General features: G+C 64.3%; 54 protein-coding genes, 3 tRNA genes and 2 pseudogenes (2 of these 59 only partly in view). 21 read left to right on the top strand and 38 right to left on the bottom strand.

Annotation, left to right across the window (positions count from 1 at the left end):
• Positions 1–318, top strand: partial view of an NAD(P)/FAD-dependent oxidoreductase gene (locus ACODS9_RS03180; protein ID WP_489093204.1) — the end only. 978 nt of this gene lie to the left of the window's left edge; the window shows 318 of its 1,296 coding nt (coding positions 979–1,296); its start codon lies off the left edge, out of view; it ends in the stop codon at positions 316–318.
• Positions 319–388: 70 nt separating this feature from the next.
• Here ACODS9_RS03180 and ACODS9_RS03175 read toward each other — a convergent pair whose 3' ends face one another.
• The 9 genes from ACODS9_RS03175 to rluD all read right to left on the bottom strand — a co-directional run bounded on the left by ACODS9_RS03175 (position 389) and on the right by rluD (position 7,936).
• Positions 389–727: a hypothetical protein gene (locus ACODS9_RS03175; RefSeq protein ID WP_401106594.1), complete on the bottom strand. Its 339-nt coding sequence runs from the start codon at positions 725–727 to the stop codon at positions 389–391.
• 52 nt (positions 728–779) lie between these two features.
• Positions 780–2,105, bottom strand: a complete 1,326-nt coding sequence (locus tag ACODS9_RS03170) for a S8 family serine peptidase (protein WP_401106591.1) — start codon at positions 2,103–2,105, stop codon at positions 780–782.
• A 107-nt stretch (positions 2,106–2,212) separates the two neighbouring features.
• Entirely contained in the window at positions 2,213–2,749 is a 537-nt protein-coding gene (locus tag ACODS9_RS03165) for a dihydrofolate reductase family protein (RefSeq protein WP_489093203.1), read from the bottom strand.
• A 103-nt stretch (positions 2,750–2,852) separates the two neighbouring features.
• A tRNA-Lys gene (locus ACODS9_RS03160) sits at positions 2,853–2,928 on the bottom strand.
• A gap of 6 nt (positions 2,929–2,934) precedes the next feature.
• Positions 2,935–3,011: transfer RNA gene (locus ACODS9_RS03155), tRNA-Pro, on the bottom strand.
• Between the two features lie 4 nt (positions 3,012–3,015).
• A tRNA-Asn gene (locus ACODS9_RS03150) sits at positions 3,016–3,091 on the bottom strand.
• Positions 3,092–3,547: 456 nt separating this feature from the next.
• The gene (clpB, locus tag ACODS9_RS03145; protein WP_023631670.1) at positions 3,548–6,112 is read right to left on the bottom strand and encodes an ATP-dependent chaperone ClpB; all 2,565 of its coding nucleotides are present in this window, start codon (positions 6,110–6,112) and stop codon (positions 3,548–3,550) included.
• A 124-nt stretch (positions 6,113–6,236) separates the two neighbouring features.
• Positions 6,237–6,977 (bottom strand): peptidoglycan editing factor PgeF, encoded by a 741-nt coding sequence (pgeF, locus tag ACODS9_RS03140; RefSeq protein ID WP_489093202.1) that lies wholly within the window; start codon positions 6,975–6,977, stop codon positions 6,237–6,239.
• Positions 6,974–7,936, bottom strand: coding sequence for a 23S rRNA pseudouridine(1911/1915/1917) synthase RluD (gene rluD, locus ACODS9_RS03135; protein WP_110604838.1), 963 nt, complete (start codon positions 7,934–7,936; stop codon positions 6,974–6,976). The genes pgeF and rluD overlap by 4 nt, the downstream gene beginning before the upstream one ends.
• Positions 7,937–8,085: 149 nt before the next feature.
• Between rluD and ACODS9_RS03130 the strand changes: the two genes are divergently transcribed.
• A complete protein-coding gene (locus ACODS9_RS03130) occupies positions 8,086–9,105 on the top strand; it encodes an outer membrane protein assembly factor BamD (RefSeq protein ID WP_046854166.1) in 1,020 nt (339 codons plus the stop codon).
• 118 nt (positions 9,106–9,223) lie between these two features.
• Positions 9,224–9,517, top strand: coding sequence for a transposase domain-containing protein (locus tag ACODS9_RS03125; RefSeq protein WP_401106992.1), 294 nt, complete (start codon positions 9,224–9,226; stop codon positions 9,515–9,517).
• Positions 9,518–9,596: 79 nt separating this feature from the next.
• Here ACODS9_RS03125 and trxB read toward each other — a convergent pair whose 3' ends face one another.
• Positions 9,597–10,559, bottom strand: coding sequence for a thioredoxin-disulfide reductase (trxB, locus tag ACODS9_RS03120; protein ID WP_401106581.1), 963 nt, complete (start codon positions 10,557–10,559; stop codon positions 9,597–9,599).
• 327 nt (positions 10,560–10,886) lie between these two features.
• On the opposite strand from trxB, the gene cysZ reads away from it, so the two are divergent.
• Positions 10,887–11,615, top strand: a complete 729-nt coding sequence (gene cysZ / locus ACODS9_RS03115; protein ID WP_102682515.1) for a sulfate transporter CysZ — start codon at positions 10,887–10,889, stop codon at positions 11,613–11,615.
• A 77-nt stretch (positions 11,616–11,692) separates the two neighbouring features.
• Here the strand turns inward: cysZ and ACODS9_RS03110 are convergent.
• Positions 11,693–12,112: pseudogene (locus tag ACODS9_RS03110) on the bottom strand (methyl-accepting chemotaxis protein); the annotation flags it as partial.
• A 174-nt stretch (positions 12,113–12,286) separates the two neighbouring features.
• A pseudogene (locus tag ACODS9_RS03105) lies at positions 12,287–12,919 on the bottom strand (PAS domain-containing protein); the annotation flags it as partial.
• Positions 12,920–13,188: 269 nt separating this feature from the next.
• Here ACODS9_RS03105 and ACODS9_RS03100 point away from each other — a divergent pair.
• A complete protein-coding gene (locus tag ACODS9_RS03100; protein WP_489093201.1) occupies positions 13,189–14,400 on the top strand; it encodes a glycosyltransferase family 4 protein in 1,212 nt (403 codons plus the stop codon).
• Here ACODS9_RS03100 and ACODS9_RS03095 read toward each other — a convergent pair.
• A complete protein-coding gene (locus ACODS9_RS03095; RefSeq protein WP_401106576.1) occupies positions 14,369–15,472 on the bottom strand; it encodes an NADH:flavin oxidoreductase in 1,104 nt (367 codons plus the stop codon). The genes ACODS9_RS03100 and ACODS9_RS03095 overlap by 32 nt on opposite strands.
• A gap of 251 nt (positions 15,473–15,723) precedes the next feature.
• Here ACODS9_RS03095 and ACODS9_RS03090 point away from each other — a divergent pair, with 251 nt between their 5' ends.
• Positions 15,724–16,071 (top strand): HPF/RaiA family ribosome-associated protein, encoded by a 348-nt coding sequence (locus tag ACODS9_RS03090; protein ID WP_023630676.1) that lies wholly within the window; start codon positions 15,724–15,726, stop codon positions 16,069–16,071.
• A gap of 129 nt (positions 16,072–16,200) precedes the next feature.
• On the top strand, positions 16,201–16,500 hold the full coding sequence (locus ACODS9_RS03085; RefSeq protein ID WP_046857083.1) for a DUF3509 domain-containing protein: 300 nt from the start codon (positions 16,201–16,203) through the stop codon (positions 16,498–16,500).
• A 3-nt stretch (positions 16,501–16,503) separates the two neighbouring features.
• On the opposite strand, the gene ACODS9_RS03080 is transcribed toward ACODS9_RS03085, so the two are convergent.
• Positions 16,504–16,974 carry a phosphate-starvation-inducible protein PsiE gene (locus tag ACODS9_RS03080; RefSeq protein WP_031315617.1) on the bottom strand — a complete coding sequence of 157 codons (471 nt, stop codon included), beginning with the start codon at positions 16,972–16,974 and terminating at the stop codon, positions 16,504–16,506.
• Positions 16,975–17,192: 218 nt separating this feature from the next.
• On the opposite strand from ACODS9_RS03080, the gene ACODS9_RS03075 reads away from it, so the two are divergent.
• Positions 17,193–17,456: a YebG family protein gene (locus tag ACODS9_RS03075; protein WP_023631474.1), complete on the top strand. Its 264-nt coding sequence runs from the start codon at positions 17,193–17,195 to the stop codon at positions 17,454–17,456.
• Between the two features lie 78 nt (positions 17,457–17,534).
• Here ACODS9_RS03075 and ACODS9_RS03070 read toward each other — a convergent pair whose 3' ends face one another.
• Positions 17,535–18,554: a Leu/Phe/Val dehydrogenase gene (locus ACODS9_RS03070; RefSeq protein ID WP_023631473.1), complete on the bottom strand. Its 1,020-nt coding sequence runs from the start codon at positions 18,552–18,554 to the stop codon at positions 17,535–17,537.
• 123 nt (positions 18,555–18,677) lie between these two features.
• On the opposite strand from ACODS9_RS03070, the gene ACODS9_RS03065 reads away from it, so the two are divergent.
• Positions 18,678–19,484, top strand: a complete 807-nt coding sequence (locus ACODS9_RS03065) for a SirB1 family protein (protein ID WP_401106568.1) — start codon at positions 18,678–18,680, stop codon at positions 19,482–19,484.
• On the opposite strand, the gene ACODS9_RS03060 is transcribed toward ACODS9_RS03065, so the two are convergent.
• The 4 genes from ACODS9_RS03060 to hmgA are packed head-to-tail and all read right to left on the bottom strand — an operon-like array spanning position 19,473 to position 24,114.
• Entirely contained in the window at positions 19,473–20,822 is a 1,350-nt protein-coding gene (locus ACODS9_RS03060) for an MFS transporter (RefSeq protein WP_401106565.1), read from the bottom strand. The two genes, ACODS9_RS03065 and ACODS9_RS03060, sit on opposite strands and share 12 nt — an antisense overlap.
• Before the next feature lie 51 nt (positions 20,823–20,873).
• Positions 20,874–21,503, bottom strand: a complete 630-nt coding sequence (gene maiA, locus ACODS9_RS03055; protein WP_401106563.1) for a maleylacetoacetate isomerase — start codon at positions 21,501–21,503, stop codon at positions 20,874–20,876.
• A 13-nt stretch (positions 21,504–21,516) separates the two neighbouring features.
• Complete coding sequence (fahA, locus tag ACODS9_RS03050; protein WP_489093200.1) at positions 21,517–22,809, bottom strand: fumarylacetoacetase; 1,293 nt, start codon at positions 22,807–22,809, stop codon at positions 21,517–21,519.
• Between the two features lie 3 nt (positions 22,810–22,812).
• Complete coding sequence (hmgA, locus tag ACODS9_RS03045) at positions 22,813–24,114, bottom strand: homogentisate 1,2-dioxygenase (RefSeq protein ID WP_489093199.1); 1,302 nt, start codon at positions 24,112–24,114, stop codon at positions 22,813–22,815.
• A gap of 190 nt (positions 24,115–24,304) precedes the next feature.
• Here hmgA and ACODS9_RS03040 point away from each other — a divergent pair, with 190 nt between their 5' ends.
• Positions 24,305–25,084, top strand: coding sequence for an IclR family transcriptional regulator (locus ACODS9_RS03040; protein WP_094010273.1), 780 nt, complete (start codon positions 24,305–24,307; stop codon positions 25,082–25,084).
• A 287-nt stretch (positions 25,085–25,371) separates the two neighbouring features.
• Here the strand turns inward: ACODS9_RS03040 and ACODS9_RS03035 are convergent, their stop codons facing one another.
• The 4 genes from ACODS9_RS03035 to ACODS9_RS03020 all read right to left on the bottom strand — a co-directional run bounded on the left by ACODS9_RS03035 (position 25,372) and on the right by ACODS9_RS03020 (position 28,544).
• The gene (locus ACODS9_RS03035) at positions 25,372–26,286 is read right to left on the bottom strand and encodes an SDR family oxidoreductase (RefSeq protein ID WP_110604425.1); all 915 of its coding nucleotides are present in this window, start codon (positions 26,284–26,286) and stop codon (positions 25,372–25,374) included.
• A gap of 116 nt (positions 26,287–26,402) precedes the next feature.
• Positions 26,403–27,308 carry an alpha/beta fold hydrolase gene (locus tag ACODS9_RS03030; protein WP_046857091.1) on the bottom strand — a complete coding sequence of 302 codons (906 nt, stop codon included), beginning with the start codon at positions 27,306–27,308 and terminating at the stop codon, positions 26,403–26,405.
• Positions 27,309–27,481: 173 nt separating this feature from the next.
• Positions 27,482–28,168: an LrgB family protein gene (locus ACODS9_RS03025; protein WP_046857092.1), complete on the bottom strand. Its 687-nt coding sequence runs from the start codon at positions 28,166–28,168 to the stop codon at positions 27,482–27,484.
• A complete protein-coding gene (locus ACODS9_RS03020) occupies positions 28,158–28,544 on the bottom strand; it encodes a CidA/LrgA family protein (RefSeq protein ID WP_489093198.1) in 387 nt (128 codons plus the stop codon). The genes ACODS9_RS03025 and ACODS9_RS03020 overlap by 11 nt, the downstream gene beginning before the upstream one ends.
• Before the next feature lie 102 nt (positions 28,545–28,646).
• Here ACODS9_RS03020 and ACODS9_RS03015 point away from each other — a divergent pair, with 102 nt between their 5' ends.
• A complete protein-coding gene (locus ACODS9_RS03015; protein ID WP_401106548.1) occupies positions 28,647–29,534 on the top strand; it encodes a LysR family transcriptional regulator in 888 nt (295 codons plus the stop codon).
• Between the two features lie 37 nt (positions 29,535–29,571).
• On the opposite strand, the gene ACODS9_RS03010 is transcribed toward ACODS9_RS03015, so the two are convergent.
• Positions 29,572–30,027, bottom strand: a complete 456-nt coding sequence (locus ACODS9_RS03010) for a flavodoxin (RefSeq protein ID WP_401106546.1) — start codon at positions 30,025–30,027, stop codon at positions 29,572–29,574.
• A gap of 184 nt (positions 30,028–30,211) precedes the next feature.
• Between ACODS9_RS03010 and ACODS9_RS03005 the strand changes: the two genes are divergently transcribed.
• The 5 genes from ACODS9_RS03005 (at position 30,212) to ACODS9_RS02985 (ending at position 32,966) form a co-directional block, all read left to right on the top strand.
• Entirely contained in the window at positions 30,212–30,835 is a 624-nt protein-coding gene (locus ACODS9_RS03005) for a hypothetical protein (protein ID WP_489093197.1), read from the top strand.
• 147 nt (positions 30,836–30,982) lie between these two features.
• A complete protein-coding gene (locus tag ACODS9_RS03000; protein WP_489093196.1) occupies positions 30,983–31,555 on the top strand; it encodes an antibiotic biosynthesis monooxygenase in 573 nt (190 codons plus the stop codon).
• Between the two features lie 76 nt (positions 31,556–31,631).
• A complete protein-coding gene (gene folM / locus ACODS9_RS02995) occupies positions 31,632–32,324 on the top strand; it encodes a dihydromonapterin reductase (protein WP_489093195.1) in 693 nt (230 codons plus the stop codon).
• Between the two features lie 11 nt (positions 32,325–32,335).
• On the top strand, positions 32,336–32,632 hold the full coding sequence (locus ACODS9_RS02990; RefSeq protein WP_023630529.1) for a DUF1244 domain-containing protein: 297 nt from the start codon (positions 32,336–32,338) through the stop codon (positions 32,630–32,632).
• Entirely contained in the window at positions 32,625–32,966 is a 342-nt protein-coding gene (locus ACODS9_RS02985) for a HopJ type III effector protein (RefSeq protein WP_023630528.1), read from the top strand. The genes ACODS9_RS02990 and ACODS9_RS02985 overlap by 8 nt, the downstream gene beginning before the upstream one ends.
• 36 nt (positions 32,967–33,002) lie before the next feature.
• Here the strand turns inward: ACODS9_RS02985 and ACODS9_RS02980 are convergent, their stop codons facing one another.
• The 4 genes from ACODS9_RS02980 to ACODS9_RS02965 all read right to left on the bottom strand — a co-directional run bounded on the left by ACODS9_RS02980 (position 33,003) and on the right by ACODS9_RS02965 (position 37,157).
• Positions 33,003–33,911 (bottom strand): alpha/beta hydrolase family protein, encoded by a 909-nt coding sequence (locus ACODS9_RS02980; protein ID WP_489093194.1) that lies wholly within the window; start codon positions 33,909–33,911, stop codon positions 33,003–33,005.
• A 190-nt stretch (positions 33,912–34,101) separates the two neighbouring features.
• Positions 34,102–34,788, bottom strand: a complete 687-nt coding sequence (locus ACODS9_RS02975) for a GNAT family N-acetyltransferase (RefSeq protein ID WP_401106534.1) — start codon at positions 34,786–34,788, stop codon at positions 34,102–34,104.
• A 167-nt stretch (positions 34,789–34,955) separates the two neighbouring features.
• Positions 34,956–36,155 carry an enoyl-ACP reductase FabV gene (fabV, locus tag ACODS9_RS02970; RefSeq protein ID WP_046857100.1) on the bottom strand — a complete coding sequence of 400 codons (1,200 nt, stop codon included), beginning with the start codon at positions 36,153–36,155 and terminating at the stop codon, positions 34,956–34,958.
• A 150-nt stretch (positions 36,156–36,305) separates the two neighbouring features.
• On the bottom strand, positions 36,306–37,157 hold the full coding sequence (locus tag ACODS9_RS02965; protein ID WP_401106528.1) for a LysR substrate-binding domain-containing protein: 852 nt from the start codon (positions 37,155–37,157) through the stop codon (positions 36,306–36,308).
• 134 nt (positions 37,158–37,291) lie between these two features.
• Between ACODS9_RS02965 and ACODS9_RS02960 the strand changes: the two genes are divergently transcribed.
• Genes ACODS9_RS02960 through ACODS9_RS02945 form a run of 4 tightly spaced genes read left to right on the top strand, consistent with a single transcriptional unit; the run spans position 37,292 to position 41,467 of the window.
• Complete coding sequence (locus ACODS9_RS02960) at positions 37,292–38,341, top strand: agmatine deiminase family protein (protein WP_489093193.1); 1,050 nt, start codon at positions 37,292–37,294, stop codon at positions 38,339–38,341.
• Positions 38,338–39,234: an N-carbamoylputrescine amidase gene (gene aguB, locus ACODS9_RS02955; protein ID WP_489093192.1), complete on the top strand. Its 897-nt coding sequence runs from the start codon at positions 38,338–38,340 to the stop codon at positions 39,232–39,234. Before ACODS9_RS02960 ends, aguB begins: the two co-directional genes overlap by 4 nt.
• A 3-nt stretch (positions 39,235–39,237) precedes the next feature.
• Positions 39,238–40,332 carry an extracellular solute-binding protein gene (locus ACODS9_RS02950; RefSeq protein ID WP_427594138.1) on the top strand — a complete coding sequence of 365 codons (1,095 nt, stop codon included), beginning with the start codon at positions 39,238–39,240 and terminating at the stop codon, positions 40,330–40,332.
• Between the two features lie 4 nt (positions 40,333–40,336).
• Positions 40,337–41,467, top strand: coding sequence for an agmatine deiminase family protein (locus ACODS9_RS02945; protein WP_489093191.1), 1,131 nt, complete (start codon positions 40,337–40,339; stop codon positions 41,465–41,467).
• A gap of 48 nt (positions 41,468–41,515) precedes the next feature.
• On the opposite strand, the gene ACODS9_RS02940 is transcribed toward ACODS9_RS02945, so the two are convergent.
• From ACODS9_RS02940 to ACODS9_RS02895, 10 genes are all read right to left on the bottom strand, one after another.
• Positions 41,516–42,235, bottom strand: coding sequence for a YiaD family glycine zipper/OmpA-like lipoprotein (locus tag ACODS9_RS02940; protein WP_046857106.1), 720 nt, complete (start codon positions 42,233–42,235; stop codon positions 41,516–41,518).
• A gap of 95 nt (positions 42,236–42,330) precedes the next feature.
• A complete protein-coding gene (locus ACODS9_RS02935; protein ID WP_489093190.1) occupies positions 42,331–42,975 on the bottom strand; it encodes an MBL fold metallo-hydrolase in 645 nt (214 codons plus the stop codon).
• A 12-nt stretch (positions 42,976–42,987) separates the two neighbouring features.
• On the bottom strand, positions 42,988–43,335 hold the full coding sequence (locus ACODS9_RS02930) for a type II toxin-antitoxin system ChpB family toxin (protein WP_489093189.1): 348 nt from the start codon (positions 43,333–43,335) through the stop codon (positions 42,988–42,990).
• A complete protein-coding gene (locus ACODS9_RS02925) occupies positions 43,332–43,610 on the bottom strand; it encodes an AbrB/MazE/SpoVT family DNA-binding domain-containing protein (RefSeq protein ID WP_023631284.1) in 279 nt (92 codons plus the stop codon). The genes ACODS9_RS02930 and ACODS9_RS02925 overlap by 4 nt, the downstream gene beginning before the upstream one ends.
• 156 nt (positions 43,611–43,766) lie before the next feature.
• Positions 43,767–44,459 carry a sensor histidine kinase gene (locus ACODS9_RS02920; RefSeq protein ID WP_023631285.1) on the bottom strand — a complete coding sequence of 231 codons (693 nt, stop codon included), beginning with the start codon at positions 44,457–44,459 and terminating at the stop codon, positions 43,767–43,769.
• Positions 44,456–46,063: a response regulator gene (locus ACODS9_RS02915; protein ID WP_414535807.1), complete on the bottom strand. Its 1,608-nt coding sequence runs from the start codon at positions 46,061–46,063 to the stop codon at positions 44,456–44,458. The genes ACODS9_RS02920 and ACODS9_RS02915 overlap by 4 nt, the downstream gene beginning before the upstream one ends.
• Positions 46,064–46,210: 147 nt before the next feature.
• A complete protein-coding gene (locus ACODS9_RS02910; protein ID WP_489093188.1) occupies positions 46,211–48,928 on the bottom strand; it encodes a winged helix-turn-helix domain-containing protein in 2,718 nt (905 codons plus the stop codon).
• A 212-nt stretch (positions 48,929–49,140) separates the two neighbouring features.
• Positions 49,141–50,505 (bottom strand): DUF1329 domain-containing protein, encoded by a 1,365-nt coding sequence (locus ACODS9_RS02905; RefSeq protein ID WP_401106507.1) that lies wholly within the window; start codon positions 50,503–50,505, stop codon positions 49,141–49,143.
• A gap of 25 nt (positions 50,506–50,530) precedes the next feature.
• Positions 50,531–52,420, bottom strand: coding sequence for a DUF1302 domain-containing protein (locus ACODS9_RS02900; protein ID WP_401106505.1), 1,890 nt, complete (start codon positions 52,418–52,420; stop codon positions 50,531–50,533).
• Positions 52,421–52,750: 330 nt separating this feature from the next.
• Complete coding sequence (locus ACODS9_RS02895; protein ID WP_489093187.1) at positions 52,751–54,433, bottom strand: fatty acid--CoA ligase; 1,683 nt, start codon at positions 54,431–54,433, stop codon at positions 52,751–52,753.
• A gap of 190 nt (positions 54,434–54,623) precedes the next feature.
• Between ACODS9_RS02895 and ACODS9_RS02890 the strand changes: the two genes are divergently transcribed.
• Positions 54,624–55,135, top strand: the 5' portion of a protein-coding gene (locus ACODS9_RS02890; RefSeq protein WP_489093186.1) for a 2-hydroxyacid dehydrogenase. Its footprint extends 454 nt past the window's final position; only the first 512 of its 966 coding nucleotides appear in the window; it begins with the start codon at positions 54,624–54,626; its stop codon lies beyond the right edge, outside the window.

The following is a 55,135-nucleotide window of genomic DNA, read 5'->3' as shown; positions in this document are numbered from 1 at the left end:
CCACGGGCCCAGGCCGCGCACCAACAGGCCTCGCTGCTGGCCAAGAGCCTCAAGCTGCGCCTGGAGAACAAGGCGCTGCCGACCTACGAGTACAAAGACTATGGCTCGCTGGTATCGCTGTCGCGCTTCTCGGCGGTGGGTAACTTGATGGGCAACCTGATGGGCAGCGTCAAGCTGGAAGGCTGGCTGGCGCGGATGTTCTATGTGTCGCTGTACCGGATGCACCAGATGGCGTTGTACGGGACCTTCCGCACCTTGATGCTGATGCTGGGCAGCAAGATTGGGCGGGGCACCGAGCCGCGCCTGAAGCTGCATTGATAAAAATGCCTGGCAGTGCATTCAGCACTGCCAGGCATTAATTTACCGGATTTGAAAGAAGGTAAACGCGCTATCTGGAGACAACTTGGCGCGGTTTGACTATGTCGATCCGAACGTCCTGTTCCGACATTTCAGCCATGACCTGAGAAAGCTCAAGGATAGGCACTACAGCCTCTACCGTTTGCCCCGACACGGACAGACTGCCTTCTATCAGCTCCGCCCCATGAATGGCCAGCCGCTGCTCCAACTCATGCTGCCAATCGACCAGCCGGGAACGTAAGTCTTCACGTGTCAGGACTTTACCAACCTGCCGGCACTGCGCGGTTACCCTGACGGCCTCGGCACCGCCTGAAGTGTGCTCAGTCAGGCCCAATTGGCGCAGTTTCTCCAGCTCTCGTATTTCCAGCATGAGCTCACACCTCACACATCAGTATTACCAATAACCATATCACGCTGGTGGCTCACGCCAGGTTTATCCGACCAGCGCCTACGACGTTAACCGGTAATGCCATGCTCGTCACCGCGCCCAGGATGGCCTTGCGCATGGCCGGCCCCGTAGTGCTCAGATTCTTCAGACGACGATGCTGGAGAATAAGGGCAGCCACACCCGCAACAATCGGAGTAGCCATGGAAGTACCACTCAGACGACCAAACAGGTCGGAGCGCGACGCCCCCTGGGCAAGAGATCCGTCAGGCATCCGTGGCGCCGGGATCGTGGACATGATGTTGACCCCAGGCGCCACCACATCGGGCTTGTCCAGCCCATAGGCTGTGGGCCCTCGGCTTGAAAACTCCGCTGGGAGAAACGTGCGCTTGGTGATCGCTCCGACTGTAATGGCCGAGCGCGAGTGGCCAGGGCATGCCACCTCGGTATCGAATGCACTGCCATACCCCATTCTGCGCAGCGCTTCCGCCCGCATATGTTCATTGCCTGCCGCGACACAGACAATCGCCCCGAACGCTGACGCATTGTCCACCGCAGTGCACAACGGGCAATGGCCATCGGCGCAGGCCCACCCATGCCCACCGTCCGCCCAGGCGGGGAGATGGTTGAAGCCCAGGCTCATGGAGATGATATCTGCCTGCCGGTCCAAAGCGGCATCCACACCTTGAAGTATGGAGGTATGCTGGCCACTGCCATCCTGCCTCAGCACCTTCACGTTGATCAGATCCACATCGGGAGCGATCCCCCGGTAGATGGGATCACGCGAGGCAATGCTGCCCGCGCAATGGGTGCCGTGATATCCAGGAATGAGGTAGTCCTCGCCACAGGTGGAAACGGAATCCGCCACGACCAGGAATGGATGTCGCGTATCGATTCCCGAGTCCAGTACCGCGACTTTTATGCCGGCCCCCGTCAGCAAGCCATGCTGGTTTCTGAAGTTGTCGAGCCCTACATCGATCGTGGCGTCATCCATCAGGGTCGGGTTGACGACTGGGTCGAGCTCGATCAAGTCAACCTCACCCAATTGCGCGATGTCTTTCAGGCGCTCAGGCTCGAATGCGGCGGCCAGCGAACCGGCCAAATACAAAGGACGGGCCTGGCCACCGCTTACAGCATCTTTGAATGGAGAAACCTCATGATCGAATCGTTGCTTGAACTCAAGCCAGCTTTCGCCGACGCGTGCCTTTCTCGCGTTCATCTTTACGACAACGGGCAGCCGGCCTGATTCGGCGGCCCCTCCCACATGCGCAGCGAGTAGCTGCATCTCCTGCGACTGCGAATCCCCAGTACTCCGCTCGATCCGGCTGAGCACATTACGTAGCAGCGGTCCTAGTTTGGCCATGACGAATATCCTTTTGGGCATGGTGGCGAGGAAGCAAAAAGCCATCAACTACCACAATAGCGAAGATCAGCTATTGCACCAGGCGACTCCGCGTGTCAGACGCTCACTTAGCGCAGGATGCGATACGTGCTCTGCACAAACCCGCTCTCGTAACTGGTCGTTCTCATGTGCTGCAACAGCACATCCTTCGCCAACTCGCCGAACAACGGTATTCCCTGCCCCAGCAGCACGGGGATACGGGTAATGGTCAGTTCATCCACCAGCCCCTCGCGCAAGAACCCCTGAATCAGCTTGCCGCCATCCAGGTACAGGCTCTTTGCGCCCGTGGTCTGCAGGTGCTCGAGCAGCGCCGGGATCGGCCCCGGGTGCAGCTCGACGCGCTCTGATACGCCCCTGGGCAGCGCCTCGAGGGTACTGCTGACCACCACTACTCGTGTATCAGGATAGGGCCACTCGCCAAAGGTCATGACCTTGTCGAAAGTGCCGCGCCCCATCACCAACGTATCGACGCCCGCCATGAACCCGGCATAACCATGGTCGTCAGCGGACTGCGTGGCGCCCATCAACCAATCGAGGCCGCCATCTTCACGGGCGATATAGCCATCCAGGCTGGTGGCGATGAAAACACTGGCTTTGAGTGACATGCGCGGGCGCTCCTGCGGGCAAAGGCCACAGGGTAGCAAAGGGCGGGGATATAAATCGCGGACAAAAGAAAAAGGGCATCTCAGTCGAGATGCCCTTTTTACATGGTGGGTCGTGTAGGATTCGAACCTACGACCAATTGGTTAAAAGCCAACTGCTCTACCAACTGAGCTAACGACCCGGAAAATGGTCGGGGTGAGGGGATTCGAACTCCTGACATCCTGCTCCCAAAGCAGGCGCGCTACCGGACTGCGCTACACCCCGAGATTGGCTCCGCGACCTGGACTCGAACCAGGGACCCAATGATTAACAGTCATTTGCTCTACCGACTGAGCTATCGCGGAACTGAACTTCGGTACATCTTTACTGCTTCGAAGCCTGTGTTAGCTTCGATCTCTTTGGCTATCCGCTTTCGCGTTGTCGCTGCTGAGGCCGGCTATTCTACATTCTTCGTTTTGCTTGTCAACCACTTTTTTTCGTTCAACTTACTGATTTGTAAGTTATTTTCAGATCGTCGGTGTTGCTGGCGATCTGCTCAGTGCCTGACAGCGGGGCGAATATTAGGGGCACTCTGATTTTTGTGCAAGCACTTTTTTCAAAATTTTCAGCAAGTTAGCTTGGAAGCCGGAAAATCAGGGGTTTGCGCTGCCTGTACTGGCCTTATCGCGGGGCAAGCCCGCTCCCACGCATTGGCTACCTTCTGGCGCAGATTGGCGTGGGAGCGGGCTTTGCCCCGCGATAAGGCCAGACAGCACACATAAAAAAGCCCCGCTTACGCGGGGCTCTTCGTTTACTGCAGGTCAGCCAAAGACAATCTCGTCGCCCTCGACCTTCGCGGTGATCGCCGCACCCGGCAGGAACTCGCCCGCCAGGATCAGCTGCGCCAGCGGGTTCTCGATCCAGCGCTGGATCGCACGCTTCAATGGCCGTGCGCCATACACCGGGTCGTAACCGACGGCGATCAGCTTGTCCAACGCCTCCGGGCTCAGGCTCAGCGACAGCTCGCGCTCGGCCAGGCGACCACGCAGGCGGCCAAGCTGGATCTCGGTGATACCGGCGATCTGCTCGCGGCCCAGCGGTTCGAACACCACCACTTCGTCGATGCGGTTGATGAACTCCGGACGGAAGTGCGCGCCCACCGCATCCATCACCGCCGCACGCTGAGCCTCGCGGTCACCGGCCAGTTCCTGGATCTGCGCCGAGCCCAGGTTGGAGGTCATCACGATCACGGTGTTGCGGAAGTCCACGGTACGGCCGTGGCTGTCGGTCAGGCGGCCATCTTCCAGCACCTGCAGCAGCACGTTGAACACATCCGGGTGGGCTTTCTCCACCTCGTCGAGCAGCACCACCGAGTACGGCTTGCGACGCACGGCCTCGGTCAGGTAACCGCCCTCTTCATAGCCCACATACCCTGGCGGGGCACCGATCAGACGCGCCACGGAGTGTTTCTCCATGAACTCGGACATGTCGATGCGCACCATGGCCTCTTCGGTATCGAAGAGGAACTCGGCCAGCGCCTTGCACAGCTCGGTCTTGCCCACCCCGGTGGGCCCAAGGAACAGGAACGAACCACTCGGGCGGTTCGGGTCGGACAGCCCGGCGCGGGAACGGCGTACGGCGTTGGCCACGGCGGTCACCGCCTCGTCCTGGCCGATCACCCGTTCGTGCAGCAGGCTTTCCATCTTCAGCAGCTTCTCACGCTCGCCTTCGAGCATCTTCGCCACCGGAATACCGGTCCACTTGGACACCACTTCGGCAATCTCTTCCTCGGTGACCTTGTTGCGCAGCAGCTGGTTGTCGGTCTTGCCGTGCTGGTCGACCATCTGCAGGCTGCGCTCCAGGTCCGGGATCACCCCGTACTGCAGCTCGGCCATGCGGCTGAGGTCGCCCTTGCGGCGCGCGGCTTCCAGCTCCTGGCGGGCCTGCTCGATCTTTTGCTGGATCTGCGCCGAACCTTGCACCTCGGCCTTTTCCGAGGCCCAGATCTCTTCGAGGTCGGAATACTCGCGCTCCAGGCGCTCGATTTCCTCGGTCAGTTTTTCCAGGCGTTTCTTCGCCGCTTCGTCTTCTTCCTTCTTCAGCGCCTGGGATTCCACCTTCAACTGGATCAGGCGACGGTCGAGGCGGTCGAGCACCTCCGGCTTGGAGTCGATCTCCATGCGGATGCGGCTGGCGGCTTCGTCGATCAGGTCGATGGCCTTATCCGGCAGCTGGCGGTCGGTGATGTAGCGGTGGCTGAGCTTGGCCGCGGCAATGATCGCGCCGTCGGTGATGGCCACCTTGTGGTGCACTTCATAGCGCTCTTTCAGGCCGCGCAGGATGGCGATGGTGTCTTCCTCGCTCGGCTCCTCGACCAGCACCTTCTGGAAGCGGCGCTCCAATGCGGCGTCCTTCTCGATGAACTGGCGGTACTCGTTGAGCGTGGTGGCGCCGACGCAGTGCAGCTCGCCACGGGCCAGGGCCGGCTTGAGCATGTTGCCGGCGTCCATGGCGCCCTCGCCCTTACCGGCGCCGACCATGGTGTGCAGCTCGTCGATGAACAGGATGATCTGGCCTTCCTGCTTGCTCAGTTCGTTGAGCAGGCCTTTGAGGCGCTCTTCGAACTCGCCGCGGTACTTGGCGCCGGCGATCAACGCGCCCATGTCCAGCGCCAGCAGGCGCTTGCCCTTGAGGCCGTCGGGCACTTCACCGTTGATGATGCGCTGGGCCAGGCCTTCGGCGATGGCGGTCTTGCCCACGCCGGGCTCGCCGATCAGCACCGGGTTGTTCTTGGTACGGCGTTGCAGCACCTGGATGGTGCGGCGGATCTCGTCGTCACGGCCGATCACCGGGTCGAGCTTGCCTTCCTCGGCGCGCTTGGTGAGGTCGACGGTGTACTTGTCCAGGGCCTGGCGCGATTCCTCGGCGTTGGCGTCGTTCACCGCCGCGCCGCCGCGCAGGTTGTTGATGGCGTTTTCCAGGGCCTTCTTGCTCACGCCCTGGCCGAGCAGCAGCTTGCCGACCTTGCTGTTCTCGTCCATGGCGGCGAGCAGCACCAGCTCGCTGGAGATGAACTGGTCGCCCTTCTGCTGGGCCAGGCGGTCGGCCTGGTTGAGCAGGCGCGCCAGGTCCTGGGACATGTTCACGTCGCCGGTGGGGTTCTGGATTTTCGGCAGCTGGTCGAGCTCTTTGGTCAGCGCCTTGCGCAGGCTGTTGACGTCGAAGCCGACCTGCATCAGCAGCGGCTTGATCGAGCCGCCCTGCTGGTCGATCAGCGCCTGCAGCAGGTGCAGGGGCTCGATGGCCGGGTGGTCCATGCCCACGGCCAGGGATTGGGAATCGGATAACGCGAGTTGCAGCTTGCTGGTCAGTCGGTCTATTCGCATGGGGGATACCTTCCTTTAAAGGGCAGGCGGAGCGATGGACAGCACCTGTAATGATGAACCTGCCTGAGATGACCAATAGATAAGGGTGATTCTGGAAGATTCAAGCGTAGCGGGGTTGACGGGGTCAGCGCGGCTGCAACCAGACCAGCGAAGTGAAGCGCCCACCCTGCGGGGTGCGGCGATAGGAGAAGAAACGCGGATCGCTGACGGTACAAAAGCCGCCACCATAAACGGCAGTCACCCCACGCGCCGCCAGGCGAATCCGCGCCAGCTGGTAGATATCGGCCATCAGCTTGCCCGGCCGCTCGCCGTCGACGAACGCCGCGGCTGCCTCGGGATGCACGGCGGTAAAGGCATCGCGCACTTCCATGCCGACCTCGAACGCCTGCGGCCCGATGGCCGGGCCCAGCCATACCAGCACCTCTTCGGGTGGCAGGGCCAGGCGATCGAGGGTGGCTTCCAGCACGCCACCGGCCAGCCCGCGCCAGCCGGCATGGGCGGCGGCCACGCGGGTACCGGCGCGGTCGCAGAACAGGGCAGGCAGGCAATCGGCGGTCATCACGGCGCAGGCGATGCCCGGCTGGTCGGTCCAGCTGGCATCGGCCTCGGCGACCACGGCAGGGTCGGCATCGGCCACCACCAGCCCGTGCACCTGCTTGAGCCAGGCGGGCTGGATGGCGAATTCTTCGCTGAGGCGACGACGGTTCTCGGCAACCGCAGCGGGGTCATCGCCCACATGGTCGCCAAGATTGAAGGATTCATAGGGCGGCAGGCTGACGCCGCCCTCGCGGGTGGTGACACAGGCGCGTACCGAGGCCGGGGCCGGCCAGTCGGGAATGATCAGCGCCTGCGTCAGGCCACTCATCCGATAAAGCTCTCGCGGTCGTCGTTGAGCAGCGACAGCAGCCAGAGGAAGTCGTCCGGCAGCGGCGAGGCCCATTCCATGCGCTCACCGGTGGTCGGGTGATCCAGGGCCAGGAAGCGAGCGTGCAGGGCCTGGCGCGGGAAGTTCTTCACCGCCTCGACCATGGCCACGCTGGCGGCCGGAGGAATGCGGAAGCGCACGCCGTAGGTCTGGTCGCCGACCAGCGGATAACCGACATGCGCCATGTGCACGCGGATCTGGTGGGTGCGGCCTGTTTCCAGCTTGACCCGCACATGGGTGTGCGAGCGGAAGCGCTTGAGCACGCGATAGTGGCTGACCGCCGGCTTGCCGCCGTCGGTGACCGCCATGCGCTGGCGCTCGCCGCCGTGGCGGCCGATCGGGGCGTCGATCTTGCCACCGGCGATCACCACGCCGACCACGATGCACTCGTAGATACGGCTGACCGAGCGCTTCTGCAGTTGGTCGACCAGGTTCGTTTGCGCCTGCAGGGTCTTGGCCACCACCATCAGACCGGTGGTGTCCTTGTCCAGACGGTGCACGATACCGGCGCGCGGCACGTTGACGATGTCCGGCACATGGTGCAGCAGGGCATTGAGCAGGGTGCCGTCGGGGTGACCGGCCGCCGGGTGGACTACCAGCCCGGCCGGCTTGTTGATCACCAGGATCTGGTCATCTTCATAGACGATGTCCAGCTCGATGTCCTGAGCCACCCATTCGCCCTGGGCCTCCTGCTCGGCCTCGAGGGCCAGGATGGAGCCGGTGTGGACGGTGTCGCGCGGCCGCAGCACCGCGCCATCGACGGTCAGGCGGCCATCTTTGATCCACGAGGACAGGCGCGAACGCGAGTACTCGGCGAACAATTGGGCGGCGACCTGGTCGAGGCGTTGGCCGCCCAGTTCGGACGGGACCTCTGCGCTAAGTTGAATGATCTCGGACATGCTCGAATCGACGGGCGTTCAGCCTTTGGTTTCGGCTGCGCGCTTGTGGTTAAATACGGCTTCTTTTGCCCCGGGGTTTGGCCGGGGGCGCTCATCATAACAGGACGGCACCGCCCAAGACAGCGGCCGTCAAAGGGACGCAAGCCGCCATGCAAGTGAAACACCTGCTGCTGATCGCCATCCTCGGGCTCACCGCTGCCTGTTCCTCGAACAAGGAAGTCATTGACGAGAACCTCAGCGAGGCCGAGCTGTACCAGCAGGCGCAGGCCGACCTGGACAACTCCAGCTATACCAGCGCCGTGAACAAGCTCAAGGCCCTGGAGTCGCGCTACCCGTTCGGCCGCTACGCCGACCAGGCCCAGCTCGAGCTGATCTACGCCAACTACAAGAACTCCGAGCCCGAGGCCGCCAAGTCGGCTGCCGAGCGCTTCATCCGCCTGCACCCGCAGCACCCGAACGTCGACTACGCCTACTACCTCAAGGGCCTGACCTCGTTCGACCAGGACCGTGGCCTGCTGGCGCGCTTCCTGCCACTGGACATGACCAAGCGTGACCCGGGCGCCGCCCGCGACTCGTACAACGAGTTCGCCCAGCTGACCAGCCGCTTCCCCAACAGCCGCTACGCCCCGGACGCCAAGCAGCGCATGATCTACCTGCGCAACCTGCTGGCCTCCTACGAAATCCACGTGGCCAACTACTACCTGAGCCGCGAGGCCTATGTAGCCGCCGCCAACCGTGGCCGCTACGTGGTGGAGAACTTCCAGGAAACCCCATCGGTGGGTGACGGCCTGGCGGTAATGGTCGAGTCGTACCAGCGCATGCACCTGGACGAGCTGGCTGCCACCAGCCTCGAGACCCTCAAGCTCAACTACCCGGACCACCCGAGCCTGGTCGATGGCCAGTTCGTCACCAAGGTCGACGAAAACGGCAACCGCTCGTGGCTGTCCAAGGCCACCCTGGGCCTGATCGAAACCAAGACCCCGCTGCCGCCGGGCGAAACCCGCGCCAACCAGGACGTGGTCAAGCAGTTCCAGGACGCCCGCTCGGAAATGCCCGAGGAGCTGCTGCCCAAGGACGAGAACGGCGATCCAATCCTGCCGGAAGGTCCGAAGGAAGCCGAGAAGGACCGCAGCTGGTTCAGCTACATGACCTTCGGTCTGTTCGACTGATACGTCGCATCCGCAGAAAGGGAGGTCCGAGGCCTACTGCCTGCAGTTAAGCTGACACACTGACCTTTAGCCTGTAGGCCGCAAAATCCGATGCTTGGAAACGAGCATCGGATTTTTTATGCGCCTGTCAAAAGCACTGTCCCTCACTCACGAAATGGCATCGCGGCCACACGCATGCGAAGGGCTGGGAGCCTTGCTTGATCCAGGCATTGTGAAACGGGCCTTCGAGACGGCAGGCGTCTCGACCCTTCGCAAACGCCGACTGCCGTGGGAAAGCCTGGCGTGGTGCAACATCGGCATGGCGTTGTTCCGCCGGATGTCGGTTTGGGTTTCCCCGCGCAGTGAAGCAACGACCAGCGAACTACCCCACGCGAAAATGAAAATGCCAGTCAGCTTAACTGACTGGCATTAACCAGATGGCCGGTCTTTTATCGCGGGACCAACCCGCCCCCACGTTCTGTGCAGGAGCGGGCTGGCCCGCAAAGGCTGGATCAGTGCGCGGCGTTGGCCAGGCCGTCCAGGTAACGCTCGACGTCCAGGGCCGCCATGCAGCCGGCACCGGCCGAAGTGATGGCCTGGCGGTAGACGTGGTCGGCCACGTCGCCGGCGGCGAACACGCCCTCGACGTTGGTGGCGGTGGCGTTGCCTTCACGGCCGCCGTGGACCACCAGATAGCCGTCCTTCAGGGTCAGCTGGCCTTCGAACAGCGAGGTGTTCGGGGTGTGGCCGATGGCGATGAACACACCGTCGACCTTGATTTCGTCGAAGCTGCCATCGTTGTTCTTCAGGCGCGCACCGGTCACGCCCATGTTGTCACCCAGCACTTCGTCCAGGGTGGCGTTGAGCTTGAGTTCGATCTTGCCTTCGGCGACACGGGCGTGCAGCTTGTCGATCAGGATCTTCTCGGCGCGGAAGGTGTCGCGACGGTGTACCAGAGTCACCTTGCTGGCGATGTTGGCCAGGTACAGCGCCTCTTCCACGGCGGTGTTGCCGCCGCCGACGACCGCCACCGGCTTGTTGCGGTAGAAGAAGCCGTCGCAGGTGGCGCAGGCCGACACGCCCTTGCCCATGAAGGTTTCTTCCGACGGCAGGCCCAGGTAGCGGGCGCTGGCGCCAGTGGCAATGATCAGCGCGTCGCAGGTGTAGGTGCCGCTGTCACCGCGCAGGGTGAACGGCTTGTTGGCCAGGTCGACGGCGTTGATGTGGTCGAAGACGATCTCGGTCTCGAAGCGCTCGGCGTGTTCCTGCATGCGCTGCATCAGGGCCGGGCCGGTCAGGCCGTGGGGGTCGCCCGGCCAGTTGTCGACTTCGGTGGTGGTGGTCAGCTGGCCGCCCGCCTGCATGCCGGTGATCAGCAGCGGCTTGAGGTTGGCGCGGGCGGCATACACCGCGGCGCTGTAACCGGCAGGGCCGGAACCGAGAATGATGACGCGCGAATGACGTACTTCGGACATGTCGAACTCCTGTCGAGCGGGCCGCACGGGGCCGGCGTCGGTGCGCCGGTTGCGCCAGCTGGAATTAAAAGGGACCCACGCAGCACTTGGGGAAGGCTACAACGCGTTGGTCCAAAACCAAAAAAGTTGAGCGCACTGTAGCGAGGCCGCAGAGATTAAGGAAATATCCTTCGACAATCCACCTTATAGACAGTCTCTATTCGCTAAGGAAACCGACAGGCATTGTGCCGGCGCTTTGTTACACGCCGTTTCCCGAAGGCGCGGCGCCTTTCGTCGGCGCGCCAAACTCGGTAAGGTCAGCGCGTTTTCCTCAAGCGGAGCATTCCGATGCAAGCCCCCGTCCTGTCCGGCCCGCAGTACCTGCGCGAAGGCCTGAAACTGGTCCTGAGCCCCAGCCTGCGCCTGTTCGTGCTGTTGCCCCTGGCGGTCAACCTGCTGCTGTTCGGCGGCCTGATCTACTTTGCCGGCCACCAGTTCAGCCTGTGGGTCGATGCGCTGATGCCCACCCTGCCCGACTGGCTGGGCTTTCTCACCTACATCCTGTGGCCACTGTTCGTCGCCCTGGTGCTGTTGATGGTGTTCTTCACCTTCACCTTGCTGGCCAACGTCATCGCCGCGCCGTTCAACGGCTTCCTGGCGGAAAAGGTCGAAGTGGTGGTACGCGGCCAGGACAACTTCCCGCCCTTCAGCTGGAGCGAGCTGATGGCCATGGTGCCACGTACCCTGAGCCGCGAGATGCGCAAACTTGGCTACTTCCTGCCACGGGCCATCGGCCTGTTCATCCTGTCGTTCATCCCGGTGGTGAACGTGATCGCCGCGCCGCTGTGGCTGGTGTTCGGTATCTGGATGATGGCCATCCAGTACATCGACTACCCGGCGGACAACAACAAGATGAGCTGGCAGGACATGCTCGCCTGGCTGCGCGCCAAGCGCTGGCAATCGATGGGCTTTGGCGGGATCACCTACCTGGCGCTGATGATTCCGGGGGTCAACGTGCTGATGATGCCGGCGGCGGTGGCCGGGGCAACGTTGTTCTGGGTGCGGGAGCGCGGCTGAATGAGCGCCATCGCGGGGCAAGCCCGCTCCCACTAGATCCGTGGGAGCGAGCTTGCCCCGCGATGGCTTGAGTTCGGTCAGTGGCTCAGCTGACTGGAAAACTGCCCCACCGCATCCACCACCTTCTTCGCCCCTTCCTGGATCTCGACGATCACCCCGCCGGTATCGGCGGCCAAGGCCAAGCCTTGCTCGGCCTGACGCTTGCTGGTGTCGATGATGTCCACCGCGGCCTGGGCCAGCTGTTCGTTCTGCTGCACCACCTTGGCGATTTCCTCGGTGGCGCTGCTGGTGCGCGAGGCCAGTTGGCGCACTTCGTCGGCGACCACGGCGAAACCACGGCCCTGTTCGCCGGCGCGGGCGGCTTCGATGGCGGCGTTGAGCGCCAGCAGGTTGGTCTGCCCGGCGATGTCGCTGATGGTCTTGATGATCGCGCCGATCACCTTCGACTGCTTGTCCAGTGCCTGGATACCCTCGGCGGCGTCCTGCATCGAGCCTTCCAGCCCACGCATCACCTCGACGGTCTGGGTTACCACGTCGGTGGCCTTGCGCGCGCTGTCGTCGGTTTCCAGCGAGGTGGTGTAGGCGATGTCGGCGGCCTGGGCCACGGCCAGCTCCTGGTTGACCTGATCGGTGATCACGGTGGCGAACTTGACCACTTTATAGAGCACGTCATGGGCGTCGATGATCGGGTTGTACGAGGCCTCCAGCCACACCACGCGGCCATGGGCATCGATGCGCTTGAAGCGCTCGGCAACGAATTCGCCACGGCGCAGCCTGTTCCAGAACTCCTGGTAGCCCGCCGAGTTGGCTTCTTCCGGCTCGCAGAACATGCGGTGCGACTTGCCGCGGATCTGTTCGAGGGTGTAGCCCATGGTCTGCAGGAAGCGGTCGTTGGCGGTCAGCACCTGGCCTTCGAGATTGAACTCGATCACCGCGGTGGATCGCATCAGGGCCTTGATCAGGCTCTCATGCTCGCGGGACGTCTCGATGGTGCGGGTCAGGTCGCTGGAGTGCAGGGAGAAGTACTTGATGCGCCCGTCGCTGTCCTTGACCGGTTGCAGGATCGAGCGCAGCCAGGCCTCTTCGCCGTTGCCACGCAGCAGGCGGAAGGCGCCGTTGAGGTGCTCGCCCCGGGTGATGGCGTGTTTCATGCGCTGATAGAAATCGAGCTTCTTCACATGGGCCGGGACGATCTCCTCGATATTGCGCCCGATGAGCTGCTCGGCGCGGTAGCCCATTTCGGCCTCGAAGTTGCCGTTGACCGACTCGATGCGCCCCTGTGGGTCGAGCTGGAGCACCAGCATCTCGCTGTCGAGGCTGTTCTTGACCTGCTCGATGGACATCAGTTCTTCGCGCAGTTGCTGGATTTCTTTCTTCAGTTTGCTGTTGAACATGGCCGCTCTCCCGGAGCGTATTCCCGTAGTCGAATGCATCTGCATCGGCTGCGTCCCGAGAGTTCTTGAGTGCGTTGCAAGGAAATATTCATACGGATGAAACTGCCGGAAATCAGGCGTCATCCGCACGTCACAAAGGCGTCATATGGCCGCAATGGGGGCGTCGGACACTTTTTGCCATGAACACACCGTCCTTGCGCATCACACTGGTCAGCGAAACCTTCCCACCTGAGATCAATGGCGTGGCCAACACCCTCGGCCGCCTCAGCGAGGGGCTGCGCCAGCGCGGGCATCAGGTCGAACTGATCCGCCCGCGACAGGCCGCCGACAGCGCAACGGGCAACGATGACGAACTGCTGCTGTGCCGTGGCTGGCCACTGCCCGGCTACCCCGGCCTGCAGTGGGGCGAAGTGTCGATGCACAAGCTTTGGCGCCGCTGGCGCCGGCAGCGTCCGGACGTGCTGTACATCGCCACCGAAGGTCCCTTGGGCCTGAGCGCCCTGCGCGCCGCCCGGCGCCTGGGCGTGGCGGTGGTCAGTGGCTTTCATACCAACTTTGCGCAGTATTCGGGGCAGTATGGCCTGGGGCTGCTGTCGCGGCTGCTGACCCACTACCTGCGCTGGTTCCATCGGCGTACCGCCATCACCCTGGTGCCCAGCATCAGCCAGCGCCTGGAACTGGAACGCCGCGGTTTCGAACGCCTTGGCCTGATGGCCCGTGGGGTCGATGCCGGCCTGTTCAACCCGACGCGGCGCAGCCAGGCCCTGCGCGAGCAGTGGGGGCTGGGCGTGGATGACCTGGCCGTGTTGCACGTCGGGCGCCTGGCCGCGGAGAAGAACCTGGCCTTGCTGCGCCCCTGCATGGAAGCCCTGCGCAGGGCCTACCCGCACCGGCGGCTGCGCCTGGTGATCGTCGGCGATGGCCCACTGCGCGGCCAGCTCGAACAACAGTTGCCCGATGCGGTGTTCTGCGGTGCGCAGCGCGGCGAGGTGCTGGCCGAGCACTATGCCAGCGGCGACCTGTTCCTGTTCCCGAGCCTGACCGAGACCTTTGGCAACGTGGTGCTCGAGGCGCTTGCCTCGGGCCTTGCCGTGGTCGCCTACGATGAAGCCGCCGCCGCCCAGCACATCCGCCACGGCCACAGCGGCGCGTTGGCCATGCCGGGCGATCAGGCGGCGTTCATCGACGCCGCCTGCTGGCTGCTGGAGGAAAGCGAAACCCTGCGCCGGGTGCGCCTCAATGCCCGCCAGCACGCCAGCCGCCAGGGCTGGCCGGCGATCATCGAGCAGTTCGAGGGTTACCTGTACGATGCCTGCCGCGGGTTGCAGGCTACCCGCGAACAGGCGCCGCCCTTGATGGTCAAACCAGGGTCGTCAGCGCCTCACGGCTGAACGGCAGCACGTCCGCTTCACGCCCCTCGCGAACCTTGCGCGCCCATTCGGCATCCACCAGCAAGGCACGACCCACAGCCACCAGGTCGAACTCCTGGTCCTGCAAGCGTTGCAGCAAGCCTTCGAGGCTGGCCGGCTTGGCCACCTTGTCGGTGGCGACCATGAACTGCAGGAACTCGCCATCCAGGCCGACACTGCCCACGGTGATGGTCGGCTTGCCGGTGAGCTGGCGGGTCCAGCCGGCCAGGTTCAGCTCGCTGCCCTCGAATTCCGGCTCCCAGAAGCGCCGGGTAGAGCAGTGGAAGATATCCACACCCGCGTCGCACAAGGGCTTGAGGAATGCCGCCAGGGCCTCCGGGGTCTGTACCAGGCGTGCGTTGTAGTCCTGCTGCTTCCATTGCGAGAAGCGCAGGATGATCGGGAAGTCGGGGCCGACGGCTGCGCGCACGGCCTGGATAAGCTCGATGGCGAAACGCGAGCGTCCGGCCAGGTCACCGCCGTATTCGTCGTCGCGACGGTTGCTGGCCTCCCAAAAGAACTGATCGATCAGGTAACCGTGGGCACCGTGGATTTCCACACCGTCCATGCCGATGGCCTGGGCATCGCGCGCGGCCTGGGCGAAGGCGGCGATCACCTCGCGAATGTCGTCGTGGCTCATCTCCTGGACCAGTACCTGGCCATCCTTCTCCTTGCCGCTCGGGCCATAGCCCGGCACCTCGGCATCCGGCTCGGTGCCCAGGCGGCGCACACTGCCCACGTGCCACAGTTGCGGCACGATGCGCCCGCCTTCGGCATGGACCGCGTCGACCACACGCTTCCAACCGGCCAGGGCATCTTCGCCATGAAAGCGCGGCACATTGGGGTAGCCATTGGCGGCCTTGTGCCCGACCGTGGTGCCTTCGGTGATGATCAACCCGACACCGGCGGCGGCGCGGCGACGGTAATAGTCGACCACTGCGTCATGGGGTACGCCACCGGGGCAGAAGGTACGGGTCATTGGCGCCATGACCACGCGGGTCGGCAGATCGAGGGTGCCGAGGGTGAAGGGCTGGAACAGAGGGTTGCTAGACATGCGGCGCTCCCGACGGGTGAGGAAATGCGCCTGAGCTTAGGGGCCGCCTGGCGGATGGCCCAGCATTATTGATTGCAGTGATCGGCCGTCATCGTTGTGAGCGGAGCGAATTACAACAGGAAATTTATTTTCAGAAAGGGCTTGAATTCGTCCGGCGCTTGCCTGACTTTAGAGTCAAGAGGCGCAGGAAAACCAACGTCCTCAGTGGCCTAGGCGCGCCTCTCGCGAGCAAGCTGAATAAGGATTGAATCATGCAAATCCAGGTCAACAGCAGCAACCATATCGAAGGCAACATCCGTCTCGACCAATGGGTCCGCAGTACCCTGCAAAGCAGCCTCGAACGTTACGAGGATGACCTCACCCGCATTGAAGTCCACCTGCGTGACGAAAACGGCGCCAAGCCCGGTCCCCATGACAAACGCTGCCAGATGGAGGCTCGCCCGAAGGGTCACCAACCGATTTCCGTGACCCACACCGCCACTTCGCTGGAACATGCCGTCGATGGCGCCGCCAGCAAACTGAACCACGCCCTGGAACACTTCTACGGCAAGTTGCGCAGCAAGCGCGGCGCCCTGGAACTGAGTGATCCAGACGCCTGACCGACAACGGGTCAGACAAGAACGCCCGGCCTTGCGCCGGGCGTTTTCGTTGTTCACCGATCAGCGGGCCTGAACCAACCTCGGCCGAGCCCGGTCAACTTCTGCAATCATTCACTGCAGAACCCGACCATGAACAATCCCTTTGATCAGATCAGCGCCGCCTTCGCCCCGGAGTATCGGGTCAACCTGAGCATCGAGCGCCTGGACGGCAGCATCATGCTGACCCTCTCCGACGACAGTGGAGTGGTTGCCAAGCGCCTGATCAGCCAGGCCCAGCGCAATGACCCGGTACGCCTGCAGCGGGTCATCGACAGCATCCGCCTGGGCCTGGCCATCGAGCTGGGGCAGAACCCGCTGGAAGTGCTTGCCGCCCTGACCCGCCCCGCGCAGGGCGAGCGCCGCTTTCCTGCCGCCGGCCTGGCCAACTGAGGGCTATTTGCCCTCGTCCACTTCCTTGCCGCTGGCATCCAGCGCCTTGGTCGACGGGTAGCGGTACGACGCATAGCGCACCACCAGGATGGCGAACGCCAGCAGCAGGATACCGCCGCACACGTACAGCAAGCCGACATCCGGTGCCTTGTGGTGCGAGACATCACCGATCAGCAAACGCGTGAGCGCGGTGATCGCCACGTAGAGCAGGAAGCGGATCGGCATGTGGTTGGTCTTGAAGTAGATCCCCACCATCGCCCCCAGCTCCAGGTAGATGAACAGCAGCAGGATGTCATCCACGCTCACCCCGCCCTTGCCCAGCATGTCCAGGAAGGTCACCACCGCCGCATAGGCGGTGATCGCGCCGATACCGAACAGCGCCAGGTAGTGGAAGGCCTCCACACACAGGTTGCCCAGCGAGTCGGCGGAGCCGTGCAGGCCCTTGCGCAGCTTTTCTGCCCATTTGATGTTCACGATGTTCGATTCCTGATACTGAAGGTCTGGTGCCATGCAGTTAAAGGGCCATGGCTCCTGTCTTGGAAGGCGGTCGATTGCCGCAGGGCACCTGTGGGCTACGCTGATTTTCAGTTTGCCTGGCCATCATTGCGGTTGCAGGGTGATGGCCTGGCGATGTACTGTATAAAAATACAGTTGTCCGCAACCCAATCAGCAAAAAGGCACAGAGGTGATGAATGGCCGTCGAAGTGGTGTACCGCAGCAGCCGCGACCCGGAGCGCTTGTTCATGGATAAGGCCGAAGCAGACCGTCACGACAAGATGCTCGAGCTGGCCGAACGCCTGGCCGAGGTACTGCACAAGGCCGTGCCTTCGATGAGCGAGCAGCAGGTAGAGGAAGCCGGCATCTACATGGCCAAGAACCGCGATGTGTTCGCCCGGGCATTCAAGAGCCAGCCCGATGCGCTGGCGGAGCTGCTCGAAGGCGGCGCGGTGGAATGACGCCATCGCGGGGCAAGCCCGCACGGCCCGCATCCATGGAAAATCTCGTGGGTGCGGGCTTGCCCCGCGAAATGGCTTTCAGCCGTACAGCAATCTTTCCGCCAGCATCTGCGCCACCCGTGCCGGCGAACGTTTCTCCGCCTGGGCATGGGCGAACACTTCGGTCAGCCGCGACGGTATCCGCGCCAAGTGCGCGGTAATGGTCCCCAGCCCCTCGCCCCGATGGGTGAGCGCCACATAGATCAGCCCACCGGCATTGATCACGTAGTCCGGCGCATACAGGATGCCCCGGTTCTCCAACTGGTCGGCCACCTGCAGCGTGGTCAACTGGTTGTTCGCCGACCCCGCCACTGCCGCGCAACGCAGTTGCATCACGCTCTGCCCGTTCAACACCGGCCCGACGCCACACGGCGCAAAGATGTCGCACGGCGTGCTGATCAAGGCCTCGTGTGCCACCGGGTGCGCATTGAGCTGCTCCACCGCCAGGCGCACCTTGCCTGCATCCAGGTCGCTCACCAACAGCTCGGCACCCGCCGCGTGCAGTTGCTCGGCCAGCGCATAGCCGACGTTGCCCAACCCTTGCACCGCCACTCGCAACCCCTCCAGGTTGTCACTGCCAAGCCTTGCCATCGAGGTGGCGCGGATGCCGGCGAACACGCCCAGCGCCGCATGGGGCGAAGGATCGCCCGAGGCAGTGGTACTGGTGACATAGGGGGTGGCCTGGGCAATGCAGTCCATGTCGAGGGTCGAGGTGCCGCTGTCCACCGCGGTGATGAAACGCCCCTGAAGCGTGTCGACGAAGCGCCCGAACGCCTCGAACAGCGCTGCACGGTTTTCCACATGCGGATTGCGCACGATCACCGCCTTGCCGCCGCCCATCGGCAGGCCAGCCAAGGCCGCCTTGTAGCTCATGCCCTGGGCCAGGCGGATGGCATCGGTCATGGCGCTCTCGTCGTCGGCATAGGGCAGGTAGCGACAGCCGCCCATGGCCGGGCCCAGTTGTTCGCTGTGAATCGCCACCACGGCCTTCAGACCCGTGGGCGGGTCGATGAACAGGTGCAGTGACTGGGTGCGGGTGCTTTGCATGAGCGCGAACATCGACGGGCTCCCCCGAGAGGTGCTCCTACCAGTATAAACAGGTCAAGGCCGCACACCGCGCGGGCGGACCACTGGACGAAAAGCCGCGCCAGGGCTACAAGTTAAGCGTGATGGAGAAGCCCCATGAACCCACGCCAAGCCTGCCTGGCCTGCCTGGAACGCGAGCCGGTCGCCCTGCTGGAAGCCGCGCTGTGGATCGCCGCCGAGCATGACCGCACTGTCGAGCCCGCGGCCAGCCTGGCCAGGCTGCATGAGCTGCAACGCGAAGTCAGCACCAGCCTGCCGATGCTGCCGGTCAACGAACTGGCCCAGCCCTTGCTGCGTCAGCTCAACGCACTGGGCTACCAGCAGGACGAGTACCACCCGTTGCGCCCACACGTGGCCTTGATGGACAAAGTGCTGCAACGCCGGCGTGGACAACCGCTGCTGCTGGCGATCCTTGCCCTGGAACTGGCCCGCCGCCTGTCGATCCCCCTGGAGGGCGTGAATTTTCCCGGCCACTTCCTGCTGCGGGTGCCCGGTGCCGATCACCTGCTCGACCCTTGCGGCGGCCGGCGCCTGTACCCCAACGACTGCCGCGAGCTGCTCGCCCGCCAGTTCGGCCCACAGCTGCCGCTGACCGCCGAGCACCTGCGCAGCGCCTCGCCGATGCAGATGCTCCAGCGCCTGTCGCGCAACCTGCGCCAGTTGCATATCAGCAACGACAACGACCTCGCGGCGCTTATCGACGCCGAGCGGGTCATGCAACTGGGCCCGGTGCAGGTCGGCGACTACCTGGCGCGGGCCACGTTGTACCAGCACCTGGACTGCCCCCAGGCAGAGCGCTTCGACCTGGAGCACGCCCTGCTGCTGACCGACGACCCGGTGGAGCGCCTGAAGCTCACCGAACGCCTCGGCCAGTTGCCCAACGGCAAACGCTCAATCCACTAATGCCTCGCCCTTCACCGTCGCTTCGCGCGGCTGCGGTGCGCGCACCCGGCTGATCAACAGCGCGCCGAGCAGCGCCGGCACGGCGCAGAAGAAGAAGATCTGCTCCACAGGCATGTGCAAGGTCAGCAGCAGACTGCCAAGCAAAGGTCCGAGGATCGAGCCGAAGCGCCCGACACCCAAGGCCCAGCCGGTACCGGTGGCGCGCACCTGGGCCGGGTAGAAGTTGCTGACGAAGGCATTGAGCGTCAACTGCCCGCCAATGATGCAGAACCCGGCGGCGAACACACTGGGCACCAGCCAGCGCGGATCGTCATGGTTGAGGCCGACCAGCACACTGAACAGCGCCGCCCCCAGCAGCACGCCCGCCAACAAGTGGGCCTTGTTGGCCATGCGGTCGGCGCACCAGGCCAGGCACACCGCGCCGAAGGTGCCGGCGAACAGGAACAGAGAAGTCACCAGGTTGGCCTGGTTCAGCGCCAGCCCGCTTTCCTGCAGCAGCGACGGCAGCCAACTGATCATGAAGTACAAGAGGATCAGGCTGACAAAGAAGGTGCTCCACAGCAGCAGCGTGGGCCGGGCGAACCCCTCGCGAAACAACGCCACCACGGTGAGCTTGCTGTCCGCCGGTTCGTCGGTGGCGATGCGCGCCGCCGGTACCTGCCAGCCCGGCAGCAGGCGAGCGGTGACCCGCTGCAACCGTGCATAGGGCGGGGCGTCGCGCAGCAGGCGCGGCAGCGACTCGGGCAGGAACAGCGCCAGGAACGGGAACAGCAGCAAGGGCGCCACACCGCCGGCAAGGAACACTGCCTGCCAGCCGTAATGATCGATGAAGCCCGCGGCGACGAAGCCCCCCGCAGCGCCACCCAGCGAGAAACCGCAGGCCGCCAGGGTGACCATCAAGGTGCGCAGTCGGGGCGGCGCGTAGTCGGCCATCAGCGCCATGGCGCTGGGCATCGCGCCGCCCATGCCGATACCGCAGAGAAAGCGCGCCAGCATCAGGCTGTCGAGGGAAGAGGCGAACACCATCAGCAGCGTCAGGCTGGCATACAGCATCACACAGCACAGCAGCACCCGGCGCACGCCGAAGCGGTCGGCCAGTGGCGTCACCGCCAGCGAACCGACCGTCAGCCCCAGCAGGTTGGCGCTGAACACCGGCCCGAAAGCGGCCTTTTCCAGGCCCCAGTCCTGGGCCAGCGCGGGGATCACGTAGCCCAGCACCTGGGCGTCATAACCATCGGTGACCAACAGCAGGATCAACAGCAGCAGCAGGCGCCACTGGTAGGGGGACACCGGGCGCGCGTCTAGCGCCGCGCGAAAGCTGGCTATCTGGTTGTGCATCGCAAGGTCCCTGTCTTTTGTTGTTATGAGTGCAGGTGCGGGCGGTGGCGATCAGTCGGGCGTGTCGAGCTGCCTCGCCGGGTGGGCCTGATGGAAGGCCGGGTGCTGCTCGGCCAGGGCGGCCACCCGGCGAATGCGCGGGTAGCCGCCGAGGTCGATGTTGAAACGCTCGGCCGCGTACAACTGCGGGATCAGGTAGACGTCGGCCAGGCCGGGTGTCGCCCCGAAGCAGAAGCCCTCATCGCCGATCAGTTGCTCCACCGCCGCCAGCCCCTGGCTGATCCAGTGACCGATCCACTGGTTGACCTGGCCCTCGTCGTGCCCCAACTGACGCAGCTGGTTGAGCACGCTGACGTTGTGCAACGGGTGGATATCGCAACCGATGATCGCCGCCACGCCGCGCACCCTGGCCCGGGCTTCGGGCGCACGGGGCAGCAGTGGCGTTTGCGGGAAGGCTTCCTCCAGGTATTCGATGATCGCCGGCGACTGCACCAGCAACTCGCCAGCATCAGTACGCAGGGCCGGCACCCGCCCTTGCGGATTGAGCGCCAGGTAGTCCGCGCCGCGCTGCTCGCCCTTGAGCAGGTTTACCGGCAGGGCCTGGTAATCCAGGCCCTTGAGCGCCAGGGCGATGCGCACCCGATACGAAGAGGTGGAGCGGTAGTAGGTGAACAGTTCCATCGCCCTGCCCTCCTCAGCCGGCCGCGACGATGGTGCCACGGCATTCGCCGAAGCCGATGCTGGCCACGCCATCGCGCACGCAACGGGCGCGCAGGATGATCTCGTCGCCGTCCTCGAGGAACTTGCGCACTTCGCCGCTGGCCAGTTCCACCGGGTGCTTGCCGCCTTCGGTGATCTCCAGCAGGCTGCCGAACGAGCCTGGCGCCGCGCCCGACAGGGTGCCCGAGCCGAACAGGTCGCCCGGTTGCAGCTGGCAGCCGTTGACGCTGTGGTGGGCGACCATCTGTGCCACGGTCCAGTACATGCTGCGGGTGCTGCTCAACGTGAGGCGATGCGCCGGCAGGTTCTGCTCGCGCATGCGTTCGGTCAGCAGCAGCACTTCCAGTTCGATGTCGAAGGCGCCGGCGGCCTGGTCGCGCTTGTCCAGCAGGTACGACAGCGGCTGCGGGTCACCCTCCGGACGGGCCGGCTGGGCGCAGCGGAACGGCTCCAGGGCCTCGGCGGTGACCACCCACGGCGACACCGTGGTGATGAAGCTCTTGGACAGGAACGGGCCCAGCGGCTGGTACTCCCAGGCCTGGATATCGCGTGCCGACCAGTCGTTGAGCAGGCAGTAGCCGGCCACGTGTTCGGCGGCGTCACCGATCGGGATTGGCTGGCCCATGTCGTTGCCCTGGCCAATCCAGATGCCCAGTTCCAGCTCGTAGTCCAGGCGCGCGCAAGGGCCGAAGCTCGGTTCGGTCTGGCCCGCCGGCAGGGTCTGGCCCTTGGGGCGGCGCACGTCGGTGCCGGACGGGCGGATGGTCGAGGCGCGGCCGTGGTAGCCGATCGGCACGTGCTTGTAGTTGGGCAGCAGCGGATTGTCCGGGCGGAACAGCTTGCCGACGTTCTTGGCGTGCTCGATGCCGACGTAGAAGTCGGTGTAGTCACCGATCTTCGCCGGCAGGTGCAGTTGGCATTCATCAGCCGGGTACAGCGCGGCCTTCATGGCCGCCTGGTGCTCGCTGCCCTCGCCCAGCAGTGCCAGCAGGCGCTCGCGCAAGGCGACACGGGCCTCGCGGCCAAGGGCGAAGAAGGCATTCAGCGCACCACCGACGGTGGCTTCGACGGCAGCCTTGGCCGCCCCCTCGAACAACCCGGCGGCCAGCACGGCCTCGAGGTCGAGGATCGCGTCGCCGATGGCCACGCCGCAACGTGGCGCCTGCCCTGGGCGGCTGAAGATGCCCAGGGGCAGGTTCTGCAACGGGAAGTCGCGGTGCCCGTTGGCGTGCTCGACCCAGCTACGGGCAATGGCGGTGTGGTTCATCGGTTATCTCCGGTTCGGGTTGAAGGTGCTCGGCAAGGTGGCCCAGCAACTATCGTAGTCGGCCTGCAACTGCGGGCTTTCGAGGGCCTGGCGGCTCGGGCGCAGCACCTGGCTGGTCTCGAACATGAAGGCCATGGTGTTGTCGATCTTGTGCGGCGCCAGGTCCACCGAGATGGCCTTGTCGCAGGTCTCGGCGTCGGGGCCGTGGGCGCTCATCACCCCATGCAGCGAAGCGCCGCCGGGCAGGAAGCCTTCGGCCTTGGCGTCGTAGGCGCCCTGGATCAGGCCCATGAACTCGTTCATCAGGTTGCGGTGGAACCATGGTGGACGGAAGGTGTTCTCGGCCACCATCCAGCGCGGCGGGAAGATCACGAAGTCCATGTTGGCCATGCCATGCACGCTAGTGGGCGAGGTCAGCACGGTGAAGATCGACGGGTCGGGGTGGTCGAAGCTGACCGTGCCGATGGTGTTGAAGCGGCGCAGGTCGTATTTGTACGGCACGTTGCTGCCGTGCCAGGCGACCACGTCCAGGGGCGAGTGCTGCAGCTCGCAGGCCCAGTGTTCGCCGAGGAACTTCTGCACCAGCTGCACAGGGCCGGCGCTCTCTTCGTAATGGGCGACTGGGGTGAGGAAGTCACGCGGGTTGGCCAGGCCATTGCTGCCGATCGGGCCAAGGTCCGGGATGCGCAGCGGCGCGCCGTGGTTCTCGGCAATATAGCCCCGGGCCTGGGCATCGAGCAGTTCGACCCGGAACTTCATGCCCCGCGGGATCACCGCAATCTCCAGCGGCTCGACCTCAAGCACGCCCAGTTCGGTGGCGATGCGCAGGCGGCCTTGCTCGGGCACCAGCAGCAACTCGCCGTCGGCATTGAAGAACACCCGCTCCATGGAACGGTTGGCGCGGTAGATATAGATACTCACGCCGGCCGGTTTTTCCGATGCCGAGTTGGCCACCATTGGCAGCCAGCCGTCGATGAAGTCGGTCGGTTCGGAAGGAATCGGTTGCGGGCTCCAACGCAGGCGGTTGGGATTGACGCCTCCCAACGGCCCGGTCAGCGGCTGGCGCTCCAGGCGCTCGAAGCGCGGGTGCAGGGCCGAGGGGCGAATGCGGTACAGCCAGGTACGGCGCAATTCGCTGCGGGTCATGGTGAACGCAGTGCCCGACAGCAGCTCGGCGTACAGGCCATAGGGAGTCTTCTGCGGCGAGTTCTGCCCGACCGGCAGGGCGCCGGGCAGGGCTTCACTGGCGAATTCGTTGCCGAAGCCGCTCAGGTACTTGAGTTCAGGGGATGTGTCGCGGGTCATCGGTGCCTCCGGGCTGCTGGGAGCCGTTTCGGGCAGCTGGCTGCGGAGCCCGATCCTGAAACCGGCACCAAGGGCGGCAGCGCGTCTGCATTGTTTTTATCGTAATCAGATTACGAATAACGTAATTTGCCCGCGCGCAGGCGTCAAGCTATAAAGGCGCCACCCCATGAAATCTGCATAGAAGTCCCCCATGGCCAAAGCCAGCAGCACCGACAACGGCAAACAGAAGGTCCGCTCGGCGGAAGTCGGCACCGACATCCTCAAGGCCCTGGCCGAACTTTCTCCCTCCACCTCGCTGTCGCGCCTGGCCGAACATGTCGACATGCCGGCGAGCAAGGTACACCGCTACCTGCAGGCGCTGATCGCCAGCGGCTTCGCCGAACAGGACCCGGCCACCAACCACTACGGGCTGGGGCGCGAGGCGTTGCGAGTGGGCATGGCGGCCCTGGGCAGCATCGATGTGCTGAAGGTGGCGGCGCTGCCACTGTCGCAATTGCGCGACGAGCTCAACGAAAGCTGCTTTATCGCCGTGTGGGGCAACCAGGGCGCGACCGTGGTGAGCATCGAGCCGGCGGTGCGGGCGGTGACGGTGGTGACCCAGATCGGCTCGGTGCTGCCGTTGCTCAGCTCGTCCACCGGGCTGGTGTTCGCCGCGCACCTGCCCGAGCGCGAGACCGTGGAGCTGCGCGACCGGGAACTGGCAGCGCTCGGTCAGACGGCGGACGACTATGCCGCCCTGCTCGAACAGATCCGCCAGCGCGGCCTGCACCATGTGCACGGTTTGCTGATGCCGGGGGTGGACGCGCTGTCTGCGCCGGTGTTCAACGCCATGGGCCAGGTCGCCGCAGTGATGACCGTGGTCGGTCCGACCTCGATCTTCCACGCCGACGAGCACGGCCCGGCCGCCCGGCGCCTGCTGGCCGCCACCCAGGCGACCAGCTGGCGAATGGGATACGGCGCGGATCAGTGAAAGGGCTTACAAAGCATTACGGACTTTTCCTGCGAGAGCGGCCTATAGTCCGCCTCGCACTTTTACTCGAAACGTAAAGGTGAATGTCATAAGCGGCTATTTTTCCCACGGGATCATGCGCTTATTCTGATCTCACTGGCCGGCACGAAGGGCTCTCCCCCCTGCTTTTCGCGCCCGCCCAGGTTCACCGACGTTGATTTTGAAGCTCCTTGATCTAACGTCTCGATTGGCCGCTGCGATTGCAGCGGCCTTTTTTATTTCTGCAAGAATCGCAAGGTAGGCGCCAATCAACCCAACGGATACTTCTGCAGGTTCGCCATCATCTGCTGCAACGCCTGCAGGCTGTCCTGCGGGTGCTGCGCGCCCTCAAAATCACCGATCCGCGCCCAGTTGTCCGCCACCTGCTCGGGGGTGAACCCTTCACGCGGATCGAAGCCCACGCCCTGGCTACGCTCCCAGCGCACCTTGCCCACCCAGCCGCCGCCCACCTCGAACAATTCGCCGCTGTCCTGGCACTGCTCGCTGCCCAGGTACACCACCAACGGGCTGATCAGCTCGGGCTGCAGACGCTCGAACACCTGCGGCGGGATCAGCCCCTCGGTCATGCGCGTGCCACCGGTCGGGGCGATGGCGTTGACCAGGATGCCGTGCTTGCGGCCCTCGATGGCCAAGGTCCGGGTCAGCCCGTAGAGGCCGAGCTTGGCCATGCCGTAGTTGGCCTGGCCGAAATTACCGTAGATGCCCGAAGTGGACGAAGTGAAGATCACCCGCCCCCAGTTCTGTGCCCGCAGATGCGGCCAGGCCGCGTGGGTAACCTTGTAGGCGCCTTCGACGTGCACGCGGTAGACCAGCTCCCAGTCGCTGTCTTCCATCTTGTGGAAGGTCTTGTCACGCAGGATGCCGGCGTTGTTGACCAGCACATCGACCCGGCCGAAGGTGTCCAGGGCCTGCTCGACGATACGCGCGCCATCGGTGACCGAGTCATGGTTGGCGACCGCCGAGCCGCCCGCGGCGCGGATCTCCGCCACCACGCGGTCGGCCGCCGAGGCGTTGGCGCCTTCACCATGTGTAGACCCACCCAGGTCGTTGACCACCACGTGGGCGCCGCGCGCGGCGAACAGCAGCGCATGGGCCCGGCCCAGGCCGCCACCGGCCCCCGTGACGATCACCACTCGATCCTGCAGACGTACTGGTTCGCTCATGCTCAAGGCTCCTGGCAATGAAGGGATGCAACGCAGTCTCCGCCAGCCGCCGGGGCCGGGCAATCAAGCGCACCGTGGCGAATGCCGCTTGATAACGCCCGGCGATGATCGCCCGGTCAGGACCAGGCGACCTTCAGTGGTACATAGCTCATCGGTTGTTCACGAAAGGCCAGGTAGTGGCGCAGCACCTGCACCGGTGCCTCGGTGTGCGGGTAATGGCCGATGCCCTGCAGCACCACGGTGTCCGGATCCGGGACGATTTCCCGGTAGCGCTCGACCATGTGCGCGCCGGACAAAGGATCGACCGCGCCATTGATGAAGCGCAGCGGCACGCCCGGGCGTTGCAGCGCGGCGACCCAGCGTTCGCGCTGGGCCCGGCGCTCCGGCAGGAAGCTGACCAGCTTGTGCAGTATCCGTGGGCCACGATTGGAAGCTATCAGGCTCCAGTAGTCATCCAGGGCGCTCTCGCTGGGATGGGTGCACGGGCCATAGACCTGGGTGACGTTGCGCACCAGGTCGTCGCGCCCGAACGAGCGCCCGACCAGCCAGCCCAGGCGGCTGAGCAGCAGCTTCTGGACCAGCAGCACCCGGCAGCTCTCGGGGAACAGCCCGCTGTTGAGGAACACGCAACTGGCCACCTGGAGCCGCTGTTCGTGGTGCCGGGCCAGCAGCTCCTGGGCAACGCTGCCGCCGTAGTCGTGGGCCAGCAGGTGCACCGGCTGGTCGATATGCAGGTGCGCCAGCAAGGCCTGCTGCAGGTCGGCCTGTTCGAGCAGGCTGTAGTCGTGGTCCGCAGGCTTGGCCGAATCGCCGAAGCCAAGCATGTCGCAGGCCACCACGCGAAAACGCTGGGTAAGGGGTGCCCACAGGTAGTGCCAATCCCAGCTGGCCGTGGGGAAACCGTGAAGCAATAGCAGGGGCTCTCCTTGCCCTGCCGTCCAGTAGCGGATGCTCTGGCCCCGGAAAGTGAAACCCTGGCTCCGGGTGCGCCAGACGCACAATGGAATTTCGGCCAGTGGCATCACGGTCGTCCCGGTGGATAAGTGTCGGAAGAGGGCAAGGCTGCGTTCATTGCATGTCACCTCGGCACATACATGTGCTCTCTATGTCGAGGCTCAGTCTAGAGGCCTATACGAAGGTGATAAGTCGCCTTGGCAGCCAGCCTGATGACCGTGCGAGTCAGTGGCATGAACGGTCAGACCAGCATCACCAGCAACGGCGCGGCCAACAGGTTGAGCAGCCCGGTCAGGACCATGACCAGGCCGGCCACCGAGCCTTCCTCGCGCCCGACTTCCTGGGCGCGGCTCACCCCCGCGCCATGGGCGCCGACACCGAACAGAGCACCCCGTGCCAGCGGTGTGCGCAAGGGCAGCCAACGCAGGAGAATGCCGCCGAACATCGCCCCGAGCACCCCGGTAAACATCACGAACACCGCCGTCAGCTCCGGCACGCCGCCCAGGTCCTGGGCCACGGGCATGGCGAACGGTGTGGTGATCGAGCGCGGCAGCAACGACAGGCTGACCGCATCGTCCAGCGCGAGCAGGTGCGCCAGCGCCCAGGAGCTGCCGATGGAAGCTACGCTGCCGGCGAGCATGCCGACCAGCAGCGCCGGCCAGTGCCGCGCCAGCAGTGCCCGTTGTTGCCAGATCGGCACGGCGAAGGCGACGGTAACCGGGCCCAGCACGCCCATCAGCCAATGCGTGTTGCGGGCGTATTCGGCGTAGGCGGTGTGCAGCGGCACGGCCACCGCCAGCAGCAAGGCCGGCACCAGGATCAGCGGCGACAGCAGGTAGCGTCCGCTGCGCCGGTACAGCCAGCGGCTGCCCAGGTAGGCGCCCAGGGTCAGGGCCAGCCAGAACAGCGGCATGGGTTCAAGGCTCATGGCGCAGCCTCCAACGGCACACCAGCTCGACGGTGACCGCGGTGACCACCATCACCAGCAGGGTGCTCAGCGCGATCACCAGCAGGATGCGCCAGCCCTCGCTGCGCAGCAGGCTGCCGTAGTCCAGCAGGCTCATCAGCGCGGGAATGAAGAACAGCAGCATCTCGGCCATCAGCCAGCCGGCACCCAGTTGCAGCGTGGCGGGTTTGAGCAGGCCAGTGGCGAACAGTGCCAGCAGCAGGGCCAAGCCCATCACACCACCAGGAATCGGCCAGCCAAGCCAGGCGGCCATCTGGCCACCGATCAGGAACAGCGCCAGCAACACCGTCAGCTCGGCGAGCAGGCGCAAGGTCTTTTTCAATAATGCAGGATTCATGGGCGGGAGTTCCTCGACAACGAGCCCATTGTAAAAGTCGGCCCCCTAGGCCAGAAGCGAATTGTTAGACTGACAGCCATTCCAAAAAGGAATCCGGCATACATGGAATTCAAACAGCTGCGCAGTTTCATCGAAGTCGTCCACAAAGGCGGCTTCACCCAGGCGGCGGGTACCCTGCACGTCAGCCAATCAGCGGTGAGCAAGCAGGTCGCCCAGTTGGAACAGGACATCGGCCAGCCGCTGCTGGAACGCCAGGGCTCACAGTTGCTGCTGACTGCCGCCGGGCGCATCGTTCTGGAGCGCGGCGAGGCGCTGCTGCGCCAACGCCAGGAACTGCTGAGCGAACTGGACGACCTCAGCCAGATGGCCCGCGGCGAATTGCGCCTGGGCCTGCCGCTGCTGGGTAGCGATGCGCTGTTCGCCGGATTGTTCGCCGAGTACCGGCGACGCCATCCGAATATCTCGATCCAGCTGCTCGAAGGCGGTAGCCGCATGGTCGAGCAAGCCGTCAAGAGTGGCGAGTTGGAGCTGGGCGGCAGCCTGACGCCGAACGATCCGGCGTTCGACTACCAGCCGTTCTGCAATGAACCACTGGAAGCCTTGCTGCCCGCCGGGCACCCGCTGGCCGGGCAGGTCGACGTCGCCCTGGCACAGCTGGCCGACACGCCGTTTCTGCTGTACCAGCGCAGTTTCGTGCTCAACGATCGATTGCTCAGCGCCTGCCAGCAGGAAGGCTTCACGCCCAAGGAGGGTGGGCGTAGCGGCCAGGCAGACTTTCTTGCCGCATTGGTGGCGGCCGGGCAAGGCGTGGTGCTGCTGCCGGCGATCGTCGCACGGGCACTGGAACGACCCGGGGTGGTGCGCTTGCCGTTGCGGGCGCCGGAGTACCTGCGTTGGGACATCGCCTTCATCTGGCGACGCGGGGCTTATCTGTCGCGGGCGGCGCAGGCGTGGCTGGCATTGTTGCGTGAAGACTCAGGCATGCATTGAGGCGACCGGCCCTGTCGCGGGGCCGGCCCAGGCAAAATCAGCCTTTCAGCACAGCCGCGAACTCCGCCAGCCACGGCTCGGCATCGGTCTCTGGTGTCACGGTCTCACTGGCATCGAGTCGCAGCATCGGCAGCACTTCGTTCACCCCCAGCTCGGCAAACAACTCGCGCATCTGCTCGCCGCCGCCGCAATAGGTATCGCCGTAGCTCGAATCGCCCAGGCCGATCACCGCCCCTGGCAAGCCGCGCCAGGCCGCCGGCAGCACATCGCGGATCGTGCTGTACAGCGGCATCAGGCTGTCGGGCAGCTCGCCCATGCCGGTGGTCGAGGTCACCGCCAGCAACGCGTCGGGGCCAAAGCCCTCGATGTCCTGCAGGGTGGCGCGTGCCGCGTGCCAGGCTTCAAGGCCGGCAGCCTTGAGCAGCGACTCGGCGTGGCGGGCGACTTCGTCGGCGGTGCCGTACACCGAACCGGAAATAATGGCGACTTTCATCGGGTGAGGATTCCGAAACTGAGTGAAAACGTAGGATACTAGCACTCGACAGTGGCAAAAGGCCGCCTCCGGCTAAAGTCACAGGCTTCAGGATTATCCGACGAATGACCGGAACGAAGCGGATTGACCACTGTCCACCACCGTGAAGAAATCGCCGTTACCGATCGCCCCTTCGAGTCAGACCATGCAAGCAGACGCCCTACTCTCCCAGGACGAACTGGATTTCATCCAGGACATGCAGCATTCGCCCCAACTGAACCTGGCCGACCCCATGTCGAGCCTGCTGGTCAATGGCGACCGTCGTCTCAAGGACCTGCTCACCCGCCTGGTGGCCAACGAGCAGGTGACGCTGCAGGCCAGCTTCAACAACCAGCAGTTGAGCTTCCCCCTGCAACTGGTCGAGGATGAATTCCACGCCCTGCACCTGCAACTGGGCTCGCCGGACATCTACGAGGACGGCCCCATGCTGCGGCCCTGGCGCCTTTCGCTGCAGCAGCCGATCGCGTTGCTGGACGATCACGGCCAGGCCAGCGACCTGTGGGTACGCGACATTTCCTTCAAAGGTGTGCTGCTGGAAGTGCGCGGTGGGGCTGAAGCCCCTGCGCAATTCAACCTGCGCTTCGCCGCCGAGGACATCCCGCCGATCGGCCTGCACGGCGCGCTGCGCCGGCGCATCGGCCCGCGCCTCGCCGCCTACGACCTGACCCACACTCCGGCCGAAGAGGTCGAGCGCCTGCGCGAGTACATCCTCCAGGCCCACCGCAAGGCCCACCCCGAGCTGCACGCCCAGGCACCCAACACCTTCTGACGACCGTCCAGCCATTGAAACTGACCGGTCATGATTGATCGGCGATAATCCGTGCCCGATTCTTGCAAGTCCGCCTGCGCCGCCCATCACCCCGGGCCGTAAGCCAGGGGCCGGCTACCCGCCAGCCCCGTCGTCAGGAGATACACGATGTCTACCCCACCCGTCACCTTGATGGTGTCGCGCCGCGCCGCCTGCGGCCGCTACCAGGACCTGCTGGCCTGGCTGCACGAAGGCGAACAGTTGGCCACCGACTTTCCCGGCTACCTGGGCTCGGGCATCCTCGCCCCGCCGAGCGAGGGCGACGAATTCCAGATCATCTTCCGCTTCGCCAGCGAACAGACCATGCACGCCTGGGAGCATTCCGCCTCGCGCAGGGCCTGGTTGGAACGCGGCAACGGCCTGTTCAAGCGCCCCAAAGAGAGGCGCGTGAGCGGTATCGACGACTGGTTCGGCACCAATACAGTGCAAAAACCACCACGCTGGAAGCAGGCAACGGCCATCTGGCTGGCGTTCTTTCCGGTTTCGCTACTGTTCAACCTGCTGTTCGGCCACTGGCTGGCGCCACTCGACCTGCTGCCTCGAGTGCTGCTCAGTACCCTGGCCCTGACGCCATTGATGGTGTACCTGTTCATCCCGCTGTCCACCCGGTTGCTGGCCGGCTGGCTCAACGCCACGCCACGCGCCGCCACCGCGCGTTCCCAGGGGCTGCGCAGCCGCTGAGGCACGGGCTCGCAAGGCCGCGCAGTTCGGGTATGCTGGGGCATCACGCACGGACAGACGAACAGACCGCCCGAACATGAACAGCCCAATCCTCATCACCGGCGCCAGCCAGCGCGTCGGCCTGGCCCTGGCCATGGAGCTAGCCCAGGCCGGCCATACGGTGGTCAGCGCCAGCCGCACCTTGCAGGGGCAGGCTGCCCACCCGAACATCCGGCAGTTCCAGGCCGACCTGACCCGCAGCGAAGACCGCCAGGCCCTGATCGAGCACCTGCAACGTGAGTACGACGGCCTGCGCGCGATCATCCACAATGCCTCGCTGTGGCTCGACGATGGCCTGGACAACCTCGACACCATGTTCCGCCTGCACGTCGAGGCGCCCTACCACCTCAACCTCGCCCTCGGCGAGCTGCTGAACAAGGTGGACAAGGCCGACATCATCCACATCTGCGACGAGACCTCCTCGCGCGGCAGCAAGAGCCACATCGGCTATGCCGCGACCAAGGCCGCGCTGCAGAACATGGTGCTGTCGTTCGCCGAAAAGTACGCGCCCAAGGTGCGGGTCAACGGTATCCTGCCTGGCCTGCTGATCCTCAAGGAAGGCGGCGACGAGCAGTACCGCGAGCAGACCCTGAAAAAGGCCCTGCTCGAATTCGAACCCGGCGCCCGCCCACTGATCGACGCCGTGCTGTTCCTGCTGCAAAGCCAGTACAGCACCGGCAGCCAGGTGGTCATCAACGGTGGCCGCCATCTGAAGAACCGCATGACCTGAAGAGATCGCCCATGACCCCGCAACAACAGCTCGAACTCGAAGCCGCCGCGTTCCGGCGCCTGGTCGACCACCTGCAAAAACGTACCGACGTGCAGAACATCGACCTGATGAACCTTTCCGGTTTCTGCCGCAACTGCCTGTCCAAGTGGCTCAAGGCCGCCGCCGACGATCGCCAGATCGAGCTGAGCCTGGACGATGCCCGTGAGCAGGTGTACGGCATGCCCTATGCCGATTGGAAAGCCCAATACCAGAACGAAGCCAGCGCCGAGCAGAAAGCGGCGTTCGAACAAGGAAAACCGCGTGACTGACCTGAATACCCTGCGCAGCAGCCTCGCCAGCGGCGAACACGTTTTTGCCGACACCCTGGCCTTCATCGCCGCGAACTACAGCTACCAGCCCCAGGCCTTCGACAATGGCGACGTGCACAACGCCGCCGGGCAGAACGAAGGTTCGTGCAAGACCCTGGGCCTGGCGCTGCTCGAAGGGTTGAGCGACCAGGAGGCCCTGCTGGCCTTCGGTGAGCACTACCGTAGCGTGGTCGCCACGCCCGAGGGCAGCGACCATGGCAATATCCGTGCGCTGATCAAGCATGGGCTGGCCGGGGTGAAGTTCACCACCCAGCCACTTGCGCGCCTGGGCTGATAGCAGATGGGGCCGCTGTGCGGTCCCAACCGGACATCAACTGATGAGCCGGCCTGGTGTTCCAGCCTCAAGGCGCCCCTTCTGCAACCACTCCAGCGCAATCGGCCACAGCCTTTCACGAAACCGATCGTGAAAGAACGCGAAGTGCCCGATCTCCCCGACCGAGATATCCACAGGCGCCACCCGCAGATGCCGCCGCTCGCCCGTTTGCAGGTACCCCAACAATCGTTCAGTGGCCGCCACCGTGCCGAACGGATCGTCAGTCAGGCTGATGGCCAGGGTCGCCGCCTGTACCTGGGCAAATGGCGTAGCCGACAGTAGCCGCCCACTGGGCCGCTGCTCGTAACGCGGCGTACGGGCAACCCAATCGCGCACCACGCCGGCCGGAGTATCTTCCAGCCAGCCCAGGCGCTTGCCGGGGAAATAGCCGAACATCCGGGTCAACAGCGGCATCACCACGTGCCATTTGCCGAACAGCTGCCAGCGCTGCTCCGGCGCATAGTCGCGCCAGTAGGCGAACTGCGCGCCCACCAGCAGCGCATGGCGCACCTGCCCCGCCGACGGCGCCAACCCGAGCGCCCAACCGCCGAAGCTGTGGCCGACCACATGCATCGGCTGGCCTGGATGCTCGGCGGCGGCCAGTTGCAACATCGCTTCGAAGTCCAGCCGGCCCCAATCGCTCCAGGACGCCTGGAAACCGCGCAGCGTGGCCGGGCGCGACTCGCCGATGCCGCGATAATCGTAGGTGAGCACGTCAAAGCCCTGGGCGAACAGGTAGTCGGCGAAACGCGAGTAGTAGCGGCAACGCACCGAGGTGGCGGCGTTGATGATCACCAGTGGCCGCAGGGGGTCGGGTTCGGCGTGGCGCCAGCGAAATCCGCCGAGGCCATAGCCGTCGGCGGCGACATGACGAAAGGCACAGGCGGGTTGGGTAAGGCTGCTCATGGCGCGCTCCCTGCGGCGTCGCGCCATGCTGGCGGACGGGCTGTTGTCGTGCGCCAACGCTAGCAAAAAAATGCCCGAACAGCTCAAGTTCCTTGTAGGAGCGGCTTCAGCCGCGATCACCAGCGAAGCTGGTGCCATACACCACGTTGGCTTCATCGCGGCTGGAGCCGCTCCTACAAATCCTGTGCCCTCAGGTAGTGGGCAGCGCCCGCGCCACGCCCGGCTTGCGCAGCACTGCCAGGCGCGAGCCGTGGTAGCGGGTTTCGCGGAACAGCTTCCAGCGACCGAACAGGCCGTACACATGCATCACCCGGCCCTGCTCGTGGTAGCCCATGCGCAGGTGCAGTTTCATTGCTGGCACGTTGTGGGTCTCCACTACGTCCACCACCTTGTGGCAGCCCTTCTCGCGCATGGTGTTCCACAGCTCGACCTGGGCCGTCACCGACAACTCGCTGCCAAAGTACGGCCGCGTCATCTCGCCGCCGAACTCGAAGAACTCGCCGGGTTTCACCGGGAAGGTGCAACCGTAGTAATGCTTGTCGTGGTAATCGACCACGCTGGCCCAGATGAATGCCACGGCATCGCCCTGCTCATCCAGGTACATGTGCCCGGTATGGCCCTCGGCGGCCAGCTCGCGCATGGTCTCGACACGGTCGCCGAAATGTCGGGCAAAGGCATCGGCATTGGCCGTGGTGATCTGCACCAGGGTGACCGGCGTATGCGCCTTGAGGCTGTGCGGCGGCACCGGACTGATCAGGTCGCGCTCCATCCACAGCAGTTCCCAATGGAAAAACACGTAGCGCTCGAAAAAAGTCTTGAAGGTGCGCTTGAGGCCCTTCTGGCGGATGCGTTCTTGTAGTTTTTGCAGTACACCCATTGCTCCCTCCTCGGCGCCAGCGAAATTGCCAGGCCAATAGCTGGGGTATAGATCAGGCGGAGGGTGGCCATGGCAAAGGGCCAGCGAGGGATTTGTTTCAGAATATTAACAAGTCGTCGGCGGGAACCGCGCAGCCGTCATGAACGGCTGCGCGGTCAAGGACTTGCTTACAGCTCGACGCAGTCGAACCGTACGTCGGTGGCCACGTCTTCGTCGTAGTTGACGTCAGCGCGCTCGAAGCCGAACAGGTTGAGGAACTGCTTCTTGTAACCGGCGTAGTCGGTCAGCTCGAACAGGTTCTCGGTGGTCACTTTAGGCCACATCTCGCGGCAGGCGTTCTGCACGTCATCACGCAGCTCCCAGTCGTCCAGACGCAGACGGCCTTCGTCGTCCAGGGCAGCCGGCTCACCGTCCGCACGGTACATGCGGTCACGGAACATGCGATCCAGCTGGTGCTGGGTACCTTCGTGGATACCCTTCTCCTGCATGATCTTGAACACCATCGACAGGTACAGCGGCATCACCGGGATGGCCGAGCTGGCCTGGGTAACCACGGACTTGAGCACGGCCACGTTGGCACTGCCACCCACTTTGCCGGCCAGGCGCTGGGCGGTTTCGTCCAGGTCCTGCTTGGCCTTGCCCAGCGCGCCGTCCCAATAGATCGGCCAGGTGATGTCGGAGCCGATGTAGCTGAAGGCCACGGTACGGGCCTGTGGCGCCAGAACACCGGCGGCATTCAGGGCGTCGATCCACAGTTCCCAGTCCTGGCCACCCATCACGGTGACGGTATCGGCGATTTCCTGCTCGGTGGCCGGCTCGATGCTGGCCTCGATGATGGTGTCCTTGTTGGTGTCGATGGCGGTCGACTTGTACGGCTGGCCGATCGGCTTCAGGGCCGAGCGGATCACTTCACCGGTCTGCGGCAGCTTGCGCACCGGCGAGGCCAGGGAGTAGATGACCAGGTCGACCTGGCCGCCCATTTCGTTCTTGATCAGCTCGATGACCTTGGCGCGGGCTTCGTCGGAGAAGGCGTCACCGTTGATCGACTTGCTGTACAGGCCTTCGGCCTTGGCGAACTTGTCGAAGGCGGCGGCGTTGTACCAGCCAGCGGTGCCGGCCTTGGTCTCGGTGCCCGGTTTTTCGAAGAACACGCCCAGGGTGTCGGCCTTGAAGCCAAACGCCGCGGTGATGCGGGCGGCCAGGCCGTAGCCACTGGAGGCACCGATCACCAGGACTTTCTTCGGACCATCCTCGCGCACGCCCAGCTTGCGGGTGGCTTCGATCTGGTCACGGACGTTGAGCTCGCAGCCCTTGGGGTGAGTCGTGGTGCAGATGAAACCGCGAACCTTGGGATGAATGATGGCCAATGTCTGTACCTCGTCAGGTTTAGGCTGGGGCAGCGCCCGGATTCGGGGTGCTGCCGTTTGATCTAGAGGGTGAGACTACCCTCGCAAGTCATCCGACACATATTACGGGGTGATCGGAGCAATGAAAAACCGCAGCGGCTCTGACAAACGCTATACCTGCGCCAGCGCCGCCTTCAACCACCCCAGGAACTGCCGCGCCAACGGATCCTCCTGACTTTCCCAATGCACCAGGCAGCTCCACACCGGCCCGCGCACGCGCTGTACCGACAAGGACCGCAGGCGCCCTTCATCGACCATCCGCCGCGCCAGCAACTGACTGACCAGGGCGATCCCCAGCCCCTCGCCCGCCGCCTCCAGCAGCAACCCTGGGTCGGAGAAGTTCAGCCCCTTGCCTTGCTGCCCCACGTCCTCCCCGCCCTCCAGTTGCCAATGGCTCCAGTCCATCTCCCGCTCGCCATGCAGGGTGGTCCGCCCCTGCTCGGGCAGGTCCGGATGGCACGCCGGATACAGCTGATCCTGGTGCAGCACGGTGAAGCTGCATTCGGCCTGGGCGCCGATATCGTCGCGGATCGCCAGGTCGATGGTCTCGCTGGCCATGTCCGGCACCTCGAAACTGGTGAACAGCCACAGGTCCACTTCCGGGCAGCGCTGGTGGAAGTCCGCCAGGCGCGGCAGCAACCAGTGCCGGGCGAACGCCGGGGTGGTGTTGACCACCAGTTGGTTAGGCTTGCGGTACTGCTCCAGGCGGCGGATGCCCACCGCCAGTTGCTGCAACAAGGCCTGAGTGGTGCTGAGCAGATCGTGCCCGGCGTCGGTCAGGCTGACGCTACGGCCACTGCGGTGGAACAGCGGCTGTTCCAGGTAGCCCTCCAGGCTGCGGATCTGCTGGCTGATTGCCGACTGGGTGAGGTTCAGGGCCTCGGCGGCCTTGTGGAAGCTGCCCAGCCGGGCAGCGGCTTCGAAGCCGCGCAGGGCGTTGAGCGGGGGCCAATGCTTGAGCATGCTGATAAGCCTGACTAATCAGAAATACGCTAAATCTATCGTTTGTCGCCCCGAATTCCCAGTCATAACATGGACGACAACACCCGCGACGGCGGGCTTCGTTGATAACAATCCCTAATAGATCGGAGTTCACTATGACCCTGTCCCTCGACAGCGGCTGGCGCATGCCCGCCGAATGGGCCCGCCACGCCGCCACCTGGATGATCTGGCCACACAACCAACCGCTGTGGGAGTCGGGCTGGGGCGTGACCCTGGCCGACGTGCAGCGCGACTACGCCCGAGTGGCCGCCGCCATCGCCCGCTTCGAGCCGGTGAAGATGGTGGTCGATCCGTCGGCCATGGCCATCGCCCGCGAGCTGTGCGGCGCCGGTATCGAGCTGGTCGAGCTGGCCGTGGACGACAGCTGGTGCCGCGACAGCGGCCCGACCTTCCTGACCCACCCGCAACACGGCGTGGCGGGCCTGAGCTGGCGCTTCAACGCCTGGGGCGGCAAGTCCGAGCACGGCAAGGACCGCAGCCTGGCCCGGCGCATCCTCGATCACCTTGGCCTGGAAGGCCTGAGCACTCCGCTGTGCAACGAAGGCGGCGCCATCCATGTCGACGGCGAAGGCACCCTGATCACCACCGAATCGGTGCTGCTCAACCCCAACCGCAACCCGGGCCTGAGCAAGGCTGACTTCGAGGATTGCTTCGCCCGCCTGCTGGGCATCCGCAAGACCATCTGGCTGCCGGGCGACCCGCAGTACGTCACCGGCGACATGACCGACGGCCATGTCGATGGCGTGTGCGCCTTCGCCCACCCCGGCGTGCTGCTGGTCGACGCCACCCACGACCAGGGCTCGGTATATGCCGAAGTGGCCCGCGAAAACCGCCGCGCGCTGGAACTGGCCACGGACGCCCAGGGCCGTTCGTTCGAACTGCTCGACCTGTTCGAGGCCACCGCGGCCGTGGACACCGAAGCCGAAGTGTTCTGCGCCTCGTACACCAACTTCTACCTGGCCAACGGCGCGGTGATCATGCCGGCCTATGGCATCGACGCCGACCAGGCCGCCGCGCAGCAACTGGCCCTGGCCTTCCCCGGTCGCGAAGTGGTACCGGTGCGCATCGACCATATCGCCCACGGCGGTGGCGGCATCCACTGCATCACCCAGCAGCAGCCGGCCTGGCAGGGAGCCCGCCCATGAGCACGCTGCGCATCGCCACCACGCAGATGGCCTGCAGCTGGGACCTGCCCGCCAACCTCGACCACGCCGAACAACTGGTGCGCCAGGCCGCTGCCAAGGGTGCCCAGGTGATCCTGTTGCAGGAGTTGTTCGCCACCCCGTACTTCTGCATCGAGCAGTGCCACAGCCACCAGGCCCTGGCCCAGGACTACCACGACAGCCCGCTGCTCAAGCGCTTCGCCGCGCTGGCCAAGGAACTGGGCGTGGTCCTGCCGCTCAGCTGGTATGAACGGGCCGGCAACGCCTTCTTCAACTCACTGACCGTGGCCGATGCCGACGGGCGCCTGCTGGGTGTGTACCGCAAGACCCACATCCCCAACGCCATCGGCTACCAGGAAAAGGAGTACTTCAGCCCCGGCGACACCGGTTTCAAGGTCTGGGACACCGCCTTCGGTCGCCTGGGCATCGGCATCTGCTGGGACCAGTGGTTCCCCGAGACCGCCCGCTGCCTGGCGCTGATGGGCGCCGAAGTGCTGCTGTTTCCCACTGCGATCGGCTCGGAGCCTGGCGCCGCCGAACTGGATTCACGCGATCATTGGCAGATGGCCATGCGTGGCCATGCCGCCGCCAACCTGCTGCCAGTGGTGGCCGCCAACCGCGTCGGCCATGAAGTGGCGCATAGCGACGACAACCTGAGCATGCGCTTCTACGGCTCGTCGTTCATCTGCGACCACAAAGGCGCGATGCTGCAAGAGGCCGACCGTGACAGCAGCGGCGTCTGGCTGCACGACCTGGACTTGGCGCGCATGCGCGAAGACCGCCTGAGCTGGGGCATCTACCGCGACCGCCGCCCCGACATGTATGCGCCGCTGCTGACCCTTGACGGCCGTACCCCACAGACTGCGAGGGCCTGAACCATGCCAAGCCGTCCATCAAAACTGCTCGCCATCGCCGCCCTGCTGGCCTGCGCCAGTGTTGCCCAGGCCGAACAGGACGCCCTGCGTCTGTACAACTGGGCCGACTATTTTGCCGAGGACACCCTCAAGCGCTTTACCGCCGAAACCGGCATCCCGGTGATCTACGACGTCATGGACGGCAGCGAGGTGCTCGAGGCCAAGCTGATGTCCGGGCGCAGTGGCTACGACCTGGTCTTCCCTGGCGACACCGTGGCCGAGCGGCTGATGCGCGCCGGCAGCCTGCGGACACTGGATCGCAAGCAGCTGACCGCGCTCGACGATATCGAGCCCGGCCTGCGCCAGTTGCACGACCGCTACCCCAAGGCCAGCCAGGCCACCGTGCCCTACACCTGGGGCACCATCGGCCTGACCATGGACGCGAAGAAGATCCGCGAGCGCATGCCCGACGCCCCGCTCGACAGCCTCGACCTGCTGTTCAAGCCGGAGCTGGCGGCCAAGTTCGCCGACTGCGGCATCTCGATGATCGACTCGCCCGACGAAGTGCTGGCCGTGGTGCTTCACTACCTGGGCCGCGAACCACGCAGCGCCAAGCGCGAGGACCTGGCCGCCGCCAGCGAGCTGCTCAAGGGCATCCGCCCGTACGTGCGCAAGCTACAGTCGCAACCGGTCACCGAGCTGGTCAATGGCAACACCTGCCTGTCGCTGGGCTACAGCGGCGACGTGATCCAGGCCCAGCGCACCGCCGAAGCCGCGGGCAAGGCCATCGACTTCCAGTACCGCGTGCCTCGCGAAGGCACCACGGTGTGGATGGACACCATGGCCATCCCCGCCGATGCCAAGCACCCGGAGTACGCCTATCGTTTCATCAACTTCGTCATGCGCCCGGAGAACATGGCCGCGATCAGCAACTTCACCGGCTACCCCACTGCCAGTGCCAAGGCCCGGTCGCAGGTGGACGCGCGCCTGCGTGACAACCCGGACATCTACCTCAGCGATGCCACCTTCACCCGCTTGATCCCGGGCAAGGACATCCCCCAGGCCGACATGCGTGCGCGCATGCGTGTCTGGACCCGTTTCAAGACCGCACAGGACTGACCCCATGCCCACTCGCCGCATTTTCCTCCAACACATGAGCGTCGTCGCCGGCCTCGGTGCCGCCGCCGGCTTCGGCCTGCCCTTCGCCAGCGGCAGCAGCAGCGCCCGCGCCAGCGAAGCAGGCCGCTGGTTCATGCCCGACGAGGGTGAGCCGCACCAGCGCGCCTACATCGCCTTCGGCGCCCAGGACGCCATCTGGGAAGACTTCACCGAAGACGTCCAGGCCGCCCTCGGGCGCATCGCCCGCGCCATCGCTGCCTATCAGCCGGTGACAGTGTTCTGCCGCGCCAGCGAACGCGACATTGCCGAGGAGGAATGCGGCAGCCACAACATCACCTACGTCGAGACCGAGCTGGACGACATCTGGATGCGCGACATCGGCGCCAACTTCGTGGTCGACGACGACGGCGTGCTGGGCGCCGTGGACTTCAACTTCAATGGCTGGGGCGGCAAGCAGCAACACCGCCATGACGCCAAACTCGCAGCCCGCGTCGCCAAGCTGGCTGGCGCCCAGTATCAGCAGAGCGAGCTGGTGGGCGAAGGCGGCGGTATCGAAGTGGACGGCCATGGCACCGGGATCATGACCGAGAGCAGCTGGATCAACAGCAACCGCAACCCCAGCTGGAGCAAGGCCCAGGTCGAGGCGGAACTGAAGGAGCGGCTGGGGCTGCGCAAGATCATCTGGCTGCCGGGCATCAAGGGCAAGGACATCACTGATGCCCACGTGGACTTCTATGCCCGCTTTGCCGCGCCCGGCGTGGTGGTGGCGAATCTGGACAACGATCCAGACTCCTACGACCACGAGGTGACACTCAAGCACCTCGAGATCCTGCGCAACGCCACCGATGCCGACGGGCGCAAGCTACAGGTGCATACGATGTCGCCGCCCTTGAAACCAAGGCGCAGCAAGTTCAACAAGGACAATCCGGATTTCGCGGCGGGGTATATCAATTACTTCGTGATCAACGGTGCGGTGATCGCCCCGCAGTTCGGCGACCGCAGTGCCGATGAGCAGGCACGGGCGTTGCTGGTGAAGCTGTACCCGGGGCGCAAGGTGGTGCAGTTGGACATCGACGCCATTGCGGCGGGAGGGGGCGGGATTCACTGCGTGACCAACCAGTGCCCGGCGATCTAGCGCAATTGCCGGGGCTGGCGCGCAGCCCCGGCATCTTCAACCAGGCGCTTACGGATACTGCTGCACGGTCCCTTGCTGGTCATACTGCTGGCCCGGGATCGGCTTCAGGTTGACCTCGACGCGACGGTTCTGCGCACGGCCGTTGGCATCGGCGTTGCTGGCGATTGGCTGGTCCGGGCCCATGCCACGCACGCTGACCCGCGACGAATCCACGCCCTGGGAGGTCAGGTAGGTGCTGACCGACTGGGCGCGGCGCTGCGACAGGTCCATGTTGTGCTGGCGGCTGCCGGTGCTGTCGGTGAAGCCCACCACTTCGATGGTGTTCTGGTTGAACTGCTTGAACGAGTTGGCCAGGTTGTTCAGCGGCGAGTAGAAGCTTGGGGCAATGTTCGCCGAATCGGTGGCGAAGGTGATGTTGCCTGGCATGATCAGTTTGATCTGGTCACCCTGGCGCTGCACTTCGACGCCGGTATTGGCCATCTGCGCCCGCAGCTCGGCTTCCTGCTTGTCGGCGTAGTAGCCGTAACCGGCAGCGGCAGCACCGACCGCGGCGGCGCCGATCAACGCCCCCTTGCCACGGTTGTTGTGGTCGATGGCGGCACCGGCGATGGCGCCGGCCAGCGCGCCCAGGCCACCATATTTGGCGGTCTTGCTCATCCCTGTGGAGCCCTGCGCCTGGCCCTGGCTGTCATACGGGTTGGGGCTGGCACAACCAGACATCAGCGCGGCGGCGGTAGCGACGATAATCAGACGACGCATGGTGAACATGGACAAGCTCCTACTGAAATTCGAAAGTGCAGCGGATCGACTACGGATCTATGCCAGCCTTGGATTGCAGCGCAGCGGAAAAATTCCATGAAACCTCAGGCGCGCACGAAGGGGTTCTCGCGCATCTCGTCGCCGAGGCGGGTGTCCGGGCCATGGCCGGTCACCACGATGGCGTCCTCATCCAGGCGGTACAGCCGTTCCTTGATGGAACGAACGATAGCCCGCTGATCGCCTCCCCACAAATCGGTGCGCCCGACACCACGGCGGAACAAGGTATCGCCGGCGATCAGCAACTTGTGCTCGGCGAACCAGAAACTCATCGAGCCCGGCGTGTGCCCGGGGGTGTGCAACGCCACGCCGCAGCCGCAGGCCAGCGCCTCGTCGTCGCTCAGCCATTGGTCCGGCGACGGTACCGGCGTATAGGGCACGCCGAACATCTGGCACTGCATTTCCAGGTTTTCCCACAGCGGCTGGTCGGCCTTGTGCAGGTGCAGCGTGGCGCCGGTCAGCTCCTTGAGCCTGCCCGAGGCGAGGAAATGGTCGAAGTGGGCATGGGTGTGGATGATGCTCACCAGGGTCAGGCCATGGTGCTGCAGGCGGGCGAGGATCTTCTGCTCGTCCCCGCCCGGGTCGACGACGATGGCGTGCTTGCTGACCGGGTCACCGATCAAGGTGCAGTTGCACTGCAAGGGGCCGACGGGGAAGGTTTCGCGGATGAGGGTTACCGCAGGATTTGCCATGAAAACGACCCATTACTCGAATAGTGTTTGAACGCGCGCCAATGCATCCAGGATTACCGCCTCAGGCACAGACTCGATGCGCTTGGCTTGCCTTGCCTCCAAATCAACGACCCGGATCTGATTGCAGAGCAATACGCCTTGCGTCTGGGTACCGGCGCCGCTAAGCGTAACCGCGAATCCCGCATGTCGGGCAAAATCCCCGCCCTGCGATATCGGCGCGATCACTGCAAGCCCGGAAATGTTGAACGTGCTCGGGGTAAGGACCAGTGCTGGTCGTGCCGCACCCTGCTGCTCTCGACCAACGGTAGGGTCCAGGTTGACCCTGACGATCTCTCCCCTCGCGAACTTGGCGCGCCTCACACTTCACGCCCGGTCGGACGCATCGTGTTCCAGGCAGCCATGTCCTCCGGCTCCGGAGCATTCAGATCGCACTGCGCCATCAACTCTTCAAGCGTGTACTTGGGCTTCGATCTGACAGGCTTGAGCACCATGCTCTCGCCAGCCGTATCCAGACTCAGGGTTGATCCCACTTCAAGACGCATCTGCTTGAGGACGGTGGAGGGAATTCGAATAGCGGCGCTGTTTCCCCACTGCTGAATCTTGATCTGCATAAGTATCTCCCACGGTAGATACATAGTAGAAACCCTCCCGGTGATAGCAAGTGAAATGTAGAAACCAAGTATCTACATTGCCACTCGTCCAGCGCAGAAAAAAGACCACCTGCAGCGAGAAGGAAATGCCTCACTTTATCTTGGGAAACGAGCCCATGCAGGCAACAATTTCTACCGTCTTCAGGGCAGATACAACCGGAACAACCCGCCCCCCAGCGTCCCGCCATTGGCGATCTCGATCCGCCCGCGTACGCCATTGCGCTCGTGCAACGCGGCAATTCGCGCCGCGAAATACAGCCCCAATCCAGTACTGCCACTCTGCGAATCGATGCCCTGCACGTAGTCATGCTGGCGTTCGAGCATGCGCTGTGGATAACCGGCGCCGTCGTCGTTGACGCTGATCACCAGCTGCTCGCCCTCTTCCTCGATGCTGATCAACAAGGCGTGGCCGGCATAGCGGATGGCGTTGGTGAGGACGTTGGCCACCACCGAGGCGACCAGTTCACGGTCGAAGAAACCCAACGGGCTTTCGGTCTCGATGCGCCAGGTGGCGAGGATGTCGCGGTGCTTGATCACGTCTTCCTGGGCCGCCAGTTGGGCCTCAATGAAGTCGTCCAGCTCGTGGTAGTCCGGGCAGATGGGCAACTGGTTGACGCCCAGTTTGTAGAGCCCCAGCAACTGCACCAGCATGCCGTTCAAGTGGCTGAGTTCGTGCTCCACCACGCCCTGCTCGGTACCGCCGCGCAGCTCTTCAGGCAGGCGCGCCAGCCATTGGCTGTGGGCGTGGGTCAGCGCCGAGAGCGAGTTCTTCAGATCGTGCACGGTGGAGGCGATCACCGTGGAAAAATCCAGCCCCTGGTTGTCCTGGTTCATGCGCCAAAGACCCGGATGTGCAGTTTGCGATAACGGTCATAGCGGCTGTCGCTGGCGGGAATGCCGGCCACGCTGGTAAGGCAGTCGCGGCACTCCTGCATCAACGCCGGCGGTGGCGTCTCGCCGCCGATGCGCAGCAGCGCCTGGGCGGTGTTCAGGGCGATGCTGATGTTCTTCGGTTGCAGCGACAGCGCCTTGCGGAACATGCCCAGCGCCTCGTTGAGCTGGCCACCCTGGTAGCTGCGCACGCCCTGGCGGTTGAGGTCCACGGCTTCGGTCACCGCCCCCAGCACCAGCGGGTCGTCGGTGAGTTTGGCGACGCTCTGCATGACCTTGGGATCGTCCCCGTAGGTTTCCACGCAGCCCTTGAGGATAGAGGTGCCCGCCGCGTCCTGACCGAGTTGCTGCAATTGCTTGGCCACCGTCAGCGCCGCCTCGACGGAGAAGAACTGATCCATCTTTTCCAGGCGCAGCATCGCCTGCTCGGTGAGCTTGGCGGCGGTGTCCGGGTCACCGGCCTGCTGCAGGCTGGCAGCCTTCATCAAGCGGGCGCGCACCTGCAGGCCCTGGTCCTCGACGTTCTCCTTGGCCACCTCGCTGAGCACGGTGTTGATTTCCACCCGGGTGCGCGCATCGAGACCGTTGCCGGTGTTCTTGCTCATCAGCGCCTGGACCAGGCCGAGATTGCTTTCGGCGTCCTTGTAGCGCGAGCTCTGCCCCTGGTTGACCGCATGGCGATAGGCCTTGGACGCGCTTTCGAAGTCGGCGTTATCCAGCGCCAGCTTGCCCAGCGCAGCCTGGCGGCGCACGGCGAGCGGCGACAGGCGCACAGCCTCTTCGAGCATGTGCTGGGCGCGCTTGGTTTCGCCTTGGGCCACCAGCACATCGGCCATGCCATCGTACAGGTTGGGCATGATCGGGAAGGCCTTGAGGGCCTGCTCGTAGACGCCCTGGGCCTGGGCGTTCTGGCCACGCTTGTGCAACAGGCTGCCGAGCGCCGCGTAGGCCCAGGGTTGCGGGCGGCTGGCCAGGATGTTCTTGAGAAACTTCTCCAGCTCGTCGAAACGATTGAGGTCGCGCAAGGCATCGGCGCGATAGCGCAGGCACAACGGGGCGAACCGCGGGTCTTTCTTGCACAGCTCGGCGCAGGCGGCGAGCACCTCGGCCGGGCGGCTGCGATCCAGGGCCTGGAGGATGGGCTTGAGCAAGGTCTTGCGCTGGGTCAGCTTCTCCAGACGCTGGGCCAGGCCCACGCGGTTGAAGGGCTTGGTCAGGTAGGCGTCGGGTTCGTGCTCGATGGCGCTGAGCACGATGGACTGGCTGCTCTCGGCGGTGACCATGATGAACACGCATTCATGGCTGATGAGCTTGTCGAGAATCAGGTCCTCGAGCACCTGCTGGCCATTCTTCTTGCCATCGCCCAGATGGAAATCCTGGAGGATGAAGTCGTAGCGTTTCTGCCCGCACATGCGCAGCGCCTGCTCGCCACTGTCGGCGGTGTCCACGTCGCGGACGCCCAGCTCGCGAAGCATCGAACGGGTCGAGGTGCGGAAGTCGGTAAAGTCGTCGACGATCAGAAAGCTTTTTTGCCCGTACTGCAGCATCAACACGACCTGTATTGGAAGAAGTGGGAAGTGGCGCACGGCGATACGCATCGCCGAAAAGTGTATCGGCAGCGGATCGGGAAAGATGAGCCCGGAACGGCGATAGCCTTGTGCCACTATCTTAACGGCCGCCCCTGCTGTAAACCACTAGACGAGCAACCCGAGGGACTTGGCCCTGGCCACCGCCTGGGTACGCCGTTCCACACCCAGCTTGCTGTTGATATGACTGGCGTGGGTCTTGACCGTATGCAGGGAAATGAACAGCCGCTCGCTGATCTGCTGGTTCGAACAACCCTGGGCGATAAGCTCCAGCACGGCGAACTCGCGGCTACTCAGGGCCTCGGTGGTGCAGGTGCTGGCAACGAGGGATTGCGGCAGGTACGTCAGCAGATCGCGCTGCACGGGGCAGGCGGCACGGCCGGCCAACTGCTCACGCAGCCATTGCGGCTGCTCCTCGATCAAGCGCTGGAATGCCTGCAAGGCACCGCCCTGCGCAGCCTCCAGTGCCTGCGCAAGCAGCTTGGCCGCCTCGGGCTCACGCCCCTGGGCCAACAGCAACGCGATCAACTGGCATTGCGCGCTGACCATCAGCGTCATGCCAGCGCTGACCTGCCCGCGCTCGATCAGCCTGTGCAGCCTCGCTTCGGCATCGTCGACACGGGCCAGCACCCGCTCCAGCAACGCTTGCTGCAACTCGATATGCAGCGGCAACAAGGGGTGGAACTCCGGCGCGGCGGCAGGCTGCTCGCCACCGTAGGTCTGCCCCAGGCGCAACAGCCACGACTCCGCCAGGTCCGTACGGCCCTGGGCCAGCCAGAGCTCGCACTTCACCAGGGTAATCATGGCCAGATAGAAGATCGGCGGCACATCCCAGATATGCATCAGCCGCTCGGCCTCGGCCAGCTCGGAAAATGCCTCGGCGAACCGCCCTTCGCGCCCATCGAGCGAAGCGATCACGCAGTGCCCGATCAGGACGCTGATATCGCGACAGCTCCGCGCCTCGCTGAGCCCGGCGCGCAAACGCGCACGGCCCGGGGCACAGTGCAGGCGGGTGGCCAACAGGTAGCCCTCGTACAAGGTGAGCCGGGCGCGCACCGCATACAGGCGTTGCCCCGACAGGCCCTGCAACCGTTGCAGCCCCTGACGCACTTCATCCAGTGCCCGCAGTATCTCGCCTCGAGCGTGCAGCACCCGCGCCCGGTCGTAATGGGCCAGTGCCTCGAACAGCGGATTGCCGACCCGTTGCGCCAGCTCGAGCGCCTCTCGGTTCCAGCCCCGCGCCCGCCAGAAATCGCCATCGGCGATGGCCAGGTTCGACAAGGTCGACAGGCACACCAGGCGCTGCCCATAACGTTTGCTCGGCAGGCTCTGCAGCGCCTCGCCACAGTAGGCGAGGGTTCGCTCCCGATCACCACGGCCGCGGGCGATGACCCCGCTCAAGGCCAGCCACTGGGCGAGCATCGATTTTTGCGCCGTGGCCGAAGGCGCGGGCAGGAAACGGCTCAGGTAGGCCGCCAGCTCCTCGGCGGCGTCCAACTGGCAGGCAAGCCCCAGGGCCCAGCTGTACAGGACAATCAACCTGGGCGTACTGATCAGCAGGCTGTCGGGCAAATCCATTTTCCAGCGCAGCAGCATGCCGACATTCTGTTCGGCGAGCAGTTGCTCCTCCGACAGGCTTTGTACCAGGTCCGCCGCCACATCCAGGTGGCCGGCCCGCAGGGCCTGCTCCACCGCCTCATCCAGCAGGCCCTGCCCTTCGAACCAGCGGCAGGCACGCAAGTGCAACCCCGCCTGGGGGCCACTGGCCTGCCGGCTGCGCAACAGATCGGAAAACAGATGGTGATAGCGGAACCACAGGCCATGCTCATCAAGCGGCACCAGGAACACCTGGTGGGCCTGCAGGTAGCGCAGGATCTCGGCACTGTCGTGCCGCTCGCGCAGGGCATCGCACAGTTCGGCGCAGAAACGCTCCTGGCAGGCGGTGTCGTAGAGAAACGCCTGCACGGGCGCCGGCAGGATCTCGATCACTTCCTCGAGCAGGTAGTCGCGAATCAGTCCCTCGCCGCCATGCAGTGCCTGGGGCAAGGCGTTGTCATCGCCGGATTCGCTGGCCGCCAGCTGCCAGAAGCGCAGCCCGGCCACCCAGCCGTCGCTGCGCTGGATCAGGTTGTCCAGGGCCTGGCCGCGCAGACCGGTGGGCTGGCGGCCGATCACCGCCAGCGCTTCATCAGCAGTCAGGCGCAAGTCCTGCTCGTTAAGCTCGACCAGCTGGCGCGACAGGCGCAGGCGTGCCAAATGCCAGTCGGGACGCTGACGGCTGGTGACCAGCAGGACCAGCCCGGCAGGCAGGTGATTAAGGAAGAACTGCAGGCATCGATCGAGCACCGGCCCCTGGGCCAGATGGTAGTCATCCAGGACCAGCAGCAGGGGGGTGTCCGGCTGCAGATAGAGCGCGAGCTCATCGAGCAGCCCATCGAGCCATTCCTCGAAGGCGAAGGGCTGATGACGCTGGCGCATCTTCAACAGGCCCATGGCCTGCCCGCCGAGCGCCGGGCAGAACTGCTGCAGCCCTTCGAGCAGGCGCTCGAGAAAGCGGCCCGGGTCGGCATCGCGCTGGCTCAACCCTAGCCAGAGGCTGCGCCAATGGCTGGGCAGCTCCTGGCAGAACTCAATGGCGAGCGAGCTCTTGCCGAACCCGGCCGGGGCGTTCACCAACAGCAGACGCCCGACCAGCCCGCCTTGCAAGCGCTGGCACAAACGCCCCCGGGGGACGTGAGCCTCCGGCAGGGGTGGACGGAAGAAACGCCCGTCCAGCAGGCCCAGGGCCTGGCTGGCGACTCCATGCGTACGGGACAAATCTGTCATGGCCGGCTCGTTCTGATTGGAGTAATGCGGCGGTACGGATGGTTGCGAGACTAGCGGCAAACGCGGCGCATTTGAAGATGATGGAAACGCATCGAGCGAAAAAGACTACAACAAAAAGAAACAATGCTGATGGGCGGACACTTTCTGGAACAGAAACGCCCCGGGCATGCCGGGGCGTTCTGGGAGATCAAACGAAGTTTGCGCTTAACGACTCAACGCACACCCGCCTGGCGCAATGCCGCTGGCTGGAAGTCTGCCTTGCTGGCGCTGAAGCCGAAGTTGTAGGCACTTTTCTCTTCGTTCTTCATGCCCAGCGCCAGGTAGCGACCCGACTGCAAGTCGTAGATGGCTTCCAGGGTGTACCACGGCACCTGCACGTTGTAGTACGGCTGGGCGTGAGCCTCGGAAACACGCCACAACTGGTTGCGACCGTCATACTGGTCGATCACCGCGGCCTGCCAGGTGTCCTCGTCGATATAGAAGTCACGCTTGGCATAGATATGGCGCTGGCCCGGCTTGAGCGTGGCGACCACGTGCCAGACGCGACGCAGCTCGTAACGCGACAGGTCCTGGTTGATATGCCCGGCCTTGATGATGTCGCTGTACTTGAGCTTCGGATCGTCCAGCTTGTAGGCGTTGGAGGCGATGTACATCTCCTTCTTGCCTTCGAGCTTCCAGTCGTAACGGTCTGGCGCGCCGTTGTACATGTCCAGGTTGTCGGAGGTGCGCAGGCCGTCGGCGGCGGTACCCGGGCCGTCGTACGACACTTGCGGCGCCTGGCGCACACGGCGCTGGCCGGCGTTGTAGATCCAGGCCTTGCGCGGTTCCTTGACCTGGTCGAGGGTTTCGTGGACCAGCAGCACGGTCCCGGCCAGACGGGCCGGAGCGGTCACTTCCTGCTTGAAGTAGAACAGGATGTTGCCGGGATTGGCCGGATCGTAGTCCTTCATCTTGTCGCGGAAGACGAACTGGTCCTGGAAGTACACCAGGCTGTAGGAGCCGTTCTGCTGCGGGGTGGCCTGGGTGACCAGGCGGGTCACGCTGCCGCCACGGTAGCGGGTGATGTGGTTCCAGATCACCTCCAGGCCGTCCTTGGGAATCGGGAACGGCACGGCGGTCTTGAAGTTCTCCAGGCCGTTGCCACCGGCGACCAGGGTGGTCTTGGTGGCGTTTTCCTTGATGGCGGCGAAGACATCGTCCGGCACCGTGGAGCCGCGGTGGGTCTTGTACACCGGGATCTTGTAGCTATCCGGGTAACGCTTGAACATCGCCACCTGGCCAGGCGAAAGCTTGTCCTTGTACTGGTCGACGTTCTGCGCGGTGATGGTGAACAGCGGTTTTTCGCTGGCGTAAGGGTCGGAGAGGAAGCCCTTGGCGTCGGCACTGCCGGCGCTCTTGGACAGCGGCTCCCACGGGCCGATGGAACCATCGGCGTTACCGGCCTTCTCGGCGCCCATCGGGGTGAGCGACGCGCCCAGCTTAGCGGCCTCGTCAGCGGAAACCGCAGCCATGACGCTGGTTGCCAGCAGGGACATGCCCAGTACACCGGCTTGCAGCAGACGTGTGGTCATTTTCATTCTTTGTCGTCCTGGATCAATGTTCTTAGAAGTTCACGCCGAAGCTGAGCGCGACGAAGTCGCGGTCATCCACGGTGGTGTACTTGCCATCGAAGAAGTTGGTGTACGACAGGCTCGCCGTGTAGGTGTTCTGGTATTCGGCGTCCAGGCCCAGGCTGACGGCCTTGCGGCCTTCCTCGAAGTTGCCGCCAGGACCCGGGGAGTAGCCCGAGACATCATGAGACCAGGCCACGCTGGGCTTCAGGTTGATCCCGGCGAAGACATCGTTGTAGTCCCAGATGGCGCGTGCGCGGTAACCCCACGACGTACTGGTGGTGAATCCGTCACCTTCGCAGTTGCGAGTGAGGTTGGCACTCGAGCTGCCCAGGCCGGAACCACTGATGGTGCTGGCATTGAGCAGCCGGCAGGCATTGCCCGGCAGATCGCCTGGGCCGTAGACCGGGTCGCGGCCATAGCGGGCCTTGTCACGGCTTTCAAGGCCACCGACGTGAGTAACACCGACCTCACCCACCAGTGTCATGCGGCTGGCGCCCATCACCTGATCGAAGAAGTGGGTAAAGGTGGTCTGGAACTGGGTGATTTCCTTGCGGCGATACCCGTGCAGGTCTTGCCCTTCCTGGCCGTCGAGTACCGAGGCATTGCCGAACACCGGCCCGCCCAGTGGCTTGACGCCGGCAAACAGGATGTCAGTACTGTTCAGCTGTACCGGTGCGTTAGGACGATAGCTGATCTCGCCACTCCAGGCGGTACCGGTGGGCAAGGTGGTGGAGAAGCTGAGACCGTAGAGGCGAATGTCCTCGGGGTATTCGACGAAGTACTGCGAGTTGCCGGCCACGACCAGCGGCGCAAGCCCCGCCAATGGCCCAGCCGCCAGCGCACGAGCGCGGGCGAAGGCGGCCGGCGAGGCACCGGTGGCACTGAAGATCGGTGCCCGGCTGTGGTAGTTCATGAAGTAGGCGCCAAACTCAGTGTCGAGTGGCTCATACATGTAGCGGAACGCGACGCCCCACTGGCCACTGTCGCGGGCATCACGGTCAGCGCCACGGCGCACCAGCACGCCTTCCTCGTTGTAGTTGACACCATTGGCGGCCAGTGCTCCCCGCGCTATCGCCGGCAAGGCATTGAGGGTACGGCTGCTGTTCAGCACACGCAGGTTGTCGGTACAACCGTCGGCGATAATGTCGGGCTGGGAGAAGAAGGTGCCGCAGTTGTCGACGACCGTCTGGTCCCACTCGATCTGGTAGAAGGCCTCGGCCGAGAGGTTGTCGGTCAGGCTCTGGGAGACGTAGAACATGTTGACCGGGATCAAGCCTTCCTTGATCTCGGACCCCGGACGGCGGAACGCGGACACGTCGATCGGGTTGATTGAGTTGATGCCACCGCCGATGAAGGTGCTCTCCCCCCAACTCACTACCTGCTTGCCCAGGCGCACCGAACCCGGCAGATCGGCGATGGAGTAGTTGTGATAGACAAAGGCGTCGAGCAGCTCCGCGCCCGAGGATTTGGCGCCCTCCTTGCGGTTGGAGTCGCTGATGTCCTTGAACTCGCGGTTTTCATCCTTGAGCTCGAAGTCATACCAATACTTGCCACGGACGAACACGCCGGTGTCGCCGTACTTGAGCTCCAGGTCGTGGATACCCTTGAAGATCTTCGAGAAGGTCTCGCCTTTCTTGAAGTTCAGGTGACCGTCGTCGGAGGTCTGCGACAGGCCATTACCACCGTTGTTGACCCCGATGAGGTTCTTGTTGGGATTGGCCGTCGACCAGCTGGCGCCAACGGAGAGCGACGAGTCGAACTGGCCTTCGATTTCACCGATGTTGAAGCTGACCGCGAAAGCAGGACTTGCGAGCGTGGAAGCGAGGCTGACGGCCAGGGGCAGTTTCGCCCGGCGCCAGAACGGGTTTGCAGATGTCATCGACGCTACTCCATGTACTTTTTTGTTATGGCAGTGAGTCCTTTCAGAAACGGCTCGAGCGCCTGGTGAAGCAGGCTCCTGCCCGTGACGCCGCGCGTTGCCGTGCGGCGCCCTCCCCCATTCCTGAAAATCCCCTGACCCGACTATAGCCAGCGGTCACAGGTGCTTGATCCCTCTAAAGTGTGATTTGCGCGTCCTGCTTGCGGCCCACCCCGATCGGCCGGCCTGCGCGCTGGCAGTGCTCAAGCATGGCTCAATTCTGCTGTTTGACAAGGCGGCATACTGTCTAGTCTGCGGGTCGCGCTGAAAGGAGCACGACCCGCGCCTGGGTTACAGGGTGGAAAGGAATGCGCTGTTACTGGCCTGCCACTGGCTGATGTCCACGCGGATGCGCTTCTTGTCGAGCTTGCCGACGCTGGTCTTGGGAATTTCAGTAACAAGGGCGATCTGGCTGGGAATCGCCCACTTGTTGATGTGTCCCTGCTCGACGAAAGGCTTGAGGTGCTCCTTGAGCGCACGTGCATCGATACTCTGCCCCTCGCGCACCACCAGCAACGCGAACGGGCGCTCGCCCCACTGCGGATCGGGTACCCCGACCACCGCGACCTCGCGCACCGCCGGGTGGCGACTGACCAGGTCTTCCAGGTCGAGGGACGAGATCCATTCGCCACCGGTCTTGATCACATCCTTGATGCGGTCGCGGATGTCGATGAAGCCCATGCCATCGAGCGTGGCGACGTCACCAGTGTGCAGCCAGCCGCCCTGCCAGAGTTCCTCGCCCTTCTCCGGCTCGCGGAAGTAGCCCATCGTCAGCCAGGGCGCGCGCAGCACCAGCTCGCCCTGGGTTTCGCCATCGGCGGGCAGGAAATTGCCATTGCCATCGACGATGGCGGCTTCGACCAAGGGCACCGGCACGCCAGCCTTGATCCGGTAGCTGGTACGCTCATCCTCGCTGCCGGCCTGCAACTCGTCATTCAGGTGCGCGGCACTGATCAGCGGGCAGGTTTCGGACATGCCGTAGGCGGCGGTGAGCTGGATACCACGGGCCAGTGCGGCCTGGTACAGCGCGCGGTTGAGGGCGCTGCCGCCGATGATGATCTTCCAGCCACCGAAATCCTGGCCGGCTGCCGACGGGCAGTTGAGCAGCATCTGCAGGATGGTCGGTACGCAGTGGGAGAAGGTCACCTTCTCCTCACGCCACAGCCTGATCAGCATGTCCGGCTCATAACGCCCCGGGTAGACCTGCTTGATGCCCATCATGGTCGCCGCGTAGGGGATGCCCCAGGCATGCACATGGAACATCGGCGTGATCGGCATGTAGACATCGTTGCTGCTCAGCAGCCTCACGCTGTCCAGGCTGCCGAGGACCGAGGTTTCGGCCAAGGTATGCAGCACCAGCTGGCGATGGGTGAAATAGACGCCCTTGGGGTTGCCCGTGGTGCCGGTGGTGTAGAAGGTGGTGGCCACCGAGTTTTCATCGAAATCGGGGAAGTCATAATGCGGGCTCGCCGCGGCCAGAAGTTGCTCGTACTCGCCTAGCAGGCCCGGCAGGTCGGCAGACTTGTCCGGCCCGTCGGTCAGCAACACGGTACCTTGTACCGTGGTCAGCTGCCCGGCGATGGCCTGGTAGAGGCCGATGAAATCACTGTTGACCAGCACGAAGCGGTCTTCGGCGTGGTTCATGGTGTAGAGGATCTGCTCCGGCGACAGGCGCACGTTGATGGTGTGCACCACGGCGCCGATCATCGGGATGGCGAACATGCATTCCAGGTAGCGGTGGCTGTCCCAGTCCATCACCGCCACGGTGTCGCCGGCCTTCACCCCGGCCTCGGTCAGCACATTGGCCAAACGGGCGATACGTTCGTTCAGTTGCGGGTAAGTGAGGCGGATCTGGTCGCGGTAGACGATCTCGCGGGTCTTTTCGTAGCGGCTGCCGGACATCAGCAGACGCTTGATCAACAGTGGGTACTGGTAGGCGCCCTCGGCGGGCTTGATGATGCGTGTCTGCAGCATGGGTATCCCTTTTCTTCAAAGCGGGCAGGACAGTTCAGACAACAACTGTAGTTCGGTGACGCAGCGGTCAAATCAGCCGAAGGAATGATTTGTGCCGTGCGGGTATGAGCGCAGGCGCTACCGTTGACGAGCGGCGGCGCCGGGCCGGACACTGCGCCGAGCCCATCCTGCCCTGCCACCGGAGCCCCTGATGTCCAGCCCACGTCGCGCCGTGTTTCTCGATCACCAGTCACTGGACCTGGGTGACCTCAACCTTTCGCCCTTGCATGCCCAGTTCGACACGTTGCAACTGCATGCCACGACCCGCCCGGAGCAGGTCGCTGAACGCCTGCAAGGTGCCGTGGCCGTCATCAGCAACAAAGTGATGCTCGATGCCGCCACGCTCGCCGCCAACCCGCAACTCGAGCTGATCCTGGTGGCTGCCACCGGCACCAACAATGTCGACCTGGCCGCCGCCCGTGCCCAGGGCGTCACCGTAAGCAACTGCCAGGGCTACGGCACGCCGTCGGTGGCCCAGCACACCCTGGCCCTGCTGCTGGCCCTGGCCACGCGCCTGTGCGACTACGACCAGGCGGTGAAGGCCGGGCAATGGGCCAAGGCTAGCCAGTTCTGCCTGCTGGATTTCCCCATCGTCGAATTGGAAGGCAAAACCCTCGGCCTGCTCGGCCATGGCGAACTGGGCGGCGCGGTGGCGCGCCTGGC

It is taken from the genome of Pseudomonas sp. FG36 (genome assembly GCF_057809275.1).
This window is presented reverse-complemented; position numbering and strand designations above follow the sequence as displayed.

Bases quoted from the DNA above. Each gene is read 5' to 3' on its own strand.
- ACODS9_RS03175 (WP_401106594.1), bottom strand. From the start codon at position 727: ATGCTGGAAATACGAGAGCTGGAGAAACTGCGCCAATTGGGCCTGACT.
- ACODS9_RS03170 (WP_401106591.1), bottom strand. From the start codon at position 2,105: ATGGCCAAACTAGGACCGCTGCTACGTAATGTGCTCAGCCGGATCGAG.
- ACODS9_RS03165 (WP_489093203.1), bottom strand. From the start codon at position 2,749: ATGTCACTCAAAGCCAGTGTTTTCATCGCCACCAGCCTGGATGGCTAT.
- clpB (WP_023631670.1), bottom strand. From the start codon at position 6,112: ATGCGAATAGACCGACTGACCAGCAAGCTGCAACTCGCGTTATCCGAT.
- pgeF (WP_489093202.1), bottom strand. From the start codon at position 6,977: ATGAGTGGCCTGACGCAGGCGCTGATCATTCCCGACTGGCCGGCCCCG.
- rluD (WP_110604838.1), bottom strand. From the start codon at position 7,936: ATGTCCGAGATCATTCAACTTAGCGCAGAGGTCCCGTCCGAACTGGGC.
- ACODS9_RS03130 (WP_046854166.1), top strand. From the start codon at position 8,086: ATGCAAGTGAAACACCTGCTGCTGATCGCCATCCTCGGGCTCACCGCT.
- ACODS9_RS03125 (WP_401106992.1), top strand. From the start codon at position 9,224: ATGCGCCTGTCAAAAGCACTGTCCCTCACTCACGAAATGGCATCGCGG.
- trxB (WP_401106581.1), bottom strand. From the start codon at position 10,559: ATGTCCGAAGTACGTCATTCGCGCGTCATCATTCTCGGTTCCGGCCCT.
- cysZ (WP_102682515.1), top strand. From the start codon at position 10,887: ATGCAAGCCCCCGTCCTGTCCGGCCCGCAGTACCTGCGCGAAGGCCTG.
- ACODS9_RS03100 (WP_489093201.1), top strand. From the start codon at position 13,189: ATGAACACACCGTCCTTGCGCATCACACTGGTCAGCGAAACCTTCCCA.
- ACODS9_RS03095 (WP_401106576.1), bottom strand. From the start codon at position 15,472: ATGTCTAGCAACCCTCTGTTCCAGCCCTTCACCCTCGGCACCCTCGAT.
- ACODS9_RS03090 (WP_023630676.1), top strand. From the start codon at position 15,724: ATGCAAATCCAGGTCAACAGCAGCAACCATATCGAAGGCAACATCCGT.
- ACODS9_RS03085 (WP_046857083.1), top strand. From the start codon at position 16,201: ATGAACAATCCCTTTGATCAGATCAGCGCCGCCTTCGCCCCGGAGTAT.
- ACODS9_RS03075 (WP_023631474.1), top strand. From the start codon at position 17,193: ATGGCCGTCGAAGTGGTGTACCGCAGCAGCCGCGACCCGGAGCGCTTG.
- ACODS9_RS03070 (WP_023631473.1), bottom strand. From the start codon at position 18,554: ATGTTCGCGCTCATGCAAAGCACCCGCACCCAGTCACTGCACCTGTTC.
- ACODS9_RS03065 (WP_401106568.1), top strand. From the start codon at position 18,678: ATGAACCCACGCCAAGCCTGCCTGGCCTGCCTGGAACGCGAGCCGGTC.
- ACODS9_RS03060 (WP_401106565.1), bottom strand. From the start codon at position 20,822: ATGCACAACCAGATAGCCAGCTTTCGCGCGGCGCTAGACGCGCGCCCG.
- maiA (WP_401106563.1), bottom strand. From the start codon at position 21,503: ATGGAACTGTTCACCTACTACCGCTCCACCTCTTCGTATCGGGTGCGC.
- fahA (WP_489093200.1), bottom strand. From the start codon at position 22,809: ATGAACCACACCGCCATTGCCCGTAGCTGGGTCGAGCACGCCAACGGG.
- hmgA (WP_489093199.1), bottom strand. From the start codon at position 24,114: ATGACCCGCGACACATCCCCTGAACTCAAGTACCTGAGCGGCTTCGGC.
- ACODS9_RS03040 (WP_094010273.1), top strand. From the start codon at position 24,305: ATGGCCAAAGCCAGCAGCACCGACAACGGCAAACAGAAGGTCCGCTCG.
- ACODS9_RS03035 (WP_110604425.1), bottom strand. From the start codon at position 26,286: ATGAGCGAACCAGTACGTCTGCAGGATCGAGTGGTGATCGTCACGGGG.
- ACODS9_RS03030 (WP_046857091.1), bottom strand. From the start codon at position 27,308: ATGCCACTGGCCGAAATTCCATTGTGCGTCTGGCGCACCCGGAGCCAG.
- ACODS9_RS03025 (WP_046857092.1), bottom strand. From the start codon at position 28,168: ATGAGCCTTGAACCCATGCCGCTGTTCTGGCTGGCCCTGACCCTGGGC.
- ACODS9_RS03020 (WP_489093198.1), bottom strand. From the start codon at position 28,544: ATGAATCCTGCATTATTGAAAAAGACCTTGCGCCTGCTCGCCGAGCTG.
- ACODS9_RS03015 (WP_401106548.1), top strand. From the start codon at position 28,647: ATGGAATTCAAACAGCTGCGCAGTTTCATCGAAGTCGTCCACAAAGGC.
- ACODS9_RS03010 (WP_401106546.1), bottom strand. From the start codon at position 30,027: ATGAAAGTCGCCATTATTTCCGGTTCGGTGTACGGCACCGCCGACGAA.
- ACODS9_RS03005 (WP_489093197.1), top strand. From the start codon at position 30,212: ATGCAAGCAGACGCCCTACTCTCCCAGGACGAACTGGATTTCATCCAG.
- ACODS9_RS03000 (WP_489093196.1), top strand. From the start codon at position 30,983: ATGTCTACCCCACCCGTCACCTTGATGGTGTCGCGCCGCGCCGCCTGC.
- folM (WP_489093195.1), top strand. From the start codon at position 31,632: ATGAACAGCCCAATCCTCATCACCGGCGCCAGCCAGCGCGTCGGCCTG.
- ACODS9_RS02990 (WP_023630529.1), top strand. From the start codon at position 32,336: ATGACCCCGCAACAACAGCTCGAACTCGAAGCCGCCGCGTTCCGGCGC.
- ACODS9_RS02980 (WP_489093194.1), bottom strand. From the start codon at position 33,911: ATGAGCAGCCTTACCCAACCCGCCTGTGCCTTTCGTCATGTCGCCGCC.
- ACODS9_RS02975 (WP_401106534.1), bottom strand. From the start codon at position 34,788: ATGGGTGTACTGCAAAAACTACAAGAACGCATCCGCCAGAAGGGCCTC.
- ACODS9_RS02965 (WP_401106528.1), bottom strand. From the start codon at position 37,157: ATGCTCAAGCATTGGCCCCCGCTCAACGCCCTGCGCGGCTTCGAAGCC.
- ACODS9_RS02960 (WP_489093193.1), top strand. From the start codon at position 37,292: ATGACCCTGTCCCTCGACAGCGGCTGGCGCATGCCCGCCGAATGGGCC.
- aguB (WP_489093192.1), top strand. From the start codon at position 38,338: ATGAGCACGCTGCGCATCGCCACCACGCAGATGGCCTGCAGCTGGGAC.
- ACODS9_RS02950 (WP_427594138.1), top strand. From the start codon at position 39,238: ATGCCAAGCCGTCCATCAAAACTGCTCGCCATCGCCGCCCTGCTGGCC.
- ACODS9_RS02945 (WP_489093191.1), top strand. From the start codon at position 40,337: ATGCCCACTCGCCGCATTTTCCTCCAACACATGAGCGTCGTCGCCGGC.
- ACODS9_RS02940 (WP_046857106.1), bottom strand. From the start codon at position 42,235: ATGTTCACCATGCGTCGTCTGATTATCGTCGCTACCGCCGCCGCGCTG.
- ACODS9_RS02935 (WP_489093190.1), bottom strand. From the start codon at position 42,975: ATGGCAAATCCTGCGGTAACCCTCATCCGCGAAACCTTCCCCGTCGGC.
- ACODS9_RS02925 (WP_023631284.1), bottom strand. From the start codon at position 43,610: ATGTATCTACCGTGGGAGATACTTATGCAGATCAAGATTCAGCAGTGG.
- ACODS9_RS02920 (WP_023631285.1), bottom strand. From the start codon at position 44,459: ATGAACCAGGACAACCAGGGGCTGGATTTTTCCACGGTGATCGCCTCC.
- ACODS9_RS02915 (WP_414535807.1), bottom strand. From the start codon at position 46,063: ATGCTGCAGTACGGGCAAAAAAGCTTTCTGATCGTCGACGACTTTACC.
- ACODS9_RS02910 (WP_489093188.1), bottom strand. From the start codon at position 48,928: ATGACAGATTTGTCCCGTACGCATGGAGTCGCCAGCCAGGCCCTGGGC.
- ACODS9_RS02905 (WP_401106507.1), bottom strand. From the start codon at position 50,505: ATGAAAATGACCACACGTCTGCTGCAAGCCGGTGTACTGGGCATGTCC.
- ACODS9_RS02900 (WP_401106505.1), bottom strand. From the start codon at position 52,420: ATGACATCTGCAAACCCGTTCTGGCGCCGGGCGAAACTGCCCCTGGCC.
- ACODS9_RS02895 (WP_489093187.1), bottom strand. From the start codon at position 54,433: ATGCTGCAGACACGCATCATCAAGCCCGCCGAGGGCGCCTACCAGTAC.